This is a genomic window from Planomonospora antibiotica (genome assembly GCF_014647955.1).
GTDB lineage: Bacteria > Actinomycetota > Actinomycetes > Streptosporangiales > Streptosporangiaceae > Planomonospora > Planomonospora parontospora.
In genome coordinates this window covers 114,753-159,216 of sequence record NZ_BMQE01000014.1, presented here as the reverse complement: position 1 = coordinate 159,216, position 44,464 = coordinate 114,753, and the positions used below count along the sequence as shown (strand labels likewise).

General features: G+C 71.6%; 35 protein-coding genes and 1 tRNA gene (1 of these 36 running past the window's edge). 24 read left to right on the top strand and 12 right to left on the bottom strand.

What is annotated here, in order from left to right; genetic code table 11:
* The first annotated feature begins 152 nt into the window (after positions 1-152).
* Both IEZ06_RS15785 and IEZ06_RS15780 read left to right on the top strand, forming a co-directional pair.
* Positions 153-896, top strand: a complete 744-nt coding sequence (locus tag IEZ06_RS15785; RefSeq protein WP_189237445.1) for a DUF8807 domain-containing protein — start codon at positions 153-155, stop codon at positions 894-896.
* Between the two features lie 4 nt (positions 897-900).
* Positions 901-4,302 (top strand): Swt1 family HEPN domain-containing protein, encoded by a 3,402-nt coding sequence (locus IEZ06_RS15780; RefSeq protein ID WP_189237444.1) that lies wholly within the window; start codon positions 901-903, stop codon positions 4,300-4,302.
* A 206-nt stretch (positions 4,303-4,508) separates the two neighbouring features.
* On the opposite strand, the gene IEZ06_RS15775 is transcribed toward IEZ06_RS15780, so the two are convergent.
* Together IEZ06_RS15775 and IEZ06_RS15770 are read right to left on the bottom strand one after the other, a co-directional pair.
* A complete protein-coding gene (locus IEZ06_RS15775; RefSeq protein WP_189237443.1) occupies positions 4,509-4,718 on the bottom strand; it encodes a DUF397 domain-containing protein in 210 nt (69 codons plus the stop codon).
* A 14-nt stretch (positions 4,719-4,732) separates the two neighbouring features.
* Positions 4,733-5,626, bottom strand: a complete 894-nt coding sequence (locus tag IEZ06_RS15770) for a helix-turn-helix domain-containing protein (protein WP_229798202.1) — start codon at positions 5,624-5,626, stop codon at positions 4,733-4,735.
* Positions 5,627-6,004: 378 nt separating this feature from the next.
* Here IEZ06_RS15770 and IEZ06_RS15765 point away from each other — a divergent pair, with 378 nt between their 5' ends.
* The 6 genes from IEZ06_RS15765 (at position 6,005) to IEZ06_RS15740 (ending at position 18,906) form a co-directional block, all read left to right on the top strand.
* Positions 6,005-6,448 carry an ATP-binding protein gene (locus IEZ06_RS15765; RefSeq protein ID WP_189237442.1) on the top strand — a complete coding sequence of 148 codons (444 nt, stop codon included), beginning with the start codon at positions 6,005-6,007 and terminating at the stop codon, positions 6,446-6,448.
* Positions 6,449-6,681: 233 nt separating this feature from the next.
* Positions 6,682-7,968: a sigma-70 family RNA polymerase sigma factor gene (locus IEZ06_RS15760; protein ID WP_189237441.1), complete on the top strand. Its 1,287-nt coding sequence runs from the start codon at positions 6,682-6,684 to the stop codon at positions 7,966-7,968.
* A 251-nt stretch (positions 7,969-8,219) separates the two neighbouring features.
* Positions 8,220-10,220, top strand: coding sequence for a GmrSD restriction endonuclease domain-containing protein (locus IEZ06_RS15755; RefSeq protein WP_189237440.1), 2,001 nt, complete (start codon positions 8,220-8,222; stop codon positions 10,218-10,220).
* A 50-nt stretch (positions 10,221-10,270) separates the two neighbouring features.
* Positions 10,271-13,603 (top strand): hypothetical protein, encoded by a 3,333-nt coding sequence (locus IEZ06_RS15750; RefSeq protein WP_189237439.1) that lies wholly within the window; start codon positions 10,271-10,273, stop codon positions 13,601-13,603.
* Complete coding sequence (locus tag IEZ06_RS15745; protein WP_189237438.1) at positions 13,600-18,258, top strand: DEAD/DEAH box helicase; 4,659 nt, start codon at positions 13,600-13,602, stop codon at positions 18,256-18,258. The genes IEZ06_RS15750 and IEZ06_RS15745 overlap by 4 nt, the downstream gene beginning before the upstream one ends.
* Before the next feature lie 138 nt (positions 18,259-18,396).
* Positions 18,397-18,906, top strand: coding sequence for a Pycsar system effector family protein (locus tag IEZ06_RS15740; RefSeq protein ID WP_189237437.1), 510 nt, complete (start codon positions 18,397-18,399; stop codon positions 18,904-18,906).
* On the opposite strand, the gene IEZ06_RS15735 is transcribed toward IEZ06_RS15740, so the two are convergent.
* The 4 genes from IEZ06_RS15735 to IEZ06_RS15720 all read right to left on the bottom strand — a co-directional run bounded on the left by IEZ06_RS15735 (position 18,897) and on the right by IEZ06_RS15720 (position 23,376).
* Positions 18,897-19,670, bottom strand: coding sequence for a hypothetical protein (locus IEZ06_RS15735; RefSeq protein WP_189237436.1), 774 nt, complete (start codon positions 19,668-19,670; stop codon positions 18,897-18,899). The genes IEZ06_RS15740 and IEZ06_RS15735 overlap by 10 nt on opposite strands.
* 2 nt (positions 19,671-19,672) lie before the next feature.
* Complete coding sequence (locus tag IEZ06_RS15730; protein WP_189237435.1) at positions 19,673-21,784, bottom strand: hypothetical protein; 2,112 nt, start codon at positions 21,782-21,784, stop codon at positions 19,673-19,675.
* Entirely contained in the window at positions 21,784-22,602 is an 819-nt protein-coding gene (locus IEZ06_RS15725; RefSeq protein WP_189237434.1) for a hypothetical protein, read from the bottom strand. Before IEZ06_RS15725 ends, IEZ06_RS15730 begins: the two co-directional genes overlap by 1 nt.
* Before the next feature lie 75 nt (positions 22,603-22,677).
* Positions 22,678-23,376 carry a Crp/Fnr family transcriptional regulator gene (locus IEZ06_RS15720; protein WP_229798200.1) on the bottom strand — a complete coding sequence of 233 codons (699 nt, stop codon included), beginning with the start codon at positions 23,374-23,376 and terminating at the stop codon, positions 22,678-22,680.
* A 185-nt stretch (positions 23,377-23,561) separates the two neighbouring features.
* Between IEZ06_RS15720 and IEZ06_RS15715 the strand changes: the two genes are divergently transcribed.
* The 8 genes from IEZ06_RS15715 to IEZ06_RS15680 all read left to right on the top strand — a co-directional run bounded on the left by IEZ06_RS15715 (position 23,562) and on the right by IEZ06_RS15680 (position 31,036).
* The gene (locus IEZ06_RS15715; RefSeq protein WP_189237432.1) at positions 23,562-24,452 is read left to right on the top strand and encodes a sulfotransferase family protein; all 891 of its coding nucleotides are present in this window, start codon (positions 23,562-23,564) and stop codon (positions 24,450-24,452) included.
* Positions 24,449-25,609, top strand: a complete 1,161-nt coding sequence (locus IEZ06_RS15710) for a glycosyltransferase family 4 protein (protein ID WP_189237431.1) — start codon at positions 24,449-24,451, stop codon at positions 25,607-25,609. The genes IEZ06_RS15715 and IEZ06_RS15710 overlap by 4 nt, the downstream gene beginning before the upstream one ends.
* A gap of 227 nt (positions 25,610-25,836) precedes the next feature.
* A tRNA-Glu gene (locus tag IEZ06_RS15705) sits at positions 25,837-25,908 on the top strand.
* Between the two features lie 435 nt (positions 25,909-26,343).
* The gene (locus IEZ06_RS15700) at positions 26,344-27,924 is read left to right on the top strand and encodes a TROVE domain-containing protein (RefSeq protein ID WP_189237430.1); all 1,581 of its coding nucleotides are present in this window, start codon (positions 26,344-26,346) and stop codon (positions 27,922-27,924) included.
* Between the two features lie 304 nt (positions 27,925-28,228).
* Positions 28,229-29,446, top strand: a complete 1,218-nt coding sequence (locus tag IEZ06_RS15695; protein WP_229798198.1) for a hypothetical protein — start codon at positions 28,229-28,231, stop codon at positions 29,444-29,446.
* A 103-nt stretch (positions 29,447-29,549) separates the two neighbouring features.
* Positions 29,550-30,488 (top strand): MBL fold metallo-hydrolase, encoded by a 939-nt coding sequence (locus tag IEZ06_RS15690; RefSeq protein WP_189237428.1) that lies wholly within the window; start codon positions 29,550-29,552, stop codon positions 30,486-30,488.
* Entirely contained in the window at positions 30,485-30,682 is a 198-nt protein-coding gene (locus IEZ06_RS15685) for a hypothetical protein (RefSeq protein ID WP_189237427.1), read from the top strand. Before IEZ06_RS15690 ends, IEZ06_RS15685 begins: the two co-directional genes overlap by 4 nt.
* A 126-nt stretch (positions 30,683-30,808) precedes the next feature.
* Positions 30,809-31,036, top strand: a complete 228-nt coding sequence (locus IEZ06_RS15680) for a CDGSH iron-sulfur domain-containing protein (RefSeq protein ID WP_189237426.1) — start codon at positions 30,809-30,811, stop codon at positions 31,034-31,036.
* Here IEZ06_RS15680 and IEZ06_RS15675 read toward each other — a convergent pair.
* The 4 genes from IEZ06_RS15675 to IEZ06_RS15660 form a co-directional block, all read right to left on the bottom strand.
* Positions 30,963-32,150: a glycosyltransferase family 2 protein gene (locus tag IEZ06_RS15675; RefSeq protein WP_203871960.1), complete on the bottom strand. Its 1,188-nt coding sequence runs from the start codon at positions 32,148-32,150 to the stop codon at positions 30,963-30,965. The two genes, IEZ06_RS15680 and IEZ06_RS15675, sit on opposite strands and share 74 nt — an antisense overlap.
* A gap of 146 nt (positions 32,151-32,296) precedes the next feature.
* The gene (locus IEZ06_RS15670; protein ID WP_189237425.1) at positions 32,297-33,307 is read right to left on the bottom strand and encodes an iron-containing redox enzyme family protein; all 1,011 of its coding nucleotides are present in this window, start codon (positions 33,305-33,307) and stop codon (positions 32,297-32,299) included.
* Between the two features lie 75 nt (positions 33,308-33,382).
* On the bottom strand, positions 33,383-34,111 hold the full coding sequence (locus IEZ06_RS15665; protein ID WP_189237424.1) for a class I SAM-dependent DNA methyltransferase: 729 nt from the start codon (positions 34,109-34,111) through the stop codon (positions 33,383-33,385).
* Between the two features lie 215 nt (positions 34,112-34,326).
* Positions 34,327-34,563: a hypothetical protein gene (locus IEZ06_RS15660; protein WP_189237423.1), complete on the bottom strand. Its 237-nt coding sequence runs from the start codon at positions 34,561-34,563 to the stop codon at positions 34,327-34,329.
* Positions 34,564-34,703: 140 nt separating this feature from the next.
* Here IEZ06_RS15660 and IEZ06_RS15655 point away from each other — a divergent pair, with 140 nt between their 5' ends.
* From IEZ06_RS15655 to IEZ06_RS15635, 5 genes are all read left to right on the top strand, one after another.
* A complete protein-coding gene (locus IEZ06_RS15655; protein ID WP_229798195.1) occupies positions 34,704-35,696 on the top strand; it encodes a GlxA family transcriptional regulator in 993 nt (330 codons plus the stop codon).
* A 188-nt stretch (positions 35,697-35,884) separates the two neighbouring features.
* Positions 35,885-37,315, top strand: coding sequence for a DJ-1/PfpI family protein (locus IEZ06_RS15650; RefSeq protein WP_189237421.1), 1,431 nt, complete (start codon positions 35,885-35,887; stop codon positions 37,313-37,315).
* An 11-nt stretch (positions 37,316-37,326) separates the two neighbouring features.
* Positions 37,327-37,635: an integration host factor, actinobacterial type gene (gene mihF / locus IEZ06_RS15645; protein ID WP_189237420.1), complete on the top strand. Its 309-nt coding sequence runs from the start codon at positions 37,327-37,329 to the stop codon at positions 37,633-37,635.
* Between the two features lie 149 nt (positions 37,636-37,784).
* Positions 37,785-38,228, top strand: coding sequence for a hypothetical protein (locus tag IEZ06_RS15640; protein WP_189237419.1), 444 nt, complete (start codon positions 37,785-37,787; stop codon positions 38,226-38,228).
* Positions 38,229-38,282: 54 nt separating this feature from the next.
* Positions 38,283-38,558, top strand: a complete 276-nt coding sequence (locus tag IEZ06_RS15635) for a hypothetical protein (RefSeq protein WP_189237418.1) — start codon at positions 38,283-38,285, stop codon at positions 38,556-38,558.
* A 116-nt stretch (positions 38,559-38,674) separates the two neighbouring features.
* On the opposite strand, the gene IEZ06_RS15630 is transcribed toward IEZ06_RS15635, so the two are convergent.
* Positions 38,675-39,826, bottom strand: a complete 1,152-nt coding sequence (locus IEZ06_RS15630; protein ID WP_189237417.1) for an acyl-CoA dehydrogenase family protein — start codon at positions 39,824-39,826, stop codon at positions 38,675-38,677.
* Between the two features lie 337 nt (positions 39,827-40,163).
* Positions 40,164-40,916, bottom strand: coding sequence for a hypothetical protein (locus IEZ06_RS15625; protein ID WP_189237416.1), 753 nt, complete (start codon positions 40,914-40,916; stop codon positions 40,164-40,166).
* A gap of 288 nt (positions 40,917-41,204) precedes the next feature.
* Between IEZ06_RS15625 and IEZ06_RS15620 the strand changes: the two genes are divergently transcribed.
* The 3 genes from IEZ06_RS15620 to IEZ06_RS15610 form a co-directional block, all read left to right on the top strand.
* Entirely contained in the window at positions 41,205-42,854 is a 1,650-nt protein-coding gene (locus IEZ06_RS15620; protein WP_189237415.1) for an ABC-F family ATP-binding cassette domain-containing protein, read from the top strand.
* Between the two features lie 85 nt (positions 42,855-42,939).
* The gene (locus IEZ06_RS15615) at positions 42,940-43,509 is read left to right on the top strand and encodes an NADPH-dependent FMN reductase (RefSeq protein WP_189237414.1); all 570 of its coding nucleotides are present in this window, start codon (positions 42,940-42,942) and stop codon (positions 43,507-43,509) included.
* 221 nt (positions 43,510-43,730) lie between these two features.
* Positions 43,731-44,464 carry the start of an ABC transporter ATP-binding protein gene (locus IEZ06_RS15610; RefSeq protein ID WP_189237413.1) on the top strand. It continues 1,060 nt past the right edge of the window, so the window shows 734 of its 1,794 coding nt (coding positions 1-734); its start codon is at positions 43,731-43,733; its stop codon lies beyond the right edge, outside the window.

The following is a 44,464-nucleotide window of genomic DNA, read 5'->3' as shown; positions in this document are numbered from 1 at the left end:
GTGGTACCTGCCACGACCAAACCTCTCTCGGTTCGGTCTCCACGCTACGAGGGGAAGCTCATGAACGAAGCGGTCGCATGCTTAGCATCGGGACTAACGCTCTAGCCTCCTCGGTAGTGCTGGTGTGTCGGCCTCGGTCGGAGAGCGCAGGAGTGATCGACAGACGGGGACTGATCAATGCGCTTAAGACAGAGCTTCCGGCTGCACTCCACAAGCTTCAGCAGGGGGGGATCGCTCCTGTAGACCTAGCGCAAGCGGCGATCGGACCGGGGATGGCGGTGTTCTCCCGGTATGTACGGGTAACCGAACCGGATGGTTCGCCAATGCGGGTCCGGGCGGCGCTTGTTCTGATCAACCAGATCCTCGCTGAGGTGCTCTCGGAGCAGGAAGGTGACTTCGACTCCGACACTCGATTCTGCATCGAGTGGTTCAAGAGCCATGGGTTCGATGAGGGCAAGTTCGGCCAGGCCGAGACCCTCTCCAAAGCGATGGATACCTCCGTCGCGGGTCTCGATCGTTCTGGCGTGCTCAAGGCACGGGCCGGAATTGTGCGACTCTTCAGTCCGGACGAGCTTCCCGAGACCTACAACCCTCAGGTCGACGACCGGATCTCAGTCTGGGAGGTCGTCATGCACCTGGCCAAGCGCCTCGATGAGCAGGGCATCGAGGCGGCCGGGCAGCTCATGACCGCCGCGAAGGGCCGGGTCGACCTCGACACCGCCAAGGAGCTCTCCTACCTGCTCTTCTCGATCTGTGAACGGCGCAACTGGGCCAAGACCGCGCTTTTCTTCAACACGCTCGGCTCGGAGTGGTCAGAGATTGAGAAGGCGGCACGCAGCGCCGGAACGGGCGTGATGGCCCAGGGCGCGTTCGACTTCAGTGAGGGCGAGGACTGACGAGATGGCACTGAGCAACCGGGACAAGATCGGCCGGGGCCTGGAGATCCTCGGGAAGGGCCTGGAGCCGTTCGTCGACATGATGATGGACATGGCCACGCCCGGCAGTGGCGACTGGGTCAAGCTCATCGAGGCGCGGGACGCGCAGAAGCACGGGACGAACAAGGTCTACGAGAAGACCGACGTGCGCTTTCTGCTCCGGGTGATGACCGAGGAGTGGAAGGTCTTCAAGGACCGCCTCTCCCGGGTGGAGCAGAACTTCCCCAGTGAGCTGCGCGAGGTCGGCAACAAGTGGGCGCACACCAAGCCGTTCTCCGCCGACGACACCTACCGCGCCCTCGACACCATGGAGCGGCTGCTGACCGCCATCGGTGCCATGGACCGGGCCGACGAGGTGCGCAAGCTCCGGCTGGACCACCAGCGCAGCCTCTACGACAGCGAAGCCCGCAAGGTCGCGCAGTCGATGTCCTCCATGCCTATCATCGAGGCCACCGGGGTCAGGCCCTGGCGGGAGATCATCACCCCGCACCCGGACGTCGCGGCGGGTAAGTTGGACGCGGCCGAGTTCGCCGCCGACCTGCACATGGTCTCCATCGGGGAGAGCACCAGCCAGGAGTACACCGACCCGGTGCAGTTCTTCCGCCGGACCTATCTCACCGAGGGCCTGAAGGATCTGCTGACCAAGGCCGTCGCCCGGGTCGGCGGTGAGATGAACGCCACCCCGGTCTGGAACCTGCAGACCAACTTCGGCGGTGGCAAGACCCACTCGATGCTCGCCCTCTGGCACATCTTCTCCGGCACCCCTCTGCACGAGCTCCCGCAGGAGGTCGTCGACCTGCTCCAGGGCGTCGACACCAGCGCGGTCGGGGCGAAGGTCAACCGGGCCGCGCTCGTCGGCAACCACATCGACCCGGCGGCGGGCAAGGTCAAGGAGGACGGCACCCACGTCCGCACGATCTGGGGTGAGCTGGCCTGGCAGCTCGGCGGCCGGGAAGCGTACGAGATCGTCCGGGAGGCGGACGAGGCGCACACCAACCCCGGTGACGCGCTGCGCAGGTTGCTGGCCGCCTACTCGCCGTGCCTGGTCCTCATCGACGAGTGGGTCGCCTACGCCCGGCAGCTCTACAATCGCGAGGACCTGGCGGCCGGGACCTTCGACACCCAGTTCACCTTCGCGCAGACCCTCACCGAGGCGGCCAAGGCCGTGCGGGGCGCGCTGCTCGTCGTCTCCATCCCCGCCTCCAGCCACGGCGAGATCGAGAACGGCACCATGGGCAGTGCCCTGGAGGTCGGCGGCGTCAACGGTCAGGCCGCCCTGGACCGGCTGCAGAACGTCATCCGCCGTGTCGCCCACCAGTGGCAGCCGGCCCGCGCCCACGAGTCCTTCGAGATCGTCCGCCGCCGCCTCTTCGAGGAGCCCGACGCCCAGGCCAAGGCCCAGATCGCAGCCGTCGCCAAGCAGTTCTGGAAGTTCTACAACGACCACAAGGGCGAGTTTCCGCGCGAGTGCTCCGAGGTCGACTACGAGAAGCGGATCATCGCCGCCTATCCGATCCATCCGGAGCTGTTCGACCGGCTCTACGAGGACTGGTCGACGCTCGACCGGTTCCAGCGCACCCGGGGTGTGCTGCGGCTGATGAGCGTGGTCATCCACAAGCTCTGGCACGCCCAGGACGCCGGGCCGCTGATCATGCCGGGCTCGGTGCCGTTCGACGACCCGGTCGTGGTCAGCGAGCTGACGCAGTACCTCCAGGACAACTGGAAGACCATCATCGAGACCGACATCGACGGCGAGACGGCCACGCCGGTCCAGATCGACAAGGAGCGGCCCCTCTTCGGCAAGCGGGCGCTCACCCGCCGGGTGGCCAGGACGCTCTTCTTCGGGGCCGCGCCGACGCTGACCAAGCCGCACAAGGGCATCGAGCAGCAGAACATCCGGCTCGGCGTCGCCATCCCCGGTGACACCGTCGGCAACTTCGGCTCCGCCCTGCAGATGCTCGCCGACCGGGCCACCTTCCTCTACGTGGACAATGCCCGCTACTGGTACGACACGCAGGCGTCGGTGACCCGCACCGCCCGGGACTACGCCGAGCGGCTGCACAAGGAGGAGGTCTGGCTGCAGATCGTCACGCGGCTGCGGGCCAAGGAGCTCAAGTCGCGCGGTGACTTCTCCGCCGTGCACGTCACCGATGAGAGCAGCGACGTGCCGGACACCGGCGACGCGCGCCTGATCATCCTGCACCCGAGCGTCGTCCACTCGCGGAAGGACGCCAACTCCTCCGCCCGCGTCCTCGCCCAGCAGATCCTCGACCGGAAGAGCACCGCCCAGCGGATCAACCGCAACATGCTGGTCTTTCTCGCCGGGGACGCCAAGCGCATGGAGGAACTGTCGGAGGCTGTGCGGGAATATTGCGCCTGGGAGCACATCTCCAGCCGTGAGAAGGAGCTGGACCTCACCAACCAGCAAAGGGATCAGGTCAAGACTCGGCTCGCTAATGCGGACCAGGCTGTCGAGTTGCGCCTCCGTGAGACGTACTACTGGGCGTTCGTCCCCGTTCAGGCGCCCGGCGGCCACATCACCTGGCAGGAGGAGAGAGCCGACGGGGGCAAGGAGCGGCTGGCCGAACGGGTCAGTGCCAAGCTGCAGCAGGCCGATGCACTTCGTGTCATCCAGGCAGCCTCCGTCATCCGAGGGAACCTGGACAACGAGCTGGCCAGTGTCTGGCAGCGGGGGCACATCTCCGTCAGGGAACTGTGGGACTACTACTGCCGCTATCCCTACCTGCCCAGGCTCCGCGACCGATCGGTGCTCGACGCCGGGATCGCCGCCGGGCTGGACGAGATGGACTGGGAACGCACCGGATTCGCCCTGGCGACGGGCTATGACGGGCAGCGTTTCGAAGGACTGGCCGTACCGCCGAACGGTCGGTTCGGGCAGATCACCGACCACACGCTGCTGGTCCGCCCCGACCTCGCGCTGGCTCAGCTCGCGGAGGAGGAGAGGGCGCGGGCCGAGGCCGCCGCGGCTGCCGAAGCGGCGGCCGGGACGGGCGGCTCGGCCGGTCCGGCCGACGGGGGCACCAGCGCCGCCGGTACGGGCACCGGCGGAGGCGGGGTGACGGTCACCGTGACGCCGGGCGGAGGGACCACCCCGCCGCCTCCCGGTCCCAAGAACGTGCGGTTCTTCGGGGCCGCCCAGCTCGACCCGGAGTTCTACCAGAAGAGCTTCACGAAGCTCGTCCAGGAGGTCATCCAGCACCTGGCCGCGGTGGAGGGCGCGGAGCTGGAGCTCACCTTGGAGATCAAGGCCCGCCGGGCGGACGGCTTCCCCGAGGACAAGGTCCGCATCGTCTCGGAGAACGCCCGCGTGCTGAAGTTCGAGCAGTTCGGCTTCGAGGACCGCTGAGCTCTCCCCCTGCCTGCCGCCGTCGGCCATCCGGCGGGGCGGCACGGCAAGGGGGGACGGTGTCGTTCCAGGGCCGTCCTCCGGCAGGTGCGCCGCCGGGGGTACGTCGCGGTCCGAGATCCTTTTCCGGGAAGTGCACCGCTATGACGAGATGGAGACGTGCACTTCCCGGAAAAGGATCTTTCTCTTCCGCGAGTGGCGACCGGTCAGGCCGGGCCGTCGAACTCGCCGGTCTTGACGCCGCCGATGAAGGCCGTCCACTCGTCCCGGCGGAACACCAGCGTGCCGCCGTCCCGGTCCTTGGTGTCGCGGACGGCGACGACGTCCTCGACGAACGCCACCTCGACACAACTCGGGCCGTCACCGCTGAGGCTGCTCTTGCGCCACTGTGCTCCGGACAGATCAGGCTGCCGCATCCTGCTTCCTTCCCCTAGTGATCTCCGCACAGGGATGCGATGAGTGCGGCCGTGTCGGCAGGGCTGAGCGCCATCGCGCGGAGATGTTCACATATCCGGTTATACCGCTGAAGGTCTGCTTCCTTCTCGAGGAACAGGTCGCCGGCCATGCTGTCGATGTGGATCACGTCGGGGCTGTCCATGGCGAACTTCAGCAGGATGAAGCTGCCCAGCATTCCAGGGTGGGATCCAGCAGAGAATGGGATGACTTGGATGGTTATGTGTGGACGTTGAGCTTGCTGGATGAGATGCCTGAACTGGGCACGCATGACGGCCTCGCTGCCGACTGTCCGAGAGAGAGCGGCTTGATCCATGATTGCCCATAGCCGTAGTGGGGTGTCGCTTTCCAGAAGGGCCTGTCGTCGCATTCGGGCGGTGACGCGGTGCTCGACTTCGGCTTCAGTGTCGGTCGGCAACACGCCACGTATCACAGCTCGTGCGTAGTCCTCGGTCTGGAGCAGGCCGGGAATGAACAGCGACTCGTAGTTAACGGCCTCGTGGGCTTCGGCTTCCAGTGCGATGTAAGCGCTGTACTGCCCGCGCAAGTTTGCCTCGATGCCGTGCAGCCAGCCGCGCTGCTTGGCCGCCTTCTGCAGCGCTATCAGGTCGGTGCGGGTGCTGCCGGTCGCGCCGTAGGCGTCGAGGAGAGCGTTGAGCGTCCTGAGCTGCGGTTTGGTCTTGGCCGTCTCGATCCGATGCAGGGTAGCGAGGTTGATGTCGGTCTTCTCGGCCACCTCGGCTTGGGAGAGCCCGGCCTCCTGCCGGAGGCGACGCAACTCGGCTGCCAGGCGGCGTAAGCGCACCGTGGGCGGCTCTCGTCTCACCGGCGGCAAGGGCGCGATTCCCTCCATCCCGTTGTTTTCTTGCATCTAAAGCACCTTTCAGGATTATGCGGCCAGTGTAAAAGCCTGCATTGCATTTACCTAGCGTGATGGTGCATGCTCTGAACGTAAAGCCTTCCAGGTCGGATCCTCCCCGGAAGGCAAAGCCGAGATTTCCCAGACGGCCGGGCGGACGACTTCCCTCCCGATGCGGCCCACCCCTGTCGGGTGTTCCGTCCGGCGCCAGCGGTACGACCGGCGGTGATCCCCGAGGGGCCGCCCGGCCGTACCTCCCGCAGGACCGGCACCGCGTCCCCGTTCCCCGTGGGGGAGAGGCGGCCGCCCCCGTCCGCCGGCGGTGCCGGTCCTGCGCCCGACGTGCCGAGCAGAGTCCTCTGTCCGACGTGCTGAACAGGAGCGGGTGAAATGGCCGGTGTCACCACCACGGCGCACTACCTGGAGCTGTCCGTCTTCCCGACCTCGCCCTACTACGCCCGCGTGCACGTCCAGCGCGTGCTGGAGGAGTGGCGGCGGGGCGACCTGGTCGAAACGGCCCGCCTCGTCGTCTCCGAACTGGTCTCCAACGCGATCAAGGCGAGCACCCCGGCCGTGCCCGTCGCGGAGGCGGCGGCCCACGCCGCCCCGGACCACGTCTGGCTGGACCTCTACCGGACCCGCGAGGCGGTCGTGCTCCGCGTCTGGGACGCCTGCCGTACCCCGCCCGTCCTCTGCGTCCCGGAGCCGGACGACGAGGGCGGCCGCGGCCTCTACCTCGTCGACCTGCTCGCGAGCAGCTGGGGCTACCACCGCCCGAGATCCGGCGGAAAGATCGTCTGGTGCACGCTGGCGGACCTGCCCCCGACCGACTGATCAGGGTTGCCTCCGTGTCTTGTCGCGCTGTTCCGAGGCGCCGTGCATCGCTCACCGACCGATGCCGGAACGGTCGCCGATAACGCTGATTACCGGATAGCGTGATCGTTTTTCCAGGATGTATCGATCGTCGCCGCGACCTTGCCGGTTTGTCTCTCCTGAACAGATCATGGAACCGCAGGCGGAGACTGGACGGTCATCGGGGTGTGACCTGGGGCTGGCATTGTGCCTGTATGGACACGCATGAAGAAGGCGAAAGGCGTTCGGACTCTTCGAAGATCCGTAACGCAATGGCGGAGGCCCTGAGGAACGTCGCCTCCGGGCGTCTTGAACTGATCGCTTTGAAGAGGATCACGTCCGCGTATGGTCTGGATCTCAGGCAGTCCGCACTCATCTCCCATGCTCTCGAGGTCGGAGGCGTGGCGGTCGTAGACTTCGGCGGTTCCGCCGGTGCTCTGAGTGATGAGCGGGAGGCCGGGGGAATCGCCAGAGTCCCCGCGGAGATAAGCCGTCCGGGTCGGCGACCCGCCAGAAGGCCGCAGAATGCACAGGAGGCCCGGAAATCGGCGAGAGACAAAGCGCTTTCAGGAGGACAGAATCCGATTGAGCGGCGTGGTTCCGTAGCTCCTTGGAAGCCGCAGAGTGAGTTCCGGACCGAGCCTGTCGCCTCCCCTGCCGAAGTCGGCCGGGGGGTTCTGCCAGCTAAACCTCAAGGTCATGTCGTCCGAGACGTGTCCATCGATGCCCCACTCCGTCTTGAGCTCAGGTGTTCATCCGCACGGATCTCTTCCGGGCGTGCTCTCTCCAAGAACGAGGAGCTGCAGGTGGTGAGAAGAATCAGATCCTACGCCGCGCGGAAGGAAGAGATCGCCGCCGATGCGGCCGACGATGTCCTCGCAAATGAACTCGACCGGCTGTGGTGGATTCTGATAAAGCACAGGTTCCGTTCCCTCGATTCCGTTGCCCGTGGTTATTTGTTAAGGGTGGACATCGAAGTGGAGGATCTGGTGCAAGAGGCGTGTGTCGGATTCATGGGTGCGGTGTACAGCTATGACGAAGAAACAGAGTTCGACTTCTTAGGGCATGTGAAGAAGTATGTGAAAGGATACCTGTCGACTCTGATCGATGAGGTGAACGGCGTCGAATTGCTTCCTCTCGACACCTTCCTGCCGGAGGAGTTGGTCGCCGAGCCACTGAAATCCGACGATGGTCCGGATCTAAAGAAGAACCGGTTGGCGGATCTCATGAGCGACTACGTGATAGACGAGGCGCTGGAAGGCGCGATGGTAAGGCTTAGCGATCGAGAGGCCGATGTGCTCATGCGTCGATACGGAATCGGTTCAGAGCGCCCTTACTCGCTACAGGAGATAGGGTTGGGCTATGGGATGACGCGGGAACGGGTGCGCCAGATCGAGAAGTCGGCGATGGAAAAGTTGAAAAGCGCTGTAGCTCCCTGTGTCCAGCGGTCTCGTGGCGGAATATCCTGGCGGTTGGTTCCAGGGTGGAACCGGTCGGTGTGAGGTGCGGCGGCAGGCCCGCCTGTTTGAGATCGGATGGAACGATGTTTTCTGGTGTGCTCGGCCGGACTTGATCGAAGGCATGGGTCACTTGTCGTCCGTTTTCTGGAGTTTTGGGAAGGATTTGCGGCTTTGTGATGTCTTGTAGCCCACTCCAAATAACGATCATCGAACAATGAATTTCAAGCCAGCCGTAACGGGTAGGTGAGGTGATCGGATAACTCCGTCGTCGCGTCTATAGCCGAGGTCATCTCATGCCGGTTGAGAAGTTGGAACTGGACATTCAGACTCTGGTCGGGCAGATCTCCCGAGGGGAGATCCAACTCCCGGAGATCCAGCGGGCCTACGTCTGGAAGCCCACGCAGGTGGCGAAACTGGTCGAGTCCCTCTATCGGGGATATCCGACCGGTTCGCTGCTGTTCTGGCGGGCGGACACCCCGCCGGAGACCCGGCCGGTCGCAATCGGAGGGAACGGCGCCACTCAGCCCGTCCCTGCCCTGCCGCCGCTGTTCCTGCTCGACGGCCAGCAGCGCCTCACCTCCCTCCACCGCGTGATCAACGGCCACGAGGAGGCCCAGATCGTCTTCAACGTCCAGAGCGAGCAGTTCCAGAACCAGAGTGCGGCGACGGCGAAGGACTCCCGCTGGATGAAGGTCGCCGACGTGCTCCGGCCGGGCGCCAAGCCGTTCACGGTCATCTCCCAATTGATCGACAGGCTGCCCGAACTGGACCCGGACCTCATCGGGGAGCGGATCAGCAGGCTGGCCGCGATCAGGGAACGGAGATTCCATATCGAGGTCCTCACGCGGTATCCCTACGAGGAGATCGCCCAGATCTTCGTCCGGGTCAACAGTGGACGACCGCTCAAGACCAGTGACCTGGCGCTGGCCACTCTCTCCGCCCGCTGGCCGGGGACCGTCGACAAGCTGGAGACCGAGGCCGGGCACTGGGCCAAGCAGAACTTCGGAGACCTGGACGCCACCTTCCTCACCCGTGCGCTCACCGGCACCGTTCTGGGCCGGGGTCTGTCCACCTGGTCCCATGGTCGACTGGTCACGGCCAGCGACGAGGAACTCGAGCGGGGCTGGGCAACGGTTCAGAGGGGGCTGCGCCACCTCGTTCCACTGCTCCGGGAGAACCTGAGGATCACCAGCAGCAGCCTGCTCCCCTCGCACATGGTGCTGCTCCCGCTGATCGTGCTGCTGGGGGAGCGCCCTGACGAGCCACTCGACCAGGAAACGACCAACGGCCTGCTCTATTGGTTCCTGGTCGCGACCATCCGCAACCGCTACAGCGGCTCGACCGACACCCGGCTCGGCCAGGACATCCCGGTCACCCGGGAGCCCGACCCGGTCCGGCGGCTGCTCACCAACCTCGGCATCGTCGGTGCCCGGGTCGAGGTGACCCCGCAGGCGCTGGCCGGCCGTACGGTCGGCAGCCCCTACTTCTTCCTCAGCTACCTGGTGGCCAAGGAGGCGGGTGCCACCGACTGGTGGCACGGCACACAGATCAGCGCCACCGCCGAAGGCGGACAGAAGCTGGAATATCACCACATCCACCCGCAGGCGACGCTGAAGAACCACCCCGCGAAGTACACCAAGACCGAGATCAACGACCTGGCCAACCTCGCGTTCATCTCCGCCAAGGCCAACAAGAAGATCAGCGACCGCTCCCCGAAGAAGTACTTCACCGACCCCGGGCTCTCCCAGGCCGAGCTGGCCGCGCACTTCGTCCCCTACGACGAGGCGCTGCGCGACGCCGACGCCTACCGGGAGTTCCTCACGGTCCGCCGCAGGCTGCTGGCTGAGGCCATGACCGAGTTGCTCGACCGGTTCCGGCCCGCGTGGATGGACGAGGCCCCGCCCGCCCCCGACCCGCTGGCCGGCTGCTCCCTGGAGTTCACGCTCTACCAGAGCTCCTGGGACGCCGGGCGGATCGTCGCCGTCGCCGGGCGGGACGGCGCCGCCTGGACCGGCTCCTTCGGGGTGGACGACCTGCAGGCCGCGCTCGCCGCCGCCGACGGCGGCCTGGACAGCGACCTGGAGATCTCCGGTGAGACCTGCCCGGTGCGGGTGGAGGGCGACGCGGTGCAGGTGCCGATCGGCCCCTTCGCCGTCTCCGGGACCCTGGACGAGTGGCGGCAGACGATCGAGCGGGAGAAGGGCGACGCCCTGCCGCTCTCGCAGTGCCCCGCGGTCACCACGGTCCCCTGGGACGGGGAGCAGCTCGTCTTTCCGGTGACCGGCGTCGAATAGTGCCCGAAAGTCCCTACCGGCCAGGGGGAGTAAAGCATTACTTTTCAGATATGGAAGGTTCCATGGGGGCGGCGCCGGTGAGGAAGGTCAGCGCCCGGGAACTGCTCGACCTGCGTGAACGGGCCTGGTCGCGGCGGCTGCGCGGCTCCTCGCTGGTGGCGGAGGCCGACGTCCGGGACAGCCAGAGCGCGCAGGTCGCCTCGGTCCTCGGCAGGGTCTACGCCAAGTGGGTCGCCGAGCGGCGGCCGCCCGAGCGGTTCTTCCTGCGCTGGCCCGCATGCGTGGCGGTCGCCGTCACCGGCGTCGCCGCGCACGGCTACCGGCAGGGCACGTTCTGGCCCGAGCTGTGGAAGGCCGTTCAGTACCAGGGGCTGCCGGAGGACCAGGCGGTCTGGGGGAGAGGCTTCGCGGCGGCGGCCGACTCCCTCGGCCTGCCGACCTTCCCCGACATGCCGATGCCGTACATCGGCCCGATCCTGATGCACACCGGCATCCCGACCTACTGCCTGGAGGACTACTTCCGGCTGATCCTCCAGCGCCGGGCACAGGACCGCGGGCTGGACGGCGAGGGCTTCCTCGCCTGGGCGACCGCCTCCGGCCGGGAGACCCGCCTCAGCGAGCTCGACATGCCCGCCCGCCGCTTCCTGCAGCACGGCACCGAGTTCGCCCTCGACTTCGTCGAGCGCAGCTTCGACCTGCTCGACCGGCTCCGGGAGCCCGCTCCCGACCTCGACGGCGTCGGGCTCCCGCCCCGCGTGCTGGAACGCGCCCGGCAACTGGCCGCCGAGGGCCGGCTCGACCTCGAGACCGCCCCGCGCGGCTCCGCCGCGGGCCGCGTCCGCGCCGAGCGGCCCCGGATCGCGCTCGACCCCTTCGGCCGCGGCGTCGAGGTGGTGCTGCCCGCGGTCGGCGACACCCCAGACGGGATCGCGCGCTGGAGCGTCACCGCTGACGGGGTGACCAGCACCGTCCAGAGCCGGGCGCAGTGGGTCGGGCTCTCCGAAGCGGCCCCCGCGACCACCTTCAGCCTGCTGCGGCCCGTCCGCACGGTCGTCGTCGGGCTCGCCGGCTGGGAGCACCGGACGGAGCTGCCCGTCGTCGACCCGGCCGCGCCGCTGCTGGTCTTCGCCGAGGACGGCCGGCGGCTCCCGGCCGGTCTGCCGCTCCCGCCCGACGTGGTGTGGGTGGTGTACCCGGAGGCCCAGGAGCTGACGGCGGACGGCCCGCCGGTGGTGACGGTCGAGGGGCAGCTCCCGCTGGGCTGGGACGGCTGGCGGCTGCGGCAGATCTCACTGGAGGGCGTGCGCTCGCTGGAGCTGGCGGGCCTGCCCGCCAGCCGCCGCCTCGTCCGGGGCTACTCCCGGCCGAGGATCGTCACCGGAGACCCGGTCGCCGGGGTCGCCACGCCGTACGGCTCGGCGGTCTACCCGCGGGCTCCGGAGGTGTGGCTGCCGGGGGAGGCGGGGGCGGACACCACCTGGGTGGTCGAGGTGCGCCCGAGCGGGAGCGAGGCCGCCGTGACGGAGACCTGCACCGTGTCCGAGCCAGGCTCGGTGACCGGCCTGTGGGACGCGCTGCCCCGGCCGCTGCTCGGCTCCTTCGACCTCGTCGTGCGCGGCCCGCTGGGACGTGGGGTGAAACGGACGGTGTTCGTCGCCGAAGGGTTCGGCGTGCGCTTCACCCCGCAGGTGCGGGTGTTCGGCACCGCAGGGCTGGCCGACGGGAGGGCCGAGCTGTCGGCGGCCGTCGGCGCCCGGGCCAACCCGCGTACCCTGTCGTTCGACTCCGACCACCTGGCGAGCGTCGCCGAGTACCGGACCGCGGAGCACTCCGAAGCCCTGGTGATCACGCCTCCGCACGTGCAGGTCCTGCACGAACGCGGAAGCGACACCCCCGGGTGGCGGGCCGGGCCGCTGCGGATCGACTCCGCCGTGTTCACCGACGAGCCGGGCGCGCTGCTCGTGCGGATCCCCGAGGCGGGCAGCCTGCCGCCGCTCCGGGTCGTCGTCGGCGGGCACCTCGTGCAGGACGTGCCGCCCGGTGGGCGGAGCCAGGAGGGGACGGCCCGCTACGACCTGGTGAGACTCGCCGACACGGTGAACGAGCACCAGCGCGCCGACCTGCTGCTGGAGGTGGGCAAGGAGGTCGTCCGGCTGGCGAGCGTGCGCCCGCGCCGGTTCGCGGACCGCGCGGAGCGGGACGGCGGAGACGTCCGGCTGGTCGGGGTCGTGCCCGTAGAGGGGCTCACCGCCGGGGTCTACCTCGCGCGGGCGCCGTGGCGCGAACCGCTGGTGGTGCCCGTCGAGGAGGACGGGAGGATTCCCCTGCTGCCGGAGTTCGCCGACGCCGGTCCGCTCCTGGTCCACCTCCAGCTCGACGACCCGTGGGTGCCGGCCGAGTGGCCGCGCTGGCCCGACCACCATCTGGAGGTGGGGGGCGAAGGCCACCTGCGGAGCGGGGGAGGCGTCGACGCCGAGGAGGCCGCGCTGTCCCGCTTCCTCGCGGAGGAGGGCGACTTCCCCGCCGAGATCGACGATCTCGGCCGGGTCTGGACGCTGGTCGAGCTCGCTCCCCGGCTCCGGCTCGCCTCCGAGGTGCAGCGTTTCCTGATGGCCTGTGCGCGCCCGCTCCAGCGGCGCCCCCAGGAGGCGCTGGCCGCCCTCGTGAAACTGGGTTTCGAGCCTGACCGCCTGCTGGCCTGCGTGATCTCCTCGGGGCTCGCCGCGGTGGCCGTACCGGACCTGGAGCAGGCCCGTGCCGCCCGGAAGATGTGGGCGGTCGCGCCGGTGGCCGCGGTCCTCGCCGGTGACCTGGCGGACGGCGACTGCCTCGCGGCGGCGGAACGGCAGTGCGGCGAGTGTCTGACGGAGATCGCCGAGACCGGAGTGGACCCGCACGCCGCGGTGGGCCGCTTCGGCCGCGAGGCCGAGCGATTGGCCCACCTGAGCACCGAGCAGCTCGAGGGGATCTGGCGGGCCGCCGACGTCGTGCCGCGCGCGCTGCTCGACGCGGACACCCGGCTGTCGGCCGCCCGCCGCCTCTTCGACGTCCGGAACGAGTCCGCCCTCCGTGAGATCAAGCAGGTCACCGGGCATGCCGTGAAGACGGCGCGCGCCCTGCTCGGCGAACCGCAGCTGCTGCGCCAGGTCGAGCAGCGGGTCCACCCGGAGGACCGGGGCGGCTGGTACGCCCTCCCGGCCGCCTCGGCGGCCCTGGCGCTGCTGGCCCGGCTCGCCGCCCGGGGCGACGTGCGCTGTCGCGCCGCCGAGCAGTTGCTGCGGGCCGACTGGGCCCGCCTGGCGGCCGTCGCGCCGGACCTCGTCACCGTCGATCTCATCGTGGCCGAACTGCTGGTCGGCGCAGCCAAGAGGGGAACCCCGTGAGCCACACCCTGGACCCGCTGGCCACCAGCGGCCTGATCACCGACAGCTACCGCCGCTACCTGAGGTCGCTGCTGCCCGTCCGCGAGCCGCGCATCGCGGAGGCGCTGGCAGCGGAGATCACCCGCAGTCCCATGCTCACCAAGGGACCGCTGCTGGAGGCCACCCCGCCGTACGCGACTGGCGCCACCCTGGAGCGGCTCGTCGAGGAGGGGGTGCTCGACCCGGCCTTCCGCAGCCTGGAGAGCCCGGCGCTGCCGCTCGGCCGGCCGCTCTACCGGCACCAGGAGCACGCCCTGCGCAAGGCCGCCCAGGGACGGAACCTGGTGGTCGCCACCGGCACCGGCTCCGGCAAGACCGAGAGCTTCCTGCTGCCCATCCTCAGCTCGCTGATCGCCGAACACGCGCGCGGGGAGCTCGGCCCCGGCGTGCGGGCGCTGCTGCTCTACCCGATGAACGCCCTCGCCAACGACCAGCTCAAACGGCTGCGCCAGCTGCTCGCACGCGTCCCGCAGCTCACCTTCGGCCGCTACACCGGCGACACCCCCGAGAGCGCGCGGGTCGGTGCGGAGAACTTCGAGTCCCTCAACCCGGGTGAGCCGCGGCTGACCAACGAACTGCTGAGCCGGGAGGAGATGCGCGCCGCCCCGCCGCACCTGCTGCTGACCAACTACGCCATGCTGGAGTACCTCCTGCTCCGGCCCGCCGACCTCGACCTGTTCGAGGGACGGAGCTGGCGGTTCATCGCGCTCGACGAGGCGCACGTCTACGACGGGGCCAAGGCCGCCGAGCTGGCCATGCTGCTGCGCCGCCTGCACGACCGGGTGGCCCCCGAGCAGCCGCTGCAGTGCATCGCCACGAGTGCGACGGTCGGCGACGACCCGGCCGCGGTCACCGAGTTCGCCGAGAAGCTGTTCGACGTGCCCTTCGAGTGGGTGTCCGGCGATCCCGCCCGGCAGGACCTGGTCCGCGCCACCCGGGTGGACATGCCGACCGGGCCGTTCTGGGGGCCGCTGTCCGGCGACGCCTACCGTGAACTGGCCCAGGCCGACGACCCCGGCGCGGACCTGCTGCTGCTGGCCAAGGAGCGCGGCTTCGCCGCCGACGACCCGGGCATCGCGCTCGCCCACGAGCAGGGCATGGCCGAGCTGCGCGGCCGGCTGTCCGGCGGACCGGTCCCGTTCGGGGAGCTCGCCCGGCTGCTGTTCGACCCGGCGGAGCGACCGCAGGAGGCCCTGGCCGCGCTGGTCGCCGTGGGAAGCAAGGTCCGCGACCGGGCCGGCTCACCCGTGCTGTCCGCCCGCTACCACCTGTTCGCCCGCGCCACCGAGGGCGCCTTCACCTGCCTCACCGGAGCCGGGCCGCACGTGTCGCTGGGCCGCCGGGAGATCTGCGGCACCTGCCAAGGGGCGATGTTCGAGTTCGGCGCGTGCAAGCGGTGCGGCGCCGTCCATTTGACCGGTGCGGTCCGGCACGGCGAGGGCGGCTACGTCTTCGAGCCGAGGATCAAGCACGACGACCGGCGGGTATGGCTGCTTCTCGGGGACGAGCCCGTCTTGGCCGACGAGGACGACGAGGACATCGAGGGGACCTCCGAGGTGAAGGGGGACGACGCCTTCCTCTGCGCGGCCTGCGGCGGGCTGCACCCCTCGGCCCGGCTGGTGTGCGGGCGCGACGGCTGCACCGCGACCTCGCTCTGGCCGGTCCGCAGGCTCAACCTCCGCCAGGACTCCCCGTCGGGCTGCGCCTCCTGCGGTGCCCGGGGCACCGGAATGGTGCGGCAGTTCGAGAGCGGCAACGACGCGGCGGTGGCCGTACTGGCCAGCGCGCTGTACCAGGCGCTGCCCGCGGCGGGCGACGACGGGCTGGCCGACCAGCCGGGGGAGGGCCGCAAGCTGCTCTCCTTCAGTGACAGCAGGCAGGCCGCGGCGTTCTTCGCCCCCTATTTCGAATCCAGCTACTCCGGGATCCAGCACCGCCGGCTCATCCTCGAGGGACTGGAAGCGGCCGCCCGCGACGGCGAGGCGGTCAGTGTCGCCGACCTGACCTACCACGTGGCCAAGGCGGCCGACCGGGCGCACGTCTTCGCCCGGCGCATGTCCCGCCAGCAGCGGGAACGGGAGGTCGCCCTCTGGATCACCCAGGAGCTCGTCGCGCTCGACGACCGCCAATCTCTGGAAGGGCTGGGGCTGCTCCGGGTGGAGCTGGAGAGGGAACGCCGCTGGACCGCCCCGCCCGCGCTGCGCTCCCTCGGGCTGTCCGAGGACGAGTGCTGGGCGCTGCTCTCGGAGCTGCTGCGCACCCTGCGCCAGCAGGGGGTGCTGCGCATGCCGGAGGACGTCGACCCGCGCGACGAGGCCTTCGACCCGCGCAGAGGGCCGATCTACGTGCGCGAGGACGGCTCGGAGCCCGGCCGGAAGGTGCTGAGCTGGCTGCCGACGCGAGGGGTCAACCGCCGCCTCGACTACGTGCGGCGGGTCCTGGCAGCCCTGGGCAGCGACGCCGATCCGAAGGAGGTGCTCCGCGGCTGCTGGAAGGTGATTACCGCGCAGCGGGACGGCTGGCTCGCCGCCGACACCGTCCGCGGGCTGGGAACGGTCCGCCAGGTGGACCACGAGTGGCTGAGGTTCGCCCCCGCCGATCGCCCCGCCCACCGCTGTGGCCTGTGCCGCCGGGTTGCGGCCGTAGCGGTCCGCGGAGTCTGCCCGACACTCGGCTGCCGGGGAACCCTCGAGCCGTTCACGGTTCCACCCGCCGCCGAGGACGACAACCACTACCGGGCCGTCTACCGGTCGATGACGCCCGTGCCCCTGGTGGCCCGGGAGCACACCGCCCAGTGGACCAGCATGGAGGCCGCCGACATCCAGCAGCGCTTCCTGCGCGGCGAGGTCAACATGCTGTCCTGCTCGACCACGTTCGAGCTCGGCGTGGACGTGGGCGAGCTGCAGTCGGTCGTGCTGCGGAACATGCCGCCGACGACCGCCAACTACGTGCAGCGGGCCGGGCGGGCGGGCCGCCGGACGGACTCGGCGGCGTTGGTGGTCACCTACGCGCAGCGGCGCTCCCACGACCTGTCGCGTTATCAGGACCCGGTGTCGATGATCGCCGGTGAGGTGCGCGCGCCGTACGTGCCGCTCGGCAACGAGCGGATCGACCGGCGGCACGCGCACTCGATCGCGTTGTCGGCGTTCTTCCGGCACGCGCGGCAGACCAGCGGGGAGACGTGGGGCACCGCGGGGGAGTTCTTCCTGCCCGGCGCGGGCGGGGTGCCTGCCTCCCGGGTGCGCTCCTTCCTGACGCCCGTGCCGCGGGAGGTGCTGGAGTCACTGCTGCGGGTGCTGCCGCCGAACGTCCAGCGGGAGATCGGCGTCAACACGGGGGAGTGGGTCGACGAACTGTGCAGGCTCCTGGAGAGGGTCAGAGCTCAGCTCGCGTTCGACGTCGAGGTCTTCGAGGAGCGGCGACACCAGGCGTACCAGGAGCGCAAGGACAACCTGGTCGCCCGCTACGCGAAGACGATCAATACGCTGACCCAGCGGAACCTGCTCGGCTACCTCGCCAACCGGAACGTGCTGCCGAAGTACGGCTTCCCGGTGGACACCGTCGAACTGCGCACCGCCTACTCCGGTGAGTCCGTCGGGGCGAAGCTGGAGCTGACCCGTGACCTCTCGGCGGCGATCTACGAGTACGCCCCCGGTTCCGAGGTCGTCGCCGGTGGGCTGCTGTGGCGGTCCGGCGGTGTCTACCGGCTGCCGGACCGCGAGCTCGTCGGCAAGACCTACCTGATCTGCGACCACTGCCAGTACTACTGGGAGGGGGACGGGGAACTGGACCCGGTGTGCCCGTCCTGCGCGACCTTCGCGGCGGGAACACCCCGGCAGTACTACGTGCCCGAGTTCGGGTTCGTCGCGGAACCTCGGCCCTCTAAGACGACCACCACCCCGCCCAAACGGAGCTGGAACGGCACCACCCACGTCCTCTCGCTGGCGGCGGAGGAAGTGGAGAGCTCAGCCTGGTCCGCGCCGAACGGCGGGAAGGTGGAGGGCCAGGCCGGTTCGCGCGGGCAACTCATCGCGGTCTCGGAGGGACCGACCGGCGCCGGTTACCTGATCTGCGACTGGTGCGGTGCGGGGGCCGCGCCGGACGGGCGGCGGAGCAAGACGCACACCCACCTGCTGCGCGGCACCGACTGCGGCGGACCGCGCCGGCTCCGGTCGCTGGCGCACCCGTACGAGACCGACATCCTCCACCTGGCCTTCGACCACCTGGCGATGCCGCTCTCCGCCAGTACGGCTCACTGGCGCTCGCTGGTGTACGCGCTGCTGGAGGGCGCTGCCGAGTGCCTGGAACTGAGCCGCGACGACATCGACGGCACCCTCTACGCCCTGCGCGGAGGACGGATCGGCATCGTACTGTTCGACGCGGTGCCCGGAGGTGCGGGCAGCGTGCTGCGGATCGCGCGGTCGTTGGACCGGGTCGTCGAGGCCGCACTGAAGCGGGTGGCCGACTGCGACTGCGGCGAGGAGACCTCCTGCTACGGCTGCCTGCGGAGCTTCCGCAACCAGCGCCACCACGAGGAGCTCAGCCGGGGCCTCGCTCTGCGCACCCTGCAGCCGCTGGTGGCGGAAGGCGGACTGCAGGCCGCAGACGGGAGGTGAGGGTGAGACCGGCCGCGGTCTGACCGGGACGCCACGACGGGCCGGTGGCCCTCCGGGCCGCGAACCCGCATCAGTGCGGGCCGGAGGGATGCGGACCGGTGTCGACTGGGAGGAGATCCGAACGCTCCGGAGGTTCCCATGCGGCGACGTGCCGACGAACTCAGCCCTGTCGAGGCGCTCACGGTCGCGCTGACGACCGTCACCACTTTCCAGACGTACGCGCAGCACGCCGACACCAAGGTGGCCACCGTCGCCACCGTGCACCTCGGCACGGCGGCGGTGGCGGCCACCCAGGCGGGCGCGTTCGCGGAGGCCGCGCCTCTGCACCCGGTGCTCAGGCTCGTCACGGCCGTGCTGGCCGTGCTGTACGTGACCGGGTTCGTCATCTCCGGCCACCACCTGCTGCAGGGATTGCGCCCGCGGCTCGACGGTCCACCAGGAGCGAACCGGTTCGGGCTGGCGGGGCAGCGGGGCGCGGTCCGGCGGGCGGGGGCGGCCGAGCAGGAGCGGGAGGCGTGGCGGCTGGTGAGCAGTCTGGCCGAACTCACGCGGGCCAAGCACGCCCGGATCACCCGGGCGCTGCCCTGGACCGCCCTCATGCTGGTCACCACCCTGGTGTGGTTGGCGCTGGCAGCCCTCTACGGATGACCGGAACCATTCGTGATCAGCGGGTCGGAGTCGGCAGGAGGAACCCTCAGGCCCAGCGCCCGCATCGCGTCCCGCAGGGCACTGTCGCTCCCCGTGACCAGTTCGTAGACGTTGCTTCTCTGGTAGGAGGCCGCGAGTTTGTCCAGCCTGTCGATGAAATGGGCGGCGGTGTCCTCGCCCTTGTCGAGCATCTCGGCGACGACCCGCGCCGCCTCCTTCGGCTGCTCGGCCAGCCGCATGGCGAACTCGGAATAGCGGCTGCGGCCCGCCTCCCGGAGGAAATCCTCCCAGGCGACGCGCAGTTGCCGGGCCTTGTCCACCCGCAGCCGGGCCTCCGCCGTCTCGGTTTCGACGTCATGGAGCCTGCGCGCCCGGTCCCGGTGAAGTCGCAGCATGTCGGTGGAGAGGCCGACCTCCGCCTGCGCCGTCCAGCGCCCCCCTTTCCACCTCCTGCCATGGTCTGCCAGGCCGCGGAGCATGTTGTCGAGGGCACGGTTCACCGCCTGCTCGGCCTCTCCGGGGTGGAGAGGGAGATGCTTACGGGTGACCGTACGAGCCTCGGCGCGGATCCTCCCCTGGACGTGCCTGTGCTCGTCGTCGTCCGGGCCGGAGCGGCGTCGACCTACCGGAGACCAGGAGGTGCGGACGGTGACGTCGAAATCGTAGAGGTCCCCTTTCGCGGGAGCGGTGAAGGAGAACGTGGACGGGTTCTCTGCGGCGTTCGTGCCAGGGACGCGGTTGCAGTGGTGAACGAGCCAGAACATCGTCAGTTCCTTTCGAGGAGATCGTCGAGATACGCCGCCGTCTCGGCTGTGATCGCGCCGAGACGGCGCCACATCCTCAGGTGGAACCTGAGCGGCGCCACCAGATGCGCGGGGGGCCGTGTCAGAGCCGAGGCCACGACCGATCGCACCCGAGGGTGCGTGTCCCAGCCGCGGAGCCAATCGCCGAGGAACTCCCATGCCTCCGGCGTGATGGCCGGGATCCCGTCGACCGTGACCCCCTGGTCCAGGGCATGCCGCCAGAGTGTGATCAGCTCCGGCTGTACATCCGGGTCGTCGACCAGGTCGAACGGCGGGCGGCCGTCGGAGGGGGCGACCAGTCGGACGAAGGCGAGTGCGGCGGCCCGATGGCGGCCCGGCACGTCCCGGTGCGCCGCCCACCCGGCAAGGGTCGAGAGCACCTTGGCGGAGTTCTGCGGCTGGTGGATCTGCCAGATGGAGCGGGCCGCCTCGTCGGCGAACGAGGATCCCCGCTGCAGTGTTCCGGTGATTCTTCCCAGCTCGCGGAGCGCCTCCTCGGGCCACTCCACCCCGATCCACGAGCCGTAGACGCGGATGACGACCGAACGGGAGTTCGGCGTCCCGCCGGCCCACTCCCGCAGGCATCCGTGTACCCGGGCCGCCATGCCGGGATCCTTGGCCGTGGATCCGAGACTCCAGGCCGCGAGATCGTGCTGTCCGTCCTTCCTCCAACGGTCCAGAAACCTCTCCTCGACGGCGGGGAAGTCGTAGGTGGCGAGCAGCCCGATGACCTGTGCGGCCTTCATCCGGATCAATGCGTCCCGTTCAGCGGTCAGCTCACCCAGCCAGCTCAGCAGCGGTTGGCGGATGGTCGGCTGCTCCTCCCACACGAGCCGGAGGGCGGTCCCGGCGGACTCGGGAAGCCGGAACCTGACCACCTGGCCGTCCCCGCTCCGGCCGGTGGATTCGACCGCGATCGATCCCTGCCCGGTCCAGTCGCTGAGCCGTTCCCATGTCTGGGCCTCGCGAGGCCGGTCGGCGGTCGTCTGCCGGGCCAGTTCCTTCTGGACGAGAGTGGCCAGCCGGATCGTCCAGTGGGAGACGACCGCCGCAGACGATCCCTGCAGCACGGCAGAGGCGATCGCGAAGCAACGCCCGCCCTGTGAGGCGCCTTCACTCAGCAGCTTCTGGATCTGCTGCCGTCTCTGCTCGGGGGAGACGGCCAGGATCTCCTCTACCGACTCTCCGCGGGCGAGCCCGCGTGCCACCTGGCATGCCAGGTTTCGCGCAGTCTGGGGTGTGCAGGGCTCGGCCAGTCTCTCGCGGACCAATTCGCAGACCGCGGCCTTCTCCGCCTGCTCCGAGGCGTCGGACTGCCGGGACTCCTCCAGCGCATGGGTCAGCCAGCTGACGAACACCTGTTCGGCGGCCGGGGGCTGATGGTCCACCAGCCAGTCGTGCTCGGGGAAACCGGAGTCCACCAGGACGACGACGCGGCCGCGGATCCGCTCCATCGTCGTGCACAGGTGGAGCAGCACCTGGGTGTCGAGCCGGCACCGTTCGGCGTCGCGCGCGTCGAGGATATAACCGGTACCGGTGCGCAGCCGGGAGGGTTCGAGACGGAACGGATCAGTGCCGAGGTGGAGCAGATTGACACGATGCTCGTCCGACGCCCATCGGAGCAGGGCCGCCACGGCCGTGGTCGGCTGCCCGCGCTGCGGACCGCTCCGGAGCAGGAGTACGTGCTCGTCGCGGAGACGGGACAGGAGGATCCGGTAGGAGGCCGTGGCCACATGGCAGTGCCGGACGGCGTTGAGCAGTCCGGTCGGCAGAGGCCCCGTCCGTACGGTCTCGCTCTCCGCCGCCAGCCCGAAGAAGTACTGGTCCCGGCCGGCGGTGTTGACGGTGCCGTGGTCGCCGAAGCGGTGGGACGCGCCGGAGACCCGGTCGCCGTAGATCACCGTGTCCGCGTAGAGGGCGTCCAGGTTCTCCGCCGAGACGCGATTCTGGTGCCGCTCTTCCGCCAGCCGCCGGTGAAGAGGCCGGTGATCGTCCTCGGCTCCCGGTCCCGTCTCCGGCGTGGGGTCCGAATCCCCGGTCTCCGGCACGGGCTCGGATGTGTCGGGCTCCGCCATCATGCCCTCCCGGGAAGGTTGACCTGGTCACCGCCGACGGTGTTGACCGTGCCGTGGTCGCCGAAACGGTGGGACGCGCCGGAGATCTGGTCGCCGTAGATGGCCGTCCCCGCCGTCGGGCCGGCATCGGGACGGACCGGCCCACGGTCCGCTCCCGTCGCGGTGGTCGGGCCGTCCCCCGGTTCCGGGCCGTCGGCGCCGAAAGGGTCCAGCGCGGTGAGCGCGTGCACATCCTGGCCTGGTACGTGGACGTAGGCGATGCAGTGGTCCCGCTTCACCTCGACCCGCACCCTCCGGTACTGCTCGGGCTTCCCCAGCCCCTGGGAGATGAAGTCGTCGTAGAGCCGGTCCGAGACGATCAATGCGAGATCCGCCGCCTGGCAGGCGTCCAGCGCCACGCGCACCGGAGCGGAATCGAGCAGCCGGCCGACGCGTACGGCGTGGCCCCCGGCGACTCCCGTCGCGGCGCCCAGGCGGACCGGGCCGAAGTGCAGGGCCACTCGCAGGCGGATGGGCGTGCAGAAGTCGCCGGGGCAGCGCCGGTTGTGGCCGCCCAGCTCCGCGTGCAGTTCCCGGATGAAGGGACCGACCAGGACGTCCAGGTGCACGTCCGGCGGCAACCAGGCGAACTCGCCGTCCCCCTGCGGCTGGCGCTCGCTCCAGCGCGACCGGTCGAGCCCCACCGCGCTCGTGGCCGCGTCGAGCACCTGGGTGAGGGCGCTCTGCAGATGGAGCTGTTGCAGGTCGTTGCGCCCGCTGTAGTTCTGGATGTCCACCGCGAGGGCGGCGTGGGACATGGGCATGGCCGGCTCTGTCATCGTGTCTCCTGGGTCGGGTTGCCTGTCGAGTCACGATGACGTGTGATTTCGGGATGGAACCCGCAAAAATGCGGGTCAGGACTTCAGATCGGCGAAAGCCGTCAGCGCGTCGAGATCGGTGAGGACCACCCGGCGGTGCCCGCGGAGGACGAGGCCTCGAAGGCAGAGGTCGTGCATGGCCTTCTGCACGGTCCGTTCTCTGATCCCGATGAGCTCGCCGAGTTCGGCCTGGGTGATGGGAACGCCGATCCTCATCCCGTTACCGCAGCGCTCGCCGTACCGGTCGGCGAGTTCCACCAGGATCCTCGCCAGGCAGACGTCCGCTTCGTAACCGGCGAAGTCGAGCCTACGGCGGTTGGCGAAGCGCAGGCGGTCGATCGTGACGCGGCTGAGGACCCGAGCCGTCGCCGGGTGCCGATCGAGGTGGGCCGTGAAGACCGGACCTCTGACCACGCAGGTGACCGACTGCCTGCAGGTGGTGACCGTCGCGGAGCGTGGAGAGCCGTCGAGGGCGGCCATCTCGCCGACGATGTCGCCATTCGCCCGGATCGCGAGGAGCGTCCTGCTGCCGTTCTCCACGAACGCGGTGACCTTCACCAGCGCATCGATCAACAGGTGAACGGTGTCACCGGTGTCACCCTCGCGGATCAGGACATGAGCGGGCGGATACGTGACGACGGTACCGATGCGGAGCAGTTCCTCCCTGGCGGCGCCGGGGAGCCGGGCGAGGAACGACCCGGGCGGCCATATTCGCTGGTCCGGTTGTCGCAGCACGACAGCACCTCCTGAGCGGAGTATCACTCGCCCGGCGGCGCCCGTCACGAGGGTCCGAGAAGGGCGAACGGACATCCGGGAAGGCGGAGCGAAAGGCGACCGCTCGCCGTACGGCCATGCCCGGTGAGCATGTTCGGTGCCGGTTCCCAGTGAATTGCCAGGAACGGTGGGTAACCTCCCCCTACATGAACTGGCAGCGCACCGTCAACGAGGCCCTGGTCAGGTTCACCGGATTCCAGCTCAGACGAGTGGGGACATCCGGGTCCGCCGGGGTCGTGACCCCGGCCGTCGCGGCGGAAGGGCTCGTCCGGCCGCCGGCCGATCCGGAGGCCGACCGGCTGCTGCGCGCGCCCGTCTTCATCCTCTCGCCCGTCCGCTCGGGATCCACGCTCCTGCGGGCGATGCTGGGCGCCCACTCCGTGCTGCACGCCCCTCACGAGCTGCACGTGCGCCGCCTCACGGTGGGGTTCGGCAACTCCCTGTCGAAGCAGGCGATGGCCGAGCTCGGGCACAACCAGGCCGACCTGGAGCACCTGCTGTGGGACCGGGTGCTCCACCGGGAGCTGGTGCGCAGCGGCAAGTCCGTCATCGTGGAGAAGACCCCGGCCAACGCCTTCGCCTTCCAGCGCATCGCCACCTGCTGGCCCGACGCCCGGTTCGTCTTCCTGCTCCGCCACCCGGCCTCCATCGCGGCCTCCTGGCACGAGGCGAGCCCGGACAAGCGCACGCCGCAGGAGGCCGCGCTGGACGCCCTGCGCTACATGAAGGCGGTCCAGCGCGCGCGCAGGGCGCTGCCCGGCCTGACCATCCGCTACGAGGACCTGACCGCCGACCCGGAGGCGGAGACGCGCCGGATCTGCGACTTCCTGGCCGTCGGCTGGGAGCCGGGGATGCTCGCCTACGGCCGGCCGGAGGTGGTCAGGAAGGGCCTCGGCGACTGGAAGGACAAGATCCGGTCGGGGACCGTGCAGCCTGGGCGCGACCTGCCCGATCCCGACACGATCCCCGAGGTGTTGAGACCGATATGTCGGATTTGGGAATACCTCCCGGAAGAGGGAGGAGGACCGAACCCATGAGGATCCACTACGTGCTCCTGCACGCGTACGGCATGGGCGGCACCATCCGTACCGTCTTCAACCAGGCGAACGCGATGGCCGCGGCCGGCCACGACGTGGAGATCGCCAGCGTGATCCGGCGCCGCGACACCCCGCAGTTCCCCCTCGACCCCCGGGTCGCGCTCACCACCCTGGTGGACCAGCGGGACGGGGCGCCGCCCGACTCCACCGCCCGCCGGGTCTGGCGGCGGCTGCGCGGCCGCATCGTCCCGCGCGGGGAGTTCGCCGCGCACTACTTCACCGAGCGCGTGGAGAAGGCCGCCATCGACTACGTCTCCTCGGTCGAGGACGGCGTCCTGGTGACCACCCGGCCCGCGCTGAACCTCGTCTCCGCCCGCCGCGGGCCCGGCGGCGTCGTGCGGATCGCCCAGGAGCACATGAACCTGGCCACCCACCCCGCCACCGTCCGGGCGGAGATCGCCCGCCACTACGGCAGGCTGGACGCGCTCGCCGTGCTCACCGGCACCGACCGCCGGGACTACCAGCGCCTGCTGCCCGGCACGCCGGTGGTGCGCATCCCCAACGCGGTCCCCGACCTCGGCGGCCGGCGGCCGGCCACGCACGAGAACCGGCTCGTGGTGGCCGCCGGGCGGCTCACCGCGCAGAAGGGCTTCGACCTGCTCATCCGCGCCTTCGCCCGGGTCGCGGAGGACCACCCCGACTGGCGGCTGCGCATCTACGGCAGCGGCGCGAAGAAGGCCGAACTGCGCAAGCTCGTCACCCGGCTCGGCGTCGAGGACAACGTGGCCCTGATGGGCCGCAGCGACCACCTGCCGGACCACCTGGCCGAGGCGTCGGTGTACGCGCTCAGCTCCCGGTTCGAGGGGCTGCCCATGGTGATGATCGAGGCCATGGGCCACGGGCTGCCGGTCGTGGCCTTCGACTGCCCGACCGGTCCCGGCGAGGTCCTGACCGACGGGGTCGACGGGCTGCTCGTCCCCCCGGGCGACGTCGGCGCGCTCGCCGCCGGCATCGGGCGCCTCATCGCCGACGAGGGACTGCGCCGCCGTCTGGGCGCCGCGGCCCGCGAGACCGTGCGCGACTACGCGCCGGACGCGGTGATGCCGCTCTGGGAGGACCTGTTCGCCGAGTTCCTCGGCGCCGGCGTGACCCGCTGACCCCGGGCGCCGACCCGGTGGCCCATGGCCGGCGGCGGTCGCGGCCCGGCCGCGGCGGCTCACCACCACGGCCGATCCGCCGCCGGAAATAATCGGATGTGCTCCGTTCGGTGAATCGCTACCGTTGGAAACGCTTCAGACGTCAACGGATCCGGCAGGAGGGCCCGGTGAAACCATTTCGGGCAGGACCGCCGGATCCCGATATCAGAGAACCGAAGAGTGCTTCCCCGGTGCGAAGGCTGCGGATACTTCGTCGCTCTCTCCAAGCGAAGGCCCGGGTTCGAGTCCCGGTCCCGGCTCCGGCCGGGGTGGTGTAACGGCAGCACATCAGTGACCGCCGCCGACCCCGATCTCGGGGAAGACCTCGATTGAAGACCATCCCTTCCCGGTGCGAAGGCAACGGATACTTCGATTAGGGATCGAGAAGTCCGGGTTCGACTCCCGGCGCGCCGACCGAAAACGTGCGGCGTGTGGTGTAAAGGCAGCACGCTTTGTGCCGTCGCCGATTCCGATCTCGGGAAGGGCTCACGTTTCCACACGCACCTCCCGGTGCGACGACAGCGGTTACTTCAGGTTCGAATCCCCGGTCCCCCATGGGGGCCCAGCGCCCGGTTCGGTCGGGCGGACCGCCGTCACCCCCGATCTCGGGAGGAACACGTTCCAGCGCGCGCCCGGTGCGCAGGCGAGGGCTGCTTCCACCCCTCTGCTCCCACCGCGGAAAGGAGTCCGCTCCGATGTCCAAGTTCAACACCGCCACCGTCCGCTCCGCCCTGTCCAGCATGGTGAGGACCGGACGGACCCCGTCCGGCCGCACCCACGAGGGCGCCCCCGGCTACACCCGGGACGCCAAGGGCGAGCTCTTCCTGCTGGCGGTCTCGAACCTGGTCGGAGAGGACACCTTCTACGAGCAGGCGGGCGAGCGCGACGAGCGCTTCCGCGATCTCGTCCACCGGGTCGCCGTCGCCGACGGCGAGTGGCTGGCCCGCTTCCTGCCGTGGCTGCGCGGCACGGCGAACCTGCGCACCGCCCCCGTCGTGGCCGCGCTGGAGGCCGTACGGGCGCGCCTCGACGCCGGTCTGCACGGCCTCAACCGGCAGCTGGTGAGCGGTGTCCTGCAGCGCGCCGACGAGCCCGGCGAGGCCCTCGCCTACTGGACCTCCCGGTACGGCCGCGCCGTGCCCAAGCCGGTCAAGCGCGGCATCGCCGACGCGGTCGGCCGCCTGTACGGCGAGCGGAGCCTGCTCAAGTACGACGCCGACTCCCGGGGCTTCCGCTTCGGCGACGTCGTCGACCTCGTCCATCCGGCGCCCGCGGCGGACAGGCCGTGGCAGGGCGAGCTGTTCGCGCACGCCCTCGACCGCAGGCACGGCCGCGACAAGCCGATCCACCCGTCGCTGGCGGTGCTGCGCGCCCGCGCGGCACTGGCGGCCCTGCCGGTCGCCGAGCGCCGCGCCGTCCTGGCCGACCCCGGTCGCCTGGCGGCGGCGGGCATGACCTGGGAGGCGCTCGCCGGCTGGCTGCAGGGGCCGATGGACGCCGCGGCGTGGGAGGCCGTGATCCCGTCGATGGGCTACATGGCGCAGTTGAGGAACCTCAGGAACTTCGACGAGGCCGGGGTCTCCGACGAGGTCGCGGCACGCGTCGCGGCCAGGATCGCCGACCCCGGAGAGGTCGCCCGGTCGCGGCAGCTGCCGTTCCGGTTCTACTCCGCCCACCGCAGCGCGCCGTCGCTGCGCTGGGGGCACGCGCTGGAGCGGGCGCTGACGTCGGCCACGGGGAACGTGCCGTCGTTCGGCGGCCGGACCCTGGTCCTGGTCGACACCTCGGCGTCGATGACGTCCGGCGGGACCTCCGCGCGCTCGGCGGTCACCCCGGCCCAGGCCGCGGCCCTGTTCGGGGTCGCGCTCGCGGCCCGGGGCGAGCGGGTGGACCTGTACGGCTTCGCCGACGGAGTCTTCCACCACCGGGTCCGCAGGGGTGCGTCCGTCCTGAAGGAGATGGAGCGGTTCTGCGCACGGGTCGGCGAGGTCGGCCACGGCACGCGGATCGCCGACTCGGTCCGCCGGACCTACTCCGGCCACGACCGGGTGGTCGTCCTGTCGGACATGCAGACCATGAGCGGGCACCACACCGGCGGCGTGACCGGCGCGGTTCCGGCGCACGTCCCGATGTACGGCTTCAACCTGCAGGGCTACCGGCATGCGGCGATGCCGACCGGCTCGGGTAACCGCCACGAGTTCGGCGGCTTCTCCGACGCCGCCTTCCGGTTGATCCCGCTGCTGGAGGCGGGGCGGGGCGCGGACTGGCCGTTCTGATCCGGGCCCCGCGGGAGTCGGTTCCCCGCGGGGCCCGCCGGGACGGCGACGGGGCGCGGGCTGCGACCGCGCGGAACCGCCACCCTCGAGGATTTCAAACAGCGGTTGCGCGCCTTCGGCGAGCTCGCCGACGCAGGTGACGGACAGGGACGAAACGGAACCGTCCGTCACATCGGCCCCAACCATGAGCATGCGTTTGGCAAAAAAGACGCGGGCATTCTGGAATGATCGGCTCGATACCCCATAGGACAGCGATACTCACGGATCGTGACCGATGCCCCTCATTGATCAAATAACCGCCTTCGTGTCCGAGCGTCCCCTCGCGACGGCCGTCATCTGCACGGCCGCCCTGATCGTCCTGGCCCTGGGCTACTTCGTGCTCCGCGCCGTCTCCCGGGTCGCGGCCCGCCTCTTCCAGCGCTACGTCGCCCCCCGCCCGGTGGAGGACGTGCTGACCATCGTCGCCGCCAGCATCGCCACCGGGGTGTCCGCCCAGGGCATGTGGCGCTTCTCCGGCGACGTGCTGGGTTTCGACGGCCCGCTGCGGCTGCTGCTGTTCGCGTTCATCGAGGTCGCGGTCATCACCAGCGCCGTGCGGGCCCGCCGCAACATGCGGGAGAACTTCTCCGCGGGGATCGACGGCGTCGCCGTTTGGGCGCTCACCTGCCTGACCGCGGTGCTGTCCAGCATGGACGCGCGCAGCGTCGCCGAGGCCGTGTTCCGCCTCGCCGCCCCGCTGGTCGCCGCGTGGCTGTGGGAGCGCGGCATGGCGATCGAGCGGCACCGCATCAGCGGGCGCTCCCGGATCCACTGGCGGCTCACCCCCGAGCGCATGCTGGTCCGCATCGGGCTGGCGGAGGTCAGCGACCGCACGGCCAGCGAGGTGGACGCCCACCGGAGGCTGACCCGGGTCGCGCTGGCCGCCAAGAAGGCCCGCGCGCTCCGCGAGGCCGGGGCCTCCGACCGGAAGATGCGGGCGGCGCTGGCCAAGCTGGACCGGGAGATGGACCGGGCGGTGGAGCACACCGGGCTGGCGGTCGACGAGGCGCGCCAGGAGGCGCTGCTGTCGCAGATCGGCGCCCTCTACAACACCTCCGCGCTGATCGACCTGTCCCCGCCCGTGCCGTGGGCCCCCGAGCCCGTCTCCCCGGCGCTGCCCGCCCCCGGGCCGCGGGCCACCGTGCTCGTCGACGACGATGACGACGACGCCGAGATGGTGGACGCCGCCCCGCAGACCGCCGACCCGGCCCAGCGCGCGGCCCTGATGCGGGCGGCGCGGGAGTACTGGGACAAGCAGATCGAGCGGAGGTTCGTGCCCCGGGCGTCCGACATCGCCCACGAGACCGGCATGCCGCTGGCCACCGCCCGCGAGTGCCGGGCCCTGTGGAAGCTGGAGCCCCGCGCGCACGCGCTGATCGAGGCGGCGCAGAGCGAGCACGGCGGGGTCGACACCGGGACCTTCCCCGCCATCGAGGTGCCCGAGCCCGTGCTCACCGCCAACGGCTCGTCCCCCGGCCGCTGAACCGCCGCCGGCCCCGCTCCCGGGCGGCGGCCCGTCCGGTGAGGTGAGGGCCGGGCCCGCCCGGGTAGGTAGAGGGCCCGGTACGGATCCGTAAGGGGGGCCGATGAGCGATCCGGCGGGCGAGGGCGTGTTCTTCGTGGGCAACGCCACCACCCTGATCCGCTACGGCGGTTTCACGCTGCTGACCGATCCGAACTTCCTGCACCGGGGGCAGCGGGCCTACCTCGGCTACGGCCTGACCTCCCGGCGGCGCACCGACCCGGCGATCGAGGTCGGCGAGCTCCCGGCGCTGGACGCCGTGGTGCTCTCGCACCTGCACGGCGACCACTGGGACCGGGTGGCCCGCCGGGGCCTGGACCGGGACGTGCCCGTCGTGACCACCCCGCAGGCCGCCCGGCGCCTGCGCCCCCAGGGCTTCCACGGGGCCGTGGGACTGGACACCTGGAGCGGCCACGGGCTGCGCCGGGGCGGACGCACGCTGAGGATCACCGCGCTGCCGGGCCGCCACGCGCCCGGCCCGGCGCAGGCGCTGCTGCCCCCGGTCATGGGCAGCATGCTGGAGTTCGGCACGGAGGGCCGGGTGGACCTGCGGGTGCACATCAGCGGCGACACCCTCCTGGTCCCGGAGCTGGCGGAGATCCCGCGGCGCTACCCCGACATCGACCTGGCCATCGTGCACCTGGGCGGGACGAGGATCCTCGGCATGCTGATGGTGACCATGGACGGCAGGCAGGGGGCCGACTGGCTCGGCCTGATCGACCCGGACGCCGTCATGCCGGTGCACTACGACGACTACGAGGCCTTCACCTCCCCGCTCGACGACTTCCGCCGCCACGTCGAGCGGGCGGGCCTGGCCGACCGCGTGCGCTACGTCGCCCGCGGCGAGACGCTCCGCCTTCCCGTACGGCCGGAGCCCGGCGGCGCCCCCGGGGTTCCGGACGCTCCGGAGGCCCGGGACGCCCGGGGGCCCGGAAGGGCTACAGGCGTCGCGGGACGGGCGCGGGACGCCGCGGGGACCCGAGAGAGAGGACGACAGCCATGACCGAGACCGATCCGGAGAACACCCCGGACCTCACCGAGCGCTACGAGCGGTCGGGCCGGGTGCCGGACGACCGAGAGGACTCCGCGGGTCCGGGCGCGCCGACCGCCGCCGACCCCGGCGGCCCGCCCGCGCAGATCCCCGACGACCGCAAGGCCTCCGCCAGGTCCGGGATGCCGGAGGAGGAGGGGGAGTAGGAGTAGGACGTCCGCGGGGACCCGGGGAGACGCGGGGGGACCTGGCAGGCCCCGGGGAGGCCCGGGGAGGCTTAGGTAGACCCGGGGAGAGGAGTAGGGCCGCCGTCGCCGGGCACTGTGCCGAACATGCGTGATGAAACGGACTATACGGTCACAGTGACCACGTGCGAGGACGGCCCGCTCCTGCTGAGAGGGCCGTTCACGCTGCTCACTCAGGACGGCCGGCCGGTGGACCCGGGCAGGGCGACGGTGGCGCTGTGCCGGTGCGGGCTGTCGTCGGTCAAGCCGTTCTGTGACGGGTCGCACAAGACGGCCGGGTTCCGGGCCGGAGGCGAACCCGATCCGCAGAGCTGACCGTGCCCGCCGGAGCCGCGCCGGTCCGGGGGAGTCCGGTATCGGGTGAGCGGAGATCATCCCGGTCCGTTCCCTGGTCCGTTCCCCGGTTCGGAGCCGCGCCGGAGTCGGTGCCGGGCCGCCGATGCCTCTTGATCCACCGGACCGAGTGCGCGGCCACCCGCAGCCTCCGCCCCGCGTAGGGGACGCCGCGGCGGGTGAGGCGGGCGGCCAGCGCCAGCCAGCTGCAGACCGCCCGCTCCAGGATCCACACCGGGGCGAACAGCGAGGCGCTGAAGGGGAACACCCGCCGCCCCCCGGCGCGCCGCCGTCCCGCCTCGGCCAGGCCCACCGCCAGTCCCGCGCCCGCCAGGACCGCCCGGTGGCGGCGGCGCAGCAGCGCGGCGGCCAGACCGGGCAGGACGGCGAGGAAGAACGCCATCCGGGCGGGCTGCGCCAGGTCGTCGTAGGCCTGCCGTACCCGCTGGGACCAGAACCGCCCCGCCTCGGGAGGCAGGCGGCGGACGTGGAGGCCGAGGGGGCGCGCCTCGCGGCCGCCGCAGGCGCGGACCGTGCGGATGAGCTCCAGGTTCTCGAAGAGCACGTTCCCGTCGTAGCCGCCCATCCGCACGAAGGTGGAGCGGCGCACCCCGAACGTGCCGGGGTAGTCGGCGCCCAGACCTCGGTTGAGCAGCGTGCGGGCGGTGTCCCAGCGGGCGTGCCAGGGCAGCGGGTCGAAGTGGTTCTGCGGGCGGACCAGGTCGGTCTCCTCCAGCAGCGCGCGGACCCGGGCCAGCCCCGCCGCGTCGTAGCGGACGTCGTCGTCGGCGATGACCACGTGCTCCGCCGTGGCCCGCCGCAGCCCTGTGACGACCCCGGAGACCTTGCCGTTGGCGAAGCCGAGGTCGCCGTCGGGCCGCAGGTGCACGGCGAGCCCGTGCCAGCGCCGGGCGTGCCGGCCGAACAGCTCGCCGGGGGAGCCGTCGACCACCATGATCCGCGCGTGCCGGGCCAGCCCGCGCAGGTAGGCGGTCAGCTCGTCCAGGCCCGAGTCCTCCTCCCAGCGCAGGGGGAGCACGTAGTCGAGCCCCGTATCCGGTCCCGTGCCTGCGCCCGGTCCCGTGCCCGTGTCCATATCCGGTCCCGGTCCCGGTCCCGTACCTGCGCTCGTGCCCGTGTCCGGTCCCGGTCCCGTACCTGCGCTCGTGCCCGTGTCCGTGCCCGGTCCCGTGCCTGCGCTCGTGCCCGTGTCCGTGCCGGGGCCGCCGGCTCCGCGGCCGGTCACCGGGCTCCCACGGCCAGGCCGACCTCGCGCAGCGAGGTGGACCCGCGCTGCCAGCGCTCCATGACGTGCTCGGCGAAGAGCCGGTCGAGGGTGAGCGCGCAGGCCGCGCCGTACAGGACGTCACCGGTCAGGGCGGGGTGGTCGGCGGCGAAACCGCCGCACATGTCGTTCAGGGCGATCTGCTCGTGGACGGCGTCGGCCTGCACGTGCTCGTCGTAGAAGCGGCGGGCCGCGGAGTCTCCGCCCAGCCGCCGCAGGCCCCGGCTGTACCTGAGGTTGGGTGTCGAGGAGGTCATCTCGAACGCCGCCAGGTGACCCAGCAGCGCCCCCCGGTGCCTGCGGTGGAGACCGAACAGCGACATGGCGTTGCCGATCGCCAGCGTGATCGCCGGGACCCGGTCGACGTGGGCGCCGTAGGAGTCGTCCAGGCCCAGCCCGCGCATGGTGGCCCGGAACAGCTCGGCGTGCATCCGCTCCAGGCGCCCGCAGCCGTACTCGTCCGACTGGATCTCCACCAGGGCCGCCTTGGCCCGGCCGTGCAGCCGGGGGATCGCCCAGGTGTGCGGGTCGGCCTCCTTGAGGTGGTAGACCGACCGGTGCACGACGAACTCCCTGAACTGCTCCAGATCGGCCCGGTGCTGCAGGAACGCCGCCAGCGACGGCCCGGCGCCGTCGGCGGCGGCCACCAGCTCGGTCATGGCCCGGCGCAGCTGCGCGGGCGGTACGGCGGGCGGGCGGGGGACCGCCCCGGCCAGTCCCTCCTCGAACCGCCGCTCCAGCGCCGCCCGCAGGCCCAGCAGCGAGGTGTTCCACTCCCAGCGGTCGTCCACCCCGTCGAAGCCCCGGTAGTGCAGCTCGTAGCAGGCGAAGAGGGCCAGCTGGAGGTCGTCGTCCTCCAGCGCCGGGTGCGCGGGGCGGGGCAGCGGGAGGTCGAAGGCGTGCGGCGGGTCCGCCAGCGCGTCGAAGAGCCGGGCGGTGATCGGACCTCGGGGCAGGGGCAGCTGCATCGCGGACTCCAGATGGAGGGGGAAGGTGATCGGTTTCCGAACGGTCGAGGGTCGTCAGAGGCGGGCCACGGCGGGTCAGAGGTGGTAGACCGACACGTGGGCCGGGCTGTCGTCGGCGAACGCCGCGCCGGACCAGTCGGACCAGCGGTGCTCGCGCTCCATCCCGGCCATGCGGGCCATCAGGTCGAGCTCGGCGGGCCAGGCGTAGCGGTGGTTGGCGGGCAGGAGCCGCACCTCTCCGGAGGCCAGACTGATCCTGGTGGTGCGCATCGTCTGGTCGGCCGGGAACAGCCGCGCGGCCTCCACCATGATCCGGTCCTCGGCGAGCGAGAGCAGCCGGACCGCCGAGCGGTCGCGGAACGCCCCCAGGTCCGGCACCCACGCCTCGACCACGAACCGGCCGCCGGGCCGCAGGTGCGCGGCGGCGTTGCGGAAGCAGGAGACCTGGGCGTCCTGCGAGGGGAGGGCGAAGACCGTGTTGAAGGCCAGCACGACCAGGCTGAACGCGCCGTCGGCCCGTGCGGTCGAGAAGTCGCCCACGGTCACCGGGATGCGATCGCCTCCGGGCTTGGCCCGCAGCACCTCGAGCATCTCGGCGGAGGCCTCGACGCCGGCGACGGGCACGCCCCGCGCGGCCAGCGGCAGCGCCAGCCGGCCGGTGCCGATGCCGAACTCCAGCACGCGCCCGCCCTCGGCGAGCTCGTGGAGGCGGTCCACCGCGAGCTCCGTGGGCAGGTCCGCGGTGACGTCGTCGTAGACGTCGGCGATCCTGCGTCCGTAGGCGGACGCGTCGAAGCCGGACACCGTGCACCCCCGATTCCGTGATCCAGGAAGTTCCCCGCGCCCTTCAGCCGGACAGCCGGGCAGTCGGACTCAGCCGCTCTCGCCGGACTCAGCTCTCGGCCGGACTCAGCCGGGCAGTCGGACTCCGCAGGGCAGTCGGACTCAGTCGCTCTCGCCGGACTCAGCCGACCTCGGCCGGCCTACGTGCGGTCTGCGGGCGGCCCCTCCGGAGCCGCTCACGCGCCGAGGTCGCGGGCGACGCCGTCCAGCCGGCCCGCCAGCCGGTCGAGCTCCTGATCGCTCCGCCCGACTCCGGCGAGCTCGGGCTCCAGGTCGCGCCGGCTGGCGATCACGAGCCCCTCGGCCCGCTCCTCCGGCAGGACGGCGCACCTGCCCTCGACCAGGACCAGCGTCGCGCCGGGATCGGGGGAGTCCAGCAGCTCGCGGACGTCGTCTCGGCTGACCAATGCCATCTGTGACCACCTCGATGCTTTCTGTAGTGGAATGTCCACTACCCGAGACGTCCCGCCGTACACCCGGGTGCCTGATCCGTCCGGTGCCGGGCCCGTCCGGCCCTGCCGCGGCGGGGGCGGACGGGCCTAGCGTGGGGACCGTGAGCGACGAGAAGCGCGGCGGCCGGGTGGTCGTCCTGGTGCTGCCGGAGGTGAACCTGCTCGACCTGGGCGGGCCGGTCCAGGTGTTCGACGCGGCGGCCCACCTGGGTGCGCCGTACCGGGTGGAGTACGTCGCGCAGACGCCGGAGGTGGAGTCGGCGCAGGGGCTGAGGTTCGCCGGGTTGGGACCGCTGGCCGAGGTCGGGCCGCAGGACCTGGTGCTGGTGCCGGGGCACCGCCTGCGGGAGCCGGGGCCGGGACGTCCGCTGGTCCCGCCGGAGGCGGTGGACTGGCTGCGGGCGGCCCACCGTGCGGGGGCCCGGCTCGCCTCGGTCTGCAGCGGGGCGGCGGCGCTCGGCGAGGCCGGGCTCCTGGACGGCCGCCGGTGCACCACCCACTGGTCGCTGATCGAGGCGATGCGCGAGCGCTACCCGGCCGCCCGGGTGCAGGACGCGGTGCTCTACGTCCACGACGGGCCGGTGAGCACCAGCGCGGGCATCTCCACCGGGCTCGACCTGGCGCTGTCGCTGGTCGAGCGCGACCACGGACCGGCGCTCGCGGCGGCCGTCGCCCGCCAGCTCGTGGTCTACCTGCGCAGGTCCGGAACGGACCCCCAGGTCAGCGCCTTCCTGCAGTACCGGGCGCACCTGCACCCGGCGGTCCACCGGGTCCAGGACCACCTGGCGCAGCACCTCGACGGCCCGCACACCCTCGCCGAGCTCGCCGCGGTGGCGAACCTGTCGCCGCGCGGGCTGAGCCGGGCCTTCACCGCCACGGTCGGGATCACCCCTCTGGAGTACCGGCAGCGGCTCCGGCTGGAGCTCGCCGCGCGGCTGCTCGCCGAGACCGGCCTGACCGTCGAGGCGGTGTCCGCCCGCTGCGGCTTCCGGGACGTGCGCCACTTCCGCCGGCTCTTCACCGCCCGGTACGGCATGCCGCCCTCGGCCTCCCGGAGATCCGGCCCGTCGGGCGCCCTCCCCGCCACCCGCTGACCTCCTCCGCCTCCGACCCCGGCCCCGACCTCGCCTCCGCCTCCGACCTCGCCTCCGCCTCCGCCTCCGACCCCGGCCCCGCCACCCGCCTCGGCTCAGACGCTCTGCCCTGCCTCCGGCGTCCGCCGGACCCGGCCCCACCGGCCGCCGTTCCCGTTCCCCGCCTTCCGCCGCTCAGGAGATCCCCCATGCCCCCGTCGCCCCTCCCGTCGCGTCCCCGTACCGCGCTCCGCGCCCTGGCCCGCGGGGCGCCCCGGGTGCTGCTCGGCACCGGGCTGGCCGCCGCGCTCCTGGCCGGGGTGTGCGCGGCCGGGGTGGCGGTCACGATGCGCGAGAGCTTCCCGTCCGTCCCGGGGTCCGTCCCCGCGGCGGGATGGCCCCCGGCGGCGCCGGTCCCGGCGGGGCGCACGGTCGTCGCCGTGGTGCTCGGCGAGACCGGTTCGGTGGTCGGGGACGCGCTGGCGCCGTACGAGGTGTTCGCCCGTTCGGAGCGCTTCTCGGTGTACACCGTCGCGGCCCGCAGGGAGCCGGTGGCGCTCTCCGGCGGGCTGCGCACGCTGCCCGACCGCACCTTCGCCGAGGTGGACGCCCGCGCCGTCCCCGAGCCGGACGTGGTCGTGGTGCCCGCGGTGGCCGAGCCGCGCGGGGAGCGGGAGGCGCCGCTGCGCGAGTGGGTCGCCCGGCAGGCCGCGCGGGGCGCCCGGATCCTGGGCGTGTGCGCCGGATCGGACCTGCTGGCCGCGGCCGGCGTGCTCGACGGGCGCCGCGCGACCTCGTTCTGGCAGCGGATCGACGCCCTCCGGGACTCCGACCCCCAGGTGCGCTGGGTCCGGGGGCTGCGCTACGTCCAGGACGGTCCCGTCACCACCACCGCCGGGGTGACCTCGGGCATCGTGGGCGCGCTCCGGCTGGTCGAGCAGCTGGCCGGGACCGCGGAGGCCGAGCGGGTCGGCCGGGAGGCGGCCTACCCCGGCTGGTCGGCGGGCGGCCCGCTGGAGATCCCGGTCAACGGCCTGGCCCCGGCGGACCTGCCGTACGGGCTCAACGCGGCCTTCCCGTGGGGGCGCCCGTCCGTCGGCGTCGGGCTGGCCGAGGGGGTCGGCGAGATCGACGTGGCCGCGGCCTTCGAGGTCTACTCCGGCACCTCCTTCGCCGCCAGGACGATCCCGGTCGCCGCCGGGCCGGTGGTCAGGACCCGGCACGGCGTGCTCCTGCTCGCCGAGCCCGCGGGACCGGGGGCCGCCCCGGTGGACCGGCTGGTCGTGCCGGGCGCCCGGCACGCGGACGAGGCCGGTCCGGTGCTGACCGCCTGGGCGGCCGGACGCGGACTGGAGGTGGAGCTGCCGCACCGGGACAGGGCCGCCGGGGAGTCCGGGTTCGACGGTGTGCTGCGGGACCTGGCGGCCCGCGCCGACCTGGCCACGGCCCGCGCGACGGCCAAGTTCACCGAGTATCCGGTGGGCCATCTGGAACTGGCCGGACCCGCCTGGCCGTGGCGTCCGACCGCGTTGGGCGCCCTGGCCCTCGCCGCGGCCGTGGGGGGTGGGCTGCTTGCCGGGAAAAGAAGGATGAATACCCTGATCGTCGTGGGTAGCAGAATGTTCAAACCCAGACGATGAAGGAGAAAAACGTGGCTCTCCCCACCCTCACCCCCGAACAGCGCCAGGCCGCCCTCGCCAAGGCCGCCGAAACCCGGGCGGCCCGCGCCAAGCTGCTGGCCGACGTCAAGTCCGGGGCGGTCACCTTCAAGCAGCTGCTCGACCGGGACGACGAGATCGCCAAGCGCATCAAGGTGTCCCAGGCGCTGCGCGCCCTGCCCGGGGTGGGCACCGTGAAGGCGGCCCAGCTGATGGTGCAGGCCGACGTGGACGAGGCCCGCCGCCTGGGCGGGCTCGGCGCCCAGCAGCGCCGCAAGCTCATCGAGGCCACCTCGCGCTGACCCGCCGGCCGGCGTCGTCCGCCCGCCCGACCACCGTCCGATCGCCGTGCGGTCGCTCCGGGCGGGCGGAGGACAGCGCCGGCCCGGGCGCGGAACCCTCCGGTGCGCCGGGGGGCATACCTCCGGCCGCCGGGGGTAACGGCGCCTCCATGAGCGACGTGAGCGACGACCGTCCCGATTCCGCGCACCGCAGGCCCGAAGGGCTGGACGACGCCACCGTCGAGGCGCTGGGCAAGCTGTCCGAGGCGCTGGAGACGACCGAGCGGGCACGCGGGCACCTCTACACCTTCCACCAGCTCACCGGCCACGCCGACCTGATGCTCGACGAGGCGGTGGAGCTGCTGCGCGCCGCCGGGCACGACCGGCAGGCCGACGAGGTCTCCGCCGAGATCGTCGGGCGCAACGTGATCGAGGGGCGCTGGACCTTCCAGATCGTCGAGGACTACGACGACGGCTACCACCGCTGCTTCCGCGAGCTGGAGGAGCGGATCAGGAACGAGCTGGCGGGGGGCCGCCGCCACCTCTACGAGGCGGAGATGAAGGAGCGCCGCCGCACGCGCGGCCGTCCGGGGCACGAGGCCGTGCCCGAATGAGGCGCCCGGCGGGCCGGAGGGCATGATGTCCCCCTTCCGGGGGAGGGGGCCGGTATGAACGACGAACACGATCCCGCCGAGAACCCCTCCACGGAGCCCCCGCCGCCGGACGCGGACGGCGGTCCGCCGCCGGAGGGAGAAGACGCGCCTCCCACCGCACCGGACGCGGCGGTGGGCGAGAGCCGGACCGTCGCGGCCCGCTCGGGAGCCGACACCGACTTCCCCGCCCGGCCGATCCCGGCGGACCCGGTCGAACCCTCCCCGCCCGGAGAGGACACTGAGGATGAGTCCCGGGCCCCCGAGCCGGAGGACATGGGGCCGTCCTCCTGAGCGCACGGGCCGGACGGGCCTGATCCCGTCCGGCCGTCCGCGCGTCCGCCGCCTCCCGTACCCCGGCGGCCCCACGGCCATCCGCCGGGGGCCGCCGTCCGCGCGTCCGCCGCCGGTCAGACGAAGGCCCCGGTCCCGGTGATCGCACGGCCCACGATCAGGCTGTTGATCTCCCGCGTCCCCTCGTAGGAGTAGATCGCCTCCGAGTCCGCCACGAACCGGCCCATGCCGTAGTCGAGGACGATCCCGTTGCCGCCCATGATCTCCCGGCCCCAGCCCACCGCCTCGCGCATCCGGGCCGTGCAGAAGGCCTTGGCCATCGCCGAGTGCTCGTCCTTGTAGACGCCCGCGTCCTGGAGCTGCGCCAGCCGTACCACCATGCCGAGCGAGCAGGTGACGTTGCCGAGCATGCGCACCAGCAGGTCCTGCACGAGCTGGAAGCCGGCGATCGGCCGGCCGAACTGCTCGCGCTCCTTGGCGTAGGCCAGCGCCGTCTCGTAGGCGCCCGTCATGCAGCCCACCGCCTGCCAGGCGACGCCGCCCCGGGTCTGGCGGAGGATGGCGGCGGTGTCGCGGAAACCGTTCGCGCCCTGCAGCCGGTTCGTCTCCGGGACCAGGCAGTTGGTCAGGGCGATGTCGGCGTTCTGCACCGTCCGCAGTGCGATCTTGTTCTCGATCCGGGTGGCGGCGAAGCCGGGGGTGCCCTTCTCGACCACGAAGCCCTTGACCTGGCCGTCGGCCTCGTCCTTGGCCCACACCACCACCAGGTCGGCGAAGGTCGCGTTGCCGATCCACCGCTTGGCGCCGTTGAGCACCCAGGTGTCGCCCTCGCGCCGGGCGGTCGTGCGCAGCCCCGCGGCCACGTCGGAGCCGCCGTCGGGCTCGGTCAGGGCGAAGGCGCCGATCTTCTCCATCGCGGCCATCGGCGGCAGCCACCGCTCCCGCTGCTCCTCCGAGCCCAGCCGGTCGATGCTCCCCATCGCCAGCCCGTTGTGCACGCCGAAGAACGTCCCCATCGAGGGGTCCACCCGGTTCATCTCCAGCACCACGAATCCGGTCAGCAGGCTCCGGGCCCCCCGGTACGGCAGGCCCGCGACGTCCAGCTTGGCGAACCCGGGGATCAGGTGGTGCGGGAACCGGGCGTCGGTCCAGGCCTCGTCGGCGATCGGCGCGACCTGCTCGACCATGAAGTCCCGGACCCGCTGCACGACCTCCTTCTCGTCCTCGTCGAGCAGGTCGCGGTAGTCGTAGAAGTCACCGGTCGTCATGGTGTCGCTCTCCCCTCTGCGGCATGTGCCCGCTCCACTGCCCGCGGGGGAGCGCGTCAACCCGGGCGGCGGGGCCGGGGACGGCGGGAGACGCCGGAAAGCGCCGGGAGACGCCGGGAGACGCGGAGAAGCGCCGGGAGACGCCGGGAGACGCCGGGAGACACGGAGAGACGCGGAGAGGGCCCGGGTCGCCCCGGGCCCTCCCACGGTTCGTCGGAACCGGTCACCGCTCAGGGGGACCGGTCGTCGGCCCCTTTCACGGGAGTCCGGTCCCGCAGTGGTCCGGTCCGGACCCCGGCCCCCTCGCCGGGAACCGGGACCGGAGCCGGTCCGCCGCCTACCGGCGGTACCAGCTCTTGACCTTGACCCAGTCGGGGCGGCTGGAGCTGTCGTCCAGCCTGCGGTCGCCGTCGAAGACGGCGCGGAACTCACCGCTGCGGACCGCCCGGGCCTTGGCGCTGAACCTGCCGTCCCAGCGGGTGTCGGCGGAGGTCACGTACTTCCAGGCGCTGGAGCCGTTGGCGCGGAAGTAGATCTCCACCTCCTCGTGGCGCACGCCGCGCCACTTCCAGCCGTCGCGGGCCTCCAGACGGCCCGAGAAGTAGACCGAGCGGCCCTTGCGGACCGGCTCGGGACCGGCGTTGAAGCCGGCCAGGCGGGTGTCGGCCTTCCGCCAGCGCTCGACGTACTTGACGGTGAAGCCGGCCGTGTCGGTCAGCTTCTTGCCGTCCTTGCCGTAGGCGTCGGCGACCGCGACCCAGCGGCCGCGGTGGTCGGACCTGTCGAAGGTGGTGACGAAGCGCCACAGCTCACCCTCGCGGACGAGCTGGGGCTCCTTGGCCTTGAGGGTGTGCGGGGCATCGGTGTCCGGCTTGAGCCGGAGCTCGACCTTCTCCGCGTCGGTGGTGCGGACCTCGATGGTGACCTTCACGTCCCGGTCACCCCGGACCACGACGGGGTTCGGGCTGACCTCGCTGATGTTCACGCTGAGGTCGGCCGCCGCGGCGGAGGCCGTACCGGCTCCGACGGTCATGAGCACGGAGGCGCCCACGGCCGTCGCCAGGGCACCAGCAGTGATCTTCCTGAACAAGATGTGTTCCTTTCCCCGTTGCCTCGGAGGCGACGCTCGGGTGATCGCCTCCACCCCCGTTAACACACGTGCTCCGGGAGGGAAGGGGCGTGGAGTCCGGAGGAAACAGATCATCAGATCTCGTTCCGGTCACGATTCGGCCGCCAGATCGCAGGTCGATCGCCTTTTCTGATGAGAGCCCATCTTTCTCTAAAAAATCCGGAAACTGTCTGATTTGCCGGGAATACGGCTCGCCGGGCCCCCGGAAATCGATTCGGCCGATGCCCGGGAGGCGGATAGCGTTCCCCCATGAGCGCCACCATCGTCGTCAAGGACCTCGCCGCCGGGCACGGGGACCGCGCCCTCTTCTCCGGCCTCGACCTGGTCGTCGCCCCCGGCGACGTCGTCGGCCTGGTCGGGGCGAACGGCGCCGGAAAGTCCACCCTGATGCGCATCCTGGCGGGCCTGCTCCCGCCCGAGGAGGGCTCGGTGCGGCTCAGCCCGCCCACGGCGACGGTCGGCTACCTGCCCCAGGAGCGCGAGCGCCGGGAGGGCGAGACGGTCGCGGCCTTCCTGGCCAGGCGGACCGGGGTGGCCGACGCCCAGCGCGCGCTCGACACCGCCACCGAGGGCCTGGTCGAGAGCCGCCCCGGGGCCGACGACGAGTACGCCGCGGCCCTGGAGCGGTGGCTGGCCCTGGGCGGCGCGGATCTGGAGGAGCGGGCCGAGGCGGTCGTCGCCGAGCTCGGCCTGGCGGTGGAGCTCGACCGGCCGATGACGGCCCTGTCCGGCGGCCAGGCCGCCCGGGCGGGCATGGCCTCCCTGCTGCTCAGCCGCTACGACGTCTTCCTGCTCGACGAGCCCACCAACGACCTCGACCTGGACGGCCTGGAGCGGCTGGAGCGCTTCGTCACCGGGCTGCGGGCCGGGACCGTCCTGGTCAGCCACGACCGCGAGTTCCTGGCCAGGACCGCCAACCGGATCGTCGAGCTCGACCTCGCCCAGCGGCTGGTGCGCGCCTACGGCGGCGGCTACGAGGCCTACCTCGCCGAGCGCGAGGTCGCCCGGCGGCACGCCCGCGAGCAGTACGAGGAGTACGCCGGGACCGTCTCCGAGCTCAAGGCCCGCGCCCTGACCCAGCGCAACTGGATGGAGAAGGGCGTCAAGAACGCGCGGCGGAAGATGAGCGACAACGACAAGATCGGCCGCAACGCCCGCGTCGAGACGACCGAGAAGCAGGCCGCCAAGGCCCGCCAGACCGAGCGGCTGATCGAGCGGCTGGAGGTGGTCGAGGAGCCCCGCAAGGAGTGGGAGCTGCGGATGGAGATCGCGGTGGCGCCCCGGGCGGGAGCGGTCGTCGCGACCCTGCGCGGAGCCGTCGCGCGGCGCGGCGCGTTCACCCTCGGCCCGGTGGACCTCCAGATCGGCTGGGCCGAACGGGTGGCGATCACCGGTGTCAACGGCTCGGGCAAGTCCACACTGCTCGCCGCGCTGCTCGGCCGCCTCCCCCTGGAGGAGGGCCACTCCTCCCTCGGCCCCGGCGTGGTCGTCGGCGAGGTGGACCAGGCGCGCGGGCTCTTCCTCGGGGACGAGCCGCTGCTGGACGCCTTCGGCGCCGCCGCCGGGGACGCCTCGGGGAACATGGCGCCGGCCGAGGCGCGGACCCTGCTCGCCAAGTACGGCCTGCGCGCCGACCACGTGCTCCGCCCGGCCGCCACGCTGTCGCCGGGGGAGCGGACCCGGGCCGCGCTCGCGCTGCTCCAGGCCCGGGGGGTGAACCTGCTCGTCCTCGACGAGCCGACCAACCACCTGGACCTGCCCGCCATCGAGCAGCTGGAGTCGGCGCTGGCCTCCTACCCCGGCACGCTCCTGCTGGTCACCCACGACCGCCGGATGCTCGACGCCGTGCACACCACCCGCCACCTCCACGTCGACGCCGGGAAGGTCGCCGAGCGGTGACCACGCGCGGCGAACGCCGGGTTGACCTCTACCTGGGTCGAGGTTGCAGGCTGTCCGCAGGAACGCCCTGACGCCGGGAGACGCCATGCTCGACATCGCCGTGATCAATGCCGCCGACCCGGAGAGCCGGTCCGGAGCCAACGTGCTCCGGTGGTTCCTCGGTCAGGCCGGGCGCCGGGACGACCTGCGGCTGGACGTCGTGGACCTCGGCCGGACGCCGCTGCCGGCGCCCTCGGCCCCGCGCGCCGGAGCCGGGACGCGGGAGGCCCGCGAGCTGGCCGCCCGCATCGGTGCCGCCGACGGCTTCGTGATGGTCACACCCGAGCACAACCACGCCTACCCGGCCGTCCTGAAGCTGGCGATCGACGCGGTCCGCCGGGAGTGGGCCGCCAAGCCGGCCGCGTTCGTCTCGTACGGCGGGCAGTCCGGCGGCCTGCGCGCGGTGGAGCAGCTCCGCCTCGTCCTGGCCGAGCTCCACGTGGTCACCCTGCGCGACACGGTGAGCTTCCACCGGGTGGAGACCCGGTTCGGCGAGCACGGCGAGCCGCTCGACCGGGCGGGCGTCGACGGTGCCGCGAAGGTCCTGCTGGACCAGCTCATGTGGTGGGGGACGGCACTGCGGGAGGCGCGGGCCGCCCGGCCGTACAGCGTCTGAGCGGCAGTCGTGCAGAGTCCGGGCGCCGCCGGCCGTACGCCGGCCGTACGCCTGCCGGGCGCCGTCCGAGCGCCGGCCGTGCAGTGCTCGGGCGCCGGCCGGGCGTCGGCGGTGCGACCGGAAGGGCCCGTGAGCGGGCGGCGGGGAGCGGGGGCGGGCCTCCGGAGGGAATCGGGGCAGGGGAGGATAGTGCCAGAGATCTATCCTGATTTGGGGGATTTGTGGTCGGCGCTCTCGATCATCGCTACCGGGGCGAACACCCCGTCCGCACACTCGCCTACCTCTTCAAGGAGGACCGGCTCAAGCTGGCCGTCGCGGTCCTCGCCTTCCTGGTCAAGCACAGCCCGACCTGGATCCTGCCGCTGATCACCGCGAACATCGTGAACGTGGTGGTCTACCAGCGCCCGATCGCCCAGCTGTGGGCCAACACGGCGGTGCTGCTGACCCTGCTGCTGCTCAACTACCCGCTGCACCTGCTCTACGTGCGCTGCCTGCACGGCGCGATCCGGCGGGTGGGCACGGACCTGCGCTCGGCGCTCTGCCGCCGGATGCAGCAGCTGTCCATCGGCTACCACTCCCGGGTCAGCGCCGCCGTGCTGCAGACCAAGGTCATCCGGGACGTGGAGAGCATCGAGCAGGCCACCCAGCAGGCGAGCGACATGGGGCTGTCGGCGCTGACCATGCTGGCCGGCGGCCTGGTGGTGATCGCCTTCCAGGTGCCGGCCGCGCTCCCGGTCTTCCTGCTGGTCGTGCCCGCCGCCGCGTTCCTGGTGATGAAGCTCCGCACCCGCCTGCGCGACGACAACGAGAGCTTCCGCCGCGAGGTCGAGCGCCTGTCGGCCCGGGTCAGCGAGATGACCACGCTGATCCCGATCACCCGCGCGCACGGCCTGGAGCAGGACGCCCTGCACCGGGTCGACGGCACCCTGACCAGGGTGCTGCGCAAGGGGCTCCG

Coding starts and splice junctions, on each gene's coding strand:
- IEZ06_RS15780 (WP_189237444.1), top strand. CDS start 901: ATGGCACTGAGCAACCGGGACAAGATCGGCCGGGGCCTGGAGATCCTC.
- IEZ06_RS15775 (WP_189237443.1), bottom strand. CDS start 4,718: ATGCGGCAGCCTGATCTGTCCGGAGCACAGTGGCGCAAGAGCAGCCTC.
- IEZ06_RS15770 (WP_229798202.1), bottom strand. CDS start 5,626: ATGCAAGAAAACAACGGGATGGAGGGAATCGCGCCCTTGCCGCCGGTG.
- IEZ06_RS15765 (WP_189237442.1), top strand. CDS start 6,005: ATGGCCGGTGTCACCACCACGGCGCACTACCTGGAGCTGTCCGTCTTC.
- IEZ06_RS15760 (WP_189237441.1), top strand. CDS start 6,682: ATGGACACGCATGAAGAAGGCGAAAGGCGTTCGGACTCTTCGAAGATC.
- IEZ06_RS15755 (WP_189237440.1), top strand. CDS start 8,220: ATGCCGGTTGAGAAGTTGGAACTGGACATTCAGACTCTGGTCGGGCAG.
- IEZ06_RS15750 (WP_189237439.1), top strand. CDS start 10,271: ATGGAAGGTTCCATGGGGGCGGCGCCGGTGAGGAAGGTCAGCGCCCGG.
- IEZ06_RS15740 (WP_189237437.1), top strand. CDS start 18,397: ATGCGGCGACGTGCCGACGAACTCAGCCCTGTCGAGGCGCTCACGGTC.
- IEZ06_RS15735 (WP_189237436.1), bottom strand. CDS start 19,670: ATGTTCTGGCTCGTTCACCACTGCAACCGCGTCCCTGGCACGAACGCC.
- IEZ06_RS15730 (WP_189237435.1), bottom strand. CDS start 21,784: ATGGCGGAGCCCGACACATCCGAGCCCGTGCCGGAGACCGGGGATTCG.
- IEZ06_RS15725 (WP_189237434.1), bottom strand. CDS start 22,602: ATGACAGAGCCGGCCATGCCCATGTCCCACGCCGCCCTCGCGGTGGAC.
- IEZ06_RS15715 (WP_189237432.1), top strand. CDS start 23,562: ATGAACTGGCAGCGCACCGTCAACGAGGCCCTGGTCAGGTTCACCGGA.
- IEZ06_RS15710 (WP_189237431.1), top strand. CDS start 24,449: ATGAGGATCCACTACGTGCTCCTGCACGCGTACGGCATGGGCGGCACC.
- IEZ06_RS15700 (WP_189237430.1), top strand. CDS start 26,344: ATGTCCAAGTTCAACACCGCCACCGTCCGCTCCGCCCTGTCCAGCATG.
- IEZ06_RS15690 (WP_189237428.1), top strand. CDS start 29,550: ATGAGCGATCCGGCGGGCGAGGGCGTGTTCTTCGTGGGCAACGCCACC.
- IEZ06_RS15685 (WP_189237427.1), top strand. CDS start 30,485: ATGACCGAGACCGATCCGGAGAACACCCCGGACCTCACCGAGCGCTAC.
- IEZ06_RS15680 (WP_189237426.1), top strand. CDS start 30,809: ATGCGTGATGAAACGGACTATACGGTCACAGTGACCACGTGCGAGGAC.
- IEZ06_RS15675 (WP_203871960.1), bottom strand. CDS start 32,150: ATGGACACGGGCACGGGACCGGGCGCAGGCACGGGACCGGATACGGGG.
- IEZ06_RS15670 (WP_189237425.1), bottom strand. CDS start 33,307: ATGCAGCTGCCCCTGCCCCGAGGTCCGATCACCGCCCGGCTCTTCGAC.
- IEZ06_RS15660 (WP_189237423.1), bottom strand. CDS start 34,563: ATGGCATTGGTCAGCCGAGACGACGTCCGCGAGCTGCTGGACTCCCCC.
- IEZ06_RS15650 (WP_189237421.1), top strand. CDS start 35,885: ATGCCCCCGTCGCCCCTCCCGTCGCGTCCCCGTACCGCGCTCCGCGCC.
- IEZ06_RS15640 (WP_189237419.1), top strand. CDS start 37,785: ATGAGCGACGTGAGCGACGACCGTCCCGATTCCGCGCACCGCAGGCCC.
- IEZ06_RS15635 (WP_189237418.1), top strand. CDS start 38,283: ATGAACGACGAACACGATCCCGCCGAGAACCCCTCCACGGAGCCCCCG.
- IEZ06_RS15630 (WP_189237417.1), bottom strand. CDS start 39,826: ATGACGACCGGTGACTTCTACGACTACCGCGACCTGCTCGACGAGGAC.
- IEZ06_RS15620 (WP_189237415.1), top strand. CDS start 41,205: ATGAGCGCCACCATCGTCGTCAAGGACCTCGCCGCCGGGCACGGGGAC.
- IEZ06_RS15615 (WP_189237414.1), top strand. CDS start 42,940: ATGCTCGACATCGCCGTGATCAATGCCGCCGACCCGGAGAGCCGGTCC.